Source organism: Bacillus cereus group sp. N14 (assembly GCF_016483555.1).
Lineage (GTDB): Bacteria > Bacillota > Bacilli > Bacillales > Bacillaceae_G > Bacillus_A > Bacillus_A wiedmannii.
Window position 1 is genome coordinate 1 of record NZ_JAEHBQ010000016.1, and the last position, 57,671, is coordinate 57,671.

The following is a 57,671-nucleotide window of genomic DNA, read 5'->3' on the forward strand; positions in this document are numbered from 1 at the left end:
TAACCTTCTTTTCCTTGATAGCTTATTTTTGCCCAACCATTCGCTTTTCCTAGTACTGTTACTTTTTCACCATTTTTTAAGTTTCCTAGAACTGAGCTACTTGTATTTGCCGCACTTCTTACTCGGAGACTTGTCGCATTAATCGTTCCTACTTCTTGCGTTCCATTTTTAATCGTTGCATCTGATGTTTTCGGTTGTTCCGACGTTTTTATCTCTTCTGTGTTGCCATCAATTTTCACAAACTCTAACGATACATAACCTTCTTTTCCTTGATAGCTTATTTTTGCCCAACCATTCGCTTTTCCTAGTACTGTTACTTTTTCACCATTTTTCAAGTTTCCTAAAACTGAGCTACTTGTATTCGCTGCGCTTCTTACTCGTAAGCTTGTTGCATTGATTGTTCCTACTTCTTGTGCTCCATTTTTGATTGTTGGTTGCAGTTGCTTTTGGCCAGAAGTGTCAGGTGTTTGAATTGCATCTCCAAATTTTAAAAACTCTAAAGATACATATCCCTCTTTTCCTTTATATTCAATCTTTGCCCAGCCGTTCGCTTTTCCTAATACCGTTACTTTTTCATTTTTTTGAACATAGCCAATCATTGAACTACCTAGAGCTGGACTATTACGTACATTCAAACGAGTTGCCGTAACAATTCCCTCTTCTTTTTGTCCATTATTAATCGTTAATTGTTGTTTTTGTTCAACGTTTGGATTTCCATTCGAAAATCCTAAAAATTGTAATGTGACGTACCCCTCTTTTCCATCATGAGAAATTTTAGCCCATTCTTTTTCCTTACTTAAAACTTGTACATTTGTTCCCTTTTTTACTGTTCCTATAACTTTCCCTTGAGTTGTAGGTTGTTCACGTATATTTAAGTTTGTTGCATTTACTATCGCTAAATTATCACTTTCTGCAAAGGCATGCGTCGAAATAAAAGATGTTGCTGTCGCTAGAAATGTACCTGTTATTATTTGTTTTGTTGTTTGTTTCATAATTTTTTATAAGAATATAAGAAATCCTATATTCTTCAGCCCTCCCTTTTTTATTCTTCTTACTATTAATCTTAACATATCATTCCGAAATATTTATTTTGAATATCTAAATATAGCCATAAAATTTGTGAACATCTTATCTATATAGTTTTTTGCATAAAACTATATCTCCTATGAAATATTACAAAGGGATGTATTTTAGATGGAATATTAATTTTTCAGGAGGAAAACAATGACGAAAATCTTCATTTTAGCATCAACACTTTCTTTATCTTTTTTTAGCGGCTTGAATATCGTTAATGCAGCCACGGAAAACTTCTCTCCAACAAACGCTATTGTACAAAACAGCGATCATTTAGCAGAAGTAAACTCAAAAGATAATAATAAACCTCCAGGAAGCAACGGTTCTGATGGCAGTGGTTCTGGTGGTAGCGGCTCTGATGACAATGGTTCTGATGGCAACGGTTCTGGTGGTAGCGGTTCTGGTGGCAGCAGCTCTGATGGCAACGGTTCTGGTGGCAACGGTTCTGGTGGCAGCGGCTCTGATGGCAAAGGCTCCCAAGATGGCAATCGAGTTAAAGGGGATAACAGTTCACAAGGTGGTAACGTAAAAGATAATGCGACAAAACAAGGTGATAAGTTACCTAATACTGCAGCGCATTATCCTGCATCTATTTTAATAGGACTTTCAACATTCCTAATTGGTATGTTATTGTTTATTCGCCGTAAAAATGCAAAATAAAGACCAACATCCTTCCATCTAAAAAATACATGAAACCAATATAAAATGAAACTTTAATCAGTGGGGGTTTTGTTCATCCCCCACTGATTATTAGTTGAACCAATCGGGCTTTTACGGGCAGTTGATCCCCCACCTAACTTCTTTGCTTCCGCTGAATTTTGAGGTGGGGGTCTTACTGCCCGTTAATTCGGGATAAAACTAAAAAGGGCTTTGGATTGCAGTTTATTATGCAACCCAAAGTCCTTTTGGCATCTATAAGAAAGAGTATTAATATGCTTTTCCCCAATAGACCATGTGCTTTGCTTCTTTACTACAGCAAATACATTCGTCAGCTAAATGTTCTTGCTCAAAAGGCATACAACGTGAAGATACTCCAACTTCTTCTTTTAATTTCTCTTCACAAGCTAGTTCTCCACACCACATCGCCTTAATAAACCCTTGCTTTTCATCAGCTGCTTTTTTCATCTCTTCGAAATTCGTCACACTATACGTATTCTCATCGCGAAATACTTTTGCTTTATTAAATAAAGAATGATGAATTTCCTCAAGTAATGATGGAATGCGTTCTTCTAATTGATCCATTGATATAAATTCTTTTTCTTTCGTATCTCTTCTTACAAGTACAACTTGATTCTTTTCAATATCCTTTGGACCAACTTCTAATCGAATTGGAATTCCCTTCATTTCATACTCATTAAATTTCCAGCCCGGTGTTTTATTGCTAGCATCTATTTTTACACGCGCAACCTTCTGAATACGTCCTTGTAACTCTGTTGCTTTTTCTAACACACCTTCTTTATGCTGAGCAATAGGTACAATAACAACTTGTACTGGAGCGACTTTTGGCGGCATTACAAGTCCGTTATTATCACTATGGACCATAATAAGTCCACCTATCATTCTCGTTGATACACCCCACGAAGTCTGGTGTACATATTGCCACTTACCGTTACGATCTAAAAACTTAATATCAAATGCTTCAGAGAAATTTGTTCCGAAGTTATGAGATGTTCCTGTTTGAAGTGCTTTTCCATCATGCATTAAACTTTCAATCGTATAAGTTGCCTTCGCTCCCGCAAACTTTTCTTTTTCTGTTTTTTGTCCTTTAATTACTGGTATCGCTAAGTATTCCTCACAGAAAGAGGCATATAGATTTAAAATATGTAACGTTTCAGCTTGCGATTCTTCTGCCGTTTCATGAATCGTATGGCCTTCTTGCCATAAAAATTCAGTCGTACGAAGGAATGGTCTCGTTGTCTTTTCCCAACGAACTACTGAACACCACTGATTATATAACTTTGGCAAATCATTATATGATTGAACAATCTTTGAGAAATGCTCACAGAATAAAGTTTCCGATGTAGGACGTACACAAAGTCTTTCCGCTAACTTTTCATCCCCGCCATGCGTAACCCATGCTACTTCAGGAGCAAATCCTTCAACATGATCCTTCTCTTTTTGCAATAAACTTTCTGGAATAAACATTGGCATATATACATTTTCATGACCAGTTGCTTTTAACTTCTCATCCATAACTTTCTGCATATTTTCCCATAAGGCATAACCGTACGGACGTAGAATCATACATCCTTTTACACTTGAATAATCAACAAGTTCTGCTTTTTTTACAATATCGGTATACCACTGTGCAAAATCCTCTTCCATCTTCGTAATCGCTTGTACTTGTTCTTTTTTCATAGTCAATCTTCCTCCTTTTGAAAATACAAAAAAGCCCGTGTCCCTAAATAGGGACCGAGCTTTGCCGGCGTTACCACCCTGATTCATGCACAAAAATTGTGCATGCTCTCTTTTTGATAACGGGAAATTCCCGCTGCATATGCAGAACTCAAAGGTAGGTTCCATATCGCCTTTTTAAGAATCTTTCAGCCTGGCGGATTCTCTCTCTGCTAAAAAGGTTGAACATGTACTAGTCCTTTTTCATCGTTATAACGAAATAAATTTGTTGATTATCATAATACAAATTCTTTTTTTAAACAATAGCTAATTTTCTCATTTTTATATATTCTTTTCATTTTCTGCAGTTTTATACGTAGCTCTTTCGCGAGATTTTTACAAGTTGATGTGCAATCATACCGATAAGTGTACCAAGTAGAACGAAGAAACCAATAAATCCATATCCCATTCCTTCCCATCCACCAATAACCATCATTGTGACGGGAAAAGATGCTAAGCAAAGAAGTATTAAACTAAGTGCAAATATAATATCGAACTGTTTGTTTGGAAACCGTTTCTTTAGTAAATACGAAATAGCAAATACAAGGATAATCGTAATTCCGCCAATGATGTAAAAGATACTAAATCCATCTAGCCAATCCATAGTATTCCCTCCTTCCATTTATTTCCCTATACTTAATTATATGTTTAATTTTTCTGAAAATAAATAATAAATTTTTACCTAGAAATATATTTTTATTACTAGGTATTAATAGTAATATATAAGAATAAGTTTTATATAATCAGGAGGGAACTTTATGGATAAAGCATTAACAAATCATGTCATTATTTTATCTTTCGATTGCTTATCAGCTTTAGATTTTCCTATATTACAAAAACTTCCTAACTTCCAAACATTAATAAACAAGGGCGCGATTGCGAAAAAAGTTGAACCTATTTATCCTTCTGTAACATATCCAAGCCACTCAACAATCGTTACTGGAAACTACCCTAATAAACATGGCGTAGTTAGCAATACGTTACTTCAACCTGGACGTGAGTCACCAGATTGGCATTGGTACCGAAAATCCATTAAAGGAACAACGTTATACGATGAAGCACGTAAAGCAAATTTAACGACAGCTGCCCTTCTATGGCCTGTTACCGGCAGAGCAAATATTGATTACAATTTACCTGAAATTTTTCCAAATAGACCGTGGCAAAATCAAATTTTAGTTTCATTATTTAGCGGTAGCCCGCTATATCAATTAGATTTGAATCAGCGTTTTGGTCATATAAGAAATGGCTTATCACAGCCTGAACTCGATGATTTCGTACTCGCTTCCGCTGTGCATACAATTCAGACGAAAAAGCCGAATGTCATGTTTGTACACTTCACCGATTTAGACACCCAAAGACACTATTACGGCTTTGAATCCAAAGAAACAATAGCCGCAATTCATAGACATGATGAACGGCTAGGGAAAATTATTCAAGCTTTAAAAGACAGTAATCTATACGAAGAGAGTACAATTATCGCTCTTGGTGATCATAGCGCTTTAAGTGAAAACAAAGCCATTCAATTAAATGTACTATTTCATCAAAAAGGGCTTATATCTATAAACTCAAAAGGAAAATTAATAGACTGGAAGGCCTATTGCCAAAGTTGCGACGGCTCTGCCTATGTATATGTGAAAGACAAAAATGATACAGATACAATTCGAAAAGTACAACTACTACTTGAAGAACTACTTCAAAATAAACAAAACGGTATTGAATTTATGCTTCATGATGAAGCTGCAAAAGACTGCGGTGCCGATGGTAATTGTTTATTTATGTTAGAAGCGCGAGAAGAGTATTATTTCACTGAAAACTATACAGGAGATTTTATAAAAGAGATTAATGAAAAAGACGTTACGCCTAGTAAAAAATATACATTTGGTACGCATGGATACTCTCCAACAAAACCTAACTATGAAACAATTTTTATCGCTGCTGGGAAAGGGATAAAAAGCGGCGTTACCATCCCGTACATGAGACTTATTGATGAAGGTCCAACTATCGCTAGACTACTCGGTTTACACTTAGGTGAAACAGACGGATCAATTGTAGAGGATTTACTTCAATTGTAAAGAACTGTGTATATATGTAAAAGTTATGTAAAAATCATCACTGTTTCTCTTTTTATAATTTTTATTTTTGTACACTGTTAGTAGAACAATTTAAGGGGGAACATTATATGAAAAAAATGTCCAGACAAGAAAAAAGCTGGATATTATACGATTGGGCGAATTCGGTATATTCGCTCGTCATTACAACTGCATTATTCCCAATTTACTTTAAAGCAGCTGCAAAAGAAGCCGGACTATCTGGTGCAACTTCAACAGCATATTGGGGATATGCAAACTCATTCGCTACACTTTTAATTTCTATACTTGCTCCTATTCTCGGCACAGTTGCTGATTATAAAGGATTTAAAAAACGATTTTTCACATTCTTCTTTGGACTCGGTATCGTATTTACAAGTATGCTAGCAGTCGTCCCAACATCTCAGTGGTACTTATTACTAGGCTGCTACATGCTCGCATTAGTCGGTTTTGCGGGAGCAAACATTTTTTATGATGCATTTTTAGTAGATGTTACCTCTAAAGATAGAATGGACCGAATTTCTACAAGAGGCTTTGCATTAGGTTATATTGGGAGCACAATTCCTTTTATCGGTTGTATCGCTCTTATTATTCTTGCTCAAAAAGGAACTATCCCTTTATCAGTCGGCATTGCTAGTCAAATTTCGTTCGCAATAACAGCTCTTTGGTGGGGATTATTTACAATTCCAATGCTAAAAAATGTAGAGCAAACACATTATATTGAACGTCATCCAAGACCAATTGCAATGAGCTTCAAACGCCTTGCTGATACTTTTAAAAATATTAAAGAATATAAAACTGTATTTATGTTCCTAATCGCTTACTTCTTCTACATTGACGGGGTCGATACAATTATTACCATGTCTACCGCTTACGGAACAGATCTCGGTATTAGTGCAACGAATCTATTAATCATCTTATTTGTCACACAAATTGTTGCTTGTCCATTCGCCTTATTATACGGAAAGTTATCAGAAACATTTACAGGTAAAAAAATGCTATACGTCGGTATTATTATTTATATCATTATCTGCATATATGCTTATTTCTTAAAAACGACACTCGATTTCTGGATTTTAGCAATGTTAGTTGCCACTTCTCAAGGTGGTATTCAAGCACTTAGTCGTTCCTATTTTGCAAAACTAGTACCAAAAGAATCTGCAAATGAATTCTTCGGATTTTATAATATCTTTGGTAAATTCGCGGCAATTATGGGTCCAGTATTAGTCGGTGTTACAACGCAATTAACAGGAAAAACCAACGCTGGTGTCCTTAGTATTATTGTACTGTTCGTTATCGGTGGATTCTTACTAACTAGAGTTCCCGAAAATAATACATCCGTTACACCACCTAGTCCAAAAACTAAAACGCTATAAGAAAAAGATCCTCTTCTCATGAGAAGAGGATCTTTTCTTTATTTTTAGCAATAACGTCTTACAATTAAAAATTCTACAGCCGGCTTTACAACTATCGCAGCGCATAACGCAAACAAAAGCGGTATGTTATGAAAATCAATCCATTTATTAAAACCTACCGATGCGAAAAACAAACCAAAAATTAATACAACAAGTACATAATACGTAACATTTGCACTTATTTTTAATACATGTTTTTCTACATCTTCTTTCTCCTTCGTTGTCCCTTCCACATTATGCGATGCCAAACTTTTAAACATATAATGTAATGCGATGCTACAAATAAATAGTGCATACCAGTTTACTTGAAGTTCAGTTAACCAATAATAAAGTGCACACACTAACGTACTTATAGCTACTAATGCCGTAACTACAAGGCTTATTTTCTCTTTCCCCAACAACTACTCCCCCTACAACTTGTACAAAAATAGTTTATCAACAGTTGTTCCTAATACTTCAGCCAAACGGAATGCTAACGCTAAGCTTGGATCATATTTATTATTCTCAATTGCATTTATCGTCTGTCTAGAAACTTTACACTTATCAGCCAATGCACCTTGTGAAATATTGTTTTCAGTGCGTAATTCATAGATTTGATTTTTCACACCATTTCTCCTAACCTGTAAACTCGTTTTTACATCATCAGTATATAGTTGGGGCATGTCATTGTCAAAAGATTGCCACAAGAAAAGGGAGCAATCCTGCTCCCTTACACTGATTATTTCGAAGCTAATGAATTTGTTAGTTCCTCTTTATTAGCGACATCTTCTTTATTTATTTGCATGCGTAGAACTGGCCCTATCGCAAATAAAATAAGTGCCATTGCTATACAAAATACAGTAACTAGTGAGGTCATCTCCTTCAATCCTCCAGCTAGTGAAGTTCCGATTAACATTGCCCCCATAAACAGTGGTAAAATTGTTCCATTTACTCTTCCAATCATATTTTCTGGTACAAGTTGAATCATAAGCGTACCGACAACGATATTAACACAAGCTAAACAAATACCTGTTCCAAACCTCATGAAACTAGTAATCCAAAATGATGTAGATAGCCCTTCTACTAAAAATGACATTGCTAATATGCTCATACCGAATACAAACATCTTTTTCGGGTTCACTTTTGAAGCGAAAACTGTAGCAACAATACCACCGATTAACATACCTATCCCATCAGCTGCGGCTAAATATTGAACTGCTTCCTTTTCCATTCCAAGACGCTCTATTACAAGAAACACTTCTAATGGATTCGTTAATCCAACAGCTAAGCCCATAACGGTGAAAGTGATCGTAATCATACGTAAATTTTTCGTATGAAGAACGTATTTCCATCCTTCTTTTATATCATTTTTTAATGAATCTCTCGCCACTTGCTCTTGTTCCACCCATTTTGGTAAAAACGAAAGAGCAATAGCAGATAACAAAAATAAAATGATTAAGCTATATAGTGACGTAAATAAACCAAGTTGTGTATACACAAGTGATCCTACCACTGGTCCAAAAATCATAAATAATGACTGTAATGTTTGGTTAAATGCAATCGCATTTGCTACCTGCTCTTCTTTTACGTAGCGCTTAAATATACGCGAAGATGATGGCTGAGAAAATTGGCCTACGATCGCGGAAATGAGTGTTGCAAAAAATATAGCCTGCCAATAATCCAGCTTTAACAACAAGACAATTCCTACAATAGACAGTACACTTAATACATCTCCAGCAACCATCGTTCTTTTCGGATTCCAACGATCAGCTAGCGCCCCACCGATAAACGAGAAAATAAAAATAGGTGCATATTCCATAACCGATAACAACGAAACTGAAACTGGATCATTATTCGTTCGCTCCATTATGAAATACAAAAGAGCCATATTTCTGATCCAAATTGCAAATTGTTGTAAAATATCAGATGCCATAACGAGCATAAATGCTCGGTTTTTAAATAAAGCGTTCATTTTCATTCCCCTTTCATAAACCGACCGTTCGGTCTAATTTATTTTGTAAGAAAAGCAACTGACTTATTATTCAGCTGCCATTCCTTTTAACAATACATCTATTGCCTTTTTATAAATACGTTGCAGCTCTTTATAATCTAACTCGTAGTAAAGTACTCCAAGCCCTGATAATAATCCATTCACAATATACATAAGGTCGCGCGTACTATCTTCACGAAACTCTCCAGACTGTATACCTGCTTCAATTAGTTTCTCAAACATAACATATGATTCTCTAGTTAAAGCCAATAGTTCATCCAAAATCTCTTTACTTACAACTTGGCTCATAGAGAATTCCTCTATTGCATTTGAAATTGGTTGCTGTATGTCCTCGACATGATATTCCGCGAGACCATATAGTTTTTCAGTATTCGTACTATACAACTTCTCTTTTTCATTCCATTTTTCAAGCCAATCATACGTATGCTGTTTTACTACAAATAAAAATAATTCTTCTTTACTTTTAAAGTGATAATAAATGCTTCCTTTACTTCGCTCTGTAATTTCACAAATCTCTTCCATAGATGTAGCTGCATAACCCTTCTGTGAAAACAGACTTTCTGCTTTATATGCAATTTCTTTCTTTATCTCTTCTGCACTTCTTCTCATATTTACACCTCTTTAAACCGACCGTTCAGTCTAATAATAACAAATTAAAAACCTCTATTACAAGAGGCTATATTCCTTATTTAAGAAAACGTACTCTCAAACCACGTTCGAATCATATGTATTATTCCAATTTTAAATCCTAATTTAACAAGAACTACGCCTCCCGCAGCTAATAAAAATAACACTACTTTCCCCTTGTTTTTCACTTTCAGTTCCCTTTTCATTTCTATTCCCCTTAGTACGTTAAAAATATTAATCAAACGTTTGTTTAAAAAGAAATACGCCTATATAAGGCGCATTTTCATCAATCACCGCCACCTCCGCCACCATCGCAGCTGCCTCCGTTATCTCCACCGAAAGATCCTCCACAATCATGTGAACCTCCATGCGAGCTATCATTATCAGATCCAGCAAAGAAAAATAATGGTGATGAGTTGTTAGATGAATTATGAATGTTATTTTGTTTCGTAAGATTTACCTTCTTTTTGTTTGATCGAACTGCCGTTACGATCGTTCCAACTACAACAAATAATAGTATGACAATAATAAATTCCATATAAAAGCCTCCCTTAATCTTCGAATAATTGAATGGTTCTCTCTAAATTTTCAAGTGAAATAAAGCGCGATTCACGAAGGATCTCTTTTCCATTATAAAATAATAAAACTGTTGGCCCTGTAAATACTGCATATCGCCCCGCGATCTCTTGCATGTCTTGTAGTAATATTTCTACTTTCTCTACGTAATCATAATTCTCTAATACGCAATTTACTTTTCTTAACATAACATCACAAACACCACAATTTTCTGTTTTAATAAACAGAAGTACTAATTGTTGTTCTTCAATATATGTCGCTAACGCTTCTATCGTTTTAAATGTATTCATCTTATCCCTCTTAGCGTAATTTACGAAATACTTTATCTTGATACATACGAAAAGCTGAACTATCTTTACTCTTTCTCTTTTCCATTACTTGCTGAAAACGAAGCGTTTTTACTGTTAACTCTTCTTGTAATTTTTTTCGCTCTGCTTCATCATAACAGCAAGCAATTAAATCTTCTATTTTTAATATATCTTTTTGTAGTTCCATTTCTGGTGGAATCATACCCGCATTTTTTAAGATTTTATAACTCATTCTAAGTTCTGGAGGTACCATTGAAAGGTCTTCTAATTGTAGTGGTTTTCCTTTTCCCGGAATATGATCAAGGTCTCCATTCCGTATTGCTTGTCGAATTTTTTCTTCAGCAATGTTCAAAAAGACATCCACACCATTCGCTCCTTTACATATTTTTACTATTATTTTACATGATATTTTCTCATCTTGCTACGCTATTACAAATTGACTTTATACAATTTTTTCTCAAATTTAATTACAAAGAGCCTTTTCCTCCCTAATCAATATTTTATTTTCATGTGTAGTCTGTATTAGAGCCATTTCATATTGAGAAAATCTTTGCGAATCAAATAAAGCGTTTACACTAAATCTTACATTTGCTACGATTTAATCACCCCCAGCTCCCTTGTATAGACTTCGTGATGTCTGATCATTTTTATCTAGACGTTTCATACGTCTAGATTCACTTTGGTTTACTGGCGCATGCCTTTAAATATATCTTTTATTTTGAAAGGAGAAATGACTATGAGCTCCAAAAAATTCACACTGCTATTACTATCCCTACTACTCTTCTTACCTCTTTTTCTCACAAACTTTATTACTCCAAATGTTGCATTAGCAGATTCACCAAAGCAAGGTCAAAAAATTGTTGGGTATTTTCCTTCATGGGGCATTTACGGACGTAATTATCAAGTTGCAGACATTGATGCATCAAAGCTAACTCATTTAAACTATGCTTTCGCTGATATTTGCTGGAATGGAAAACATGGAAACCCTTCTACTCACCCCGATAATCCAAATAAACAAACGTGGAACTGTAAAGAGTCTGGAGTACCACTGCAAAATAAAGAGGTTCCTAATGGCACTCTCGTACTCGGTGAACCTTGGGCTGATGTCACAAAATCTTATCCGGGATCAGGTACAACTTGGGAAGATTGTGATAAATATGCCCGTTGTGGAAATTTCGGAGAACTGAAACGATTAAAAGCTAAGTATCCTCACTTAAAAACAATAATTTCAGTTGGTGGCTGGACTTGGTCTAACCGCTTTTCTGATATGGCAGCTGATGAAAAAACAAGAAAAGTATTCGCTGAATCTACAGTAGCTTTTCTTCGTGAATATGGATTTGACGGCGTTGATTTAGATTGGGAATATCCGGGCGTCGAAACGATTCCTGGTGGTAGTTATCGTCCTGAAGATAAGCAAAACTTCACCCTACTCCTTCAAGATGTTCGAAATGCATTAACGAAAGCTACTGCAGAAGATGGGAAACAATATTTACTAACAATCGCATCAGGTGCAAGCCAACGTTATGCGGATCATACAGAGCTAAAGAAGATCTCTCAAATACTTGATTGGATTAATATTATGACATATGATTTCCACGGTGGATGGGAAGCTACTTCTAACCATAATGCAGCACTATACAAAGATCCAAATGACCCAGCAGCGGATACAAAATTTTATGTAGATGGTGCGATAGACATTTATACAAATGAAGGGGTTCCAGCGGATAAACTCGTATTAGGTGTACCTTTTTACGGACGTGGATGGAAAAGTTGCGGAAAAGAAAATAATGGGCAATACCAACCTTGTAAACCAGGTAGTGACGGAAAGCTCGCTTCTAAAGGTACTTGGGATGATTATTCTACCGGTGACACAGGTGTGTACGATTATGGTGATTTAGCAGCTAATTATGTTAATAAAAATGGTTTTGTTCGCCACTGGAACGATGTAGCGAAAGTACCTTATTTATATAATGCGACTACAGGCACGTTTATTAGCTATGATGACAACGAATCTATGAAATATAAAACAGACTATATAAAGACAAAGGGTCTAAGTGGCGCAATGTTTTGGGAACTAAGCGGGGATTGCCGTACAAGTCCAAAATATAGTTGCAGTGGACCAAAATTGCTTGATACGTTAGTAAAAGAATTACTTGGTGGACCTATTACTCAAAAAGATACTGAGCCCCCAACAAACGTAAAAAATATTGCTGTTACAAATAAAAATTCAAACTCAGTTCAATTAAACTGGATTGCATCTACTGATAACGTAGGAGTTAATGAATATGAAATTACTGCCGGAGAAGAGAAATGGAGTACAACAACAAATAGTATTACAATTAAAAACTTAAAACCTAATACAGAATACACCTTTTCAGTATTAGCAAAGGATGCTGCTGGGAATAAATCACAGCCTACTTCCATTCTTGTAAAAACAGATGACGCTAACACAACACCTCCTGGTGGAAATAGCAATGCTACCTTTTCAGTCACTTCAAATTGGGGAAGTGGTTACAACTTCTCGATTGTAATTAAAAATAGCGGAACGACCCCTATTAAAAACTGGAAATTAGAATTTGATTATAACGGCAATTTAACACAAGTTTGGGATTCTAAAATTAGTAGTAAAATAAATAATCATTACGTAATTACGAATGCAGGATGGAATGGTGAAATTCTTCCTGGTGGATCGATTACAATCGGAGGGGCAGGAACAGGCACTCCCGCCGAACTTGTAAATGCATCCATTAGCGAAAACTAAGCGCAACCTCCATTAATTATTTCACTAAAGTTTGAATTTAGGTTTGAGTGCTCTATCCTAAATTCAAACTTTTAATTTTATGAAAAATCACAAATCGATATTACAATAACTTATTATAATCATATTTAGTTTCTAATATGAAGTTCATGTGAAGTTCACCTGAATTTTACATGAATTTCCTTTAAGTTCTATTGTCTTCCTATACTAATCACATTATCCTTTACATATAGGAATTATTTTCATTCCATTTCAAACTATCTATATATACAAAGAAAGATAGTCGCCTATTAGGGAAAGGCATCTAAATATAAACATAACATAAGAAAAAGCACGCTTATAAGCGCACCATAAGAGTGCTTCTTCATACAATTCTCATGTAAGAGTTCTCGAAAATCATGTTAATCACAGGGAAAAGGCATTAGCTTATACAAGCTAATGCCTTTTCTTTATTCATATCGTTCAGCATCCCATTCTTCTATATTCCATACTTTTGTTATCCATGCTTCATAGAAAGAAGGCTCATGTGAGACAAGTAAAATTGTTCCTTTATATTGTTGTAATGCTTCCTGCAAAGACTTCTTTGTTTCTGTATCCAAATGATTAGTCGGTTCATCTAAAATTAAAACATTGCTTTTCGTTACGATAAGTTCACATAAACGTACTTTCGTTTGTTCCCCGCCGCTTAATAAACGAATAGGTTTTAATACATGTTCTTCTTTCAATCCACACTTCGCTAATGCTTGGCGTACTTCTTTCTTTGTCATATCTGGTCGTTCTGCCCAAACTTTTTCTAATGGTGTTGTTTCTGAAGCAAATTCTTCCTGCGCAAAATAAGCAGGATTTACTCGTTCTCCAACAGAAATTGAACCGCTTAACGGCTTTATTTGACCTAATAACGTTTTTAACATTGTCGTTTTTCCAATTCCATTATGACCAACAATCGCTATCTTTTCTCCTTTTTTCACTTGCAAATTCAATTCTGGACATAACGGAGAACTATATCCTATCCTTAGTTTTTCAGCCTGTAATATGCGACTAACTGGCTCCTCATAAACATTGAAATCAAAACGGGATCGAGGTACATGATTAACCTTTTCAACCCTTTGCATTTTCTCCAATACTTTCTCTCGACTTTTGGCCTGTTTCGCTTTTCGAATTTTATTTTTTTGAATAAATGTTTCTAACTGAGCAATTTCTTTTTGCTGCTTCGCATGCGCCGATTGTAATTGTTTCCTTTGCAATTGATAACTTTGCACAAATTTTTCATAATTTCCTACGTACCGCTTCACTTTCCGTTCTTCTAGATGATAAATAACATTCGTAATACTGTTCAAAAATACTTCGTCATGTGAAATGATCACATAAGCTTTTTCATACAGTCTTAAATACGATTGCAACCATTCTATATGGGCTGTATCTAAATAGTTTGTTGGCTCATCTAGCAATAAAACATCAGCTTTTTCTAAAAGGAGCTTCCCAAGTAATAACTTTGTTCGCTGTCCTCCACTTAACTTTGAAACATCCTTTTTCAACCCTATTTCAAATAAACCTAAACCGATTGCTACTTCTTCAATTTCTGTATGAATTTGATAGAAATTAGAGCTTTCCAATATAGTTTGTAATTCTCCATACTTTACTAACAACTTTTCTACTTCTCCTGCTCCAGCCATCTCTTCTGTAATTTTTAACATTTCACATTCAATCGCATACAAATTAGAAAATGCACTTTGTAAGTATCCTTCAATTGTTATCCCCTCTTGTAAATCCATATGTTGCTGTAAAAAGCCTATCTTCACATGTGGAAACCATTCAATGTTTCCGTCATCATGTATAAGTTCTCCTGTTAAAATCCTTAACAAGGTTGATTTTCCAATTCCATTTTTCCCAACTAACCCAACATGCTCGCCCTTTAATAGTCGAAAACACGCATTATATAAAATGGTTTTCTCACCATACGAATGACTTAAATTTTCTACTGTTAATATACTCATTTTTTTCTCTCCTCTACTTATGGTTCATAAGCTAAATAGAGAGAGCAACAGTATAAAGCCTTATTTAATTGTATATATAAAAAATGGGTAAGGTGAATACACCTTACCCATTACATATTATCGTAAAAAAGGATTAAGGTTCTTTACCTGCTGTCTTCAATTTAGCTTAATCGTTAAAAATGGGCAGACTTCTCCCGCATCAAGCTAAAACCATTTGAAGAACAGTTGATAAAGTCATTGTATCCTTTCACTCCTTTAACATTTGTTATATTAAGAGTATAAACTACTCTGTTATATTCTATTCTCTATTTTTTCTTTTGTTCCTTCTCCGCTTTTCCATTTTTTGCGTAAATTTCTTTATACATCTTTTCTAATGCATATGGACTTGTAAAGATGAGCGTTAACGATTTCCACATATAAATTCTTCTTTGTAGTTCTACCCCATACTCTTTACTAACCATATTTTTCACTTCTGGAATATGTTCTTCGTTTTGAAATTGTTGTACAGATTTCAATTCCTTCGTCTTAAAATCCGTTAAAAGGCCTATTACAGTTCGTCCATGTTCCTGCGACCTTTCTTCTAAATCAAACTGGATCGAATGAACGAAACCTAAAACGTGAAAGATTTGAGCATGCAACCCGACAGCAGCACGCTGTTCCATTAAGTTGTAGCACTCTCGTTTTAACTCTTCTACCATTTCTAAAGAATTTCTATTAACTTTTCTTTTGCCAACAAACATAATTTTTACAATATGAGCGACTGCTCCCATACTTTTTAATACACTCTCTAAAACTTCTACCGCATCTTCCACATAACCATTTGAAATTATAGAATGAATAAATTCATCTAATAACACTTGAAATTTTTTAACTAAATGTAAATCGCGTAATTCTGGAACATCTTCTCTTAATTGATTCCGGCCTTGCACCCACTTTAAAACTTCTGTCATTTCTTCTTCTTTTAATTCATGATGTTCCATACCATACTTCATCAATAAAATATGATTTTTTAATAAGGACTTTCCTTCTTCAAGATTATCAGCTGTTAACGAATCAACTATTTGCTCTATAGATTTCATCTTTCTCCCCCTATATAAAAAAGCCTCTTAACAGCGATTATACCAAAAACTGTTAAAAGGCTTTTTCTATTTTTTCATATACGGAGCTAATACTCTCAGAATTTCTTCCTTATCCTTTTTTAACTCAAGTGATGTTAACATATCCATTGTTCTTGGTCTAGGTAATTTCACTTGCACCTCTCCAACTATTGATGCTGGTCTTTGAGATAAAATAAATACGCGATCCGACAGTAAGATTGCCTCATCTAAGTCATGTGTAACCATAACAATTGTTTGCTTCTCTTGGTGCCAAGAGTTTAAAAGCCAACTATGTACTTCCATTTTTGTAAAGGCATCTAATTTTCCAAAAGGCTCATCAAGTAGCATAATTGGCTTTTCACATAAATATGTGCGCAGAAAACTAATCCTTTGACGCATACCACCAGACAATTCATCTGGATAATGGTCTGCATATTCATCTAGTTCAAATTGCTTTAATGCTTCCATTCCTTCTGTTAGCCTTTGTTTTTTCGGTTTCCCTTCGATTTCCAATGGAAGAACTATATTTTGCAAAGCTGATCGCCACGGTAGTAATAAATCCTGCTGCGGCATATAACTTACAACATCTTGCTCTTGTACGTGCCTATCCTTATACGTTACATTCCCACTTGTTGGATTTTCAACATTTGCAATCATATTTAATAATGTGCTTTTCCCGCAACCACTCGGTCCTACAAAGGAAACGAACTCTCCCTCTCGTATAGAAGCACTAATATTTGCCAATACATTCTTTCCATCAAAAGCTTTTACGATCTCTTTTATTTGTAATCCACTCATTTTTCACTTGGAAGGAACTCATTTGTAAAGGCATCTTTCACATCAATTTTCTTCTTAATAACTTTGTTATCATATAAGAAATTCATGTAATTCGTCCAAACTTCTTCCTTCTGTACTCCCCACACTTTTGCATCATCTTGATACTTCGTACTTAACCATTTTTGACTTTCTTGTACTAATTCTTTATTCACATCTGGAACTGCTTTAATTAAAATATCAGCAGCTTCTTTCGGTTCTTTAATTGCAAAATTATAACCTTCTGTCGTTGCACTCATAAACTTTTTCACAAAGTCTTTATCTTGCTTTGTATGTTTTTCACTCGTAATAATAACAGGACTATAGAAATCAAGCGCTGGGTCTAAGTCTTTCACCATAATCGTATTTAACTCTTTTCCTTGGCGCTTCGCTTCAATTCCATCCCATCCGTAATATATCCATTCAAAGTCTGCATCACGACCGATTGATTTAAAGAAATCTGTTTGTCCTAAGATGATTTTTTCAACTTTATTAAAATCAGCTTGATGCTTCTCCATGATTGTCTTCAACGTTGCTTCTTCTGCTGGTCCTCCCCAGCCACCGTAACGTTTACCTTCAAAATCTTTTGGTGACGTCATATTATCTTTTTTAAGTGATGCAAAAGCTGAAGTGTTATGTTGAATGATTGCTCCTATAGATACAACAGGAATACCTTCCACACGAGCCAACGTTACATTTTCTTGTGCGCTTATTGCGAAGTCAGCTTTTCCGGAAGCTATCATTTGCTCCGCTGTCACATTATCACCTGGCTGAATAATTTCTACATCTAATCCTTGCTTTTTATAATAATCTTTCGCTTGCGCTACATATAGGCCAGTATGATTCGTATTCGGAAACCAATCTAATACTACTTTTACTTTTTGATCTTTACTTGCACTTTCTTCTTTCTTCGCCGGATTACATCCAGCTACACCTACTGCTAATAAGGCAGCCAACATAACTTTTAAACCTTTTTTCATTTTCTGCCGTCCTTTCTATATATCCATGGTGCTGTTATTCTTGCCATAAACTCCACGATAAAATACAGACATAATGTCACCATAACAATAATTGCCGCCACACCAAATACTCGGGCTGTTAGAAAGGATTTTGTAGCTCTTGTAAGCATAACTCCTAATCCTTCGCTTGCACCGAGCCATTCCCCAATAATTGCTCCCATTACGCTATATGTAACTGCAATTTTTAAACCTGAGAAAAAGTATGGCAGCACTGCTGGAAACTTTACTTTCTGGTAAACTTGCCATTTCGTTGCCTTCATCGTTTGCAACAACTTCAACATATTTTTATCTACCGTTTGAAAACCTTCTAAAATGCTGAGCGCAATCGGGAAGAAACAAACGAGTATTACTACCATTACTTTCGGTAGCATTCCATATCCAAACCAAATAATAAATAACGGTGCAAGTACAACGATTGGAATCGTTTGCGAAATAACAAGCAACGGATTTATTAAAATACGAAATAAAGGGATAACATCCATAATAATTGCAATACTTGTCCCAATTAAAATCGCAAAAAACAGTCCGATTAGAACCTCTTGTAACGTTTGCATCGTATTCGGTAATAGTAAATCTTTCATTCCAATTAATTCTTGAACAATGGCAGAAGGCTTCGGTAAAATCCACGGTTCAATTTTAAATAATGAAACAGATCCTTCCCATATCGCTATGAGAAGGATAAGCCAAATTGTTGTAATTATTTTAGATTGCTTCTGGTTTTGCATATTCATCACGGTACTTCCAAACCTTTTCATCTATCGTTACACCAGTGCTTGGACGATAATGGATTTTAATAGAAGTAATCACTTCTTCTGCTCCAGCATCCACACAAGCTTGTTGCGCACGTTTAATGATATCAAGAAGTACATCTAATTCTCCTTCCAGCGTTGTTTCCATTGCCCCTACTTCATAACGAACTCCCGATTGTTGTACAACTTCAATTGCTTTATCAACAACAGAATACACATCTTTGTTCTTCGCTTGTGGTACTACTGAAAATGAAATTGTAACTTGTTGTGACATAGTAAAATCCCCCTTATAAAATGAAATATTAAAACAAGAAAAGGCTTTCCTACTGCGTAGGAAAGCCTTGTATGCAAGTTATTATAGAATAACATATGCTACATCACTTTAAGTAACTCCCTACGCTGGCATTATCCAGATCAGGTTGAGGGTCGATGTTTGTTTACATCCTCTCAGCCAATTGGCTCCCCGGTCCTTAATTCGTTTTCATTGTAGCATGATTTATTTTATTGAACAAACAAAAGCACGTATAATCATTTCATTTAACTTTTGAATTCCCCTATTAACTCTTGTAACTCCTGTGAAAGCCAGCTTAAAGAACTAGCTAATTCAGCAATATCTTGTACAGACATTTCCTGTTCTTTCATACTTTCTTCAATATTATTACTACTATTTGCATACTTATTTGCAATAAGTGATAGTTCATTTACAACACGAACAATATTTTGGCTACTTTGCAATATATCACTTGAATTACTAGAAACAACTCTAACTTGACTTGTAACAGATTGTGCTGATTTTGAAATTTTTTCAAAGAAAGCACCACTACTTTGAAAAAGTTTAATTCCGGATTCTACTTCTTTTGAAGCTTTTTGTATTGAAACAACAGCTTCTTCCGTTTCAACTTGTGTTTCCCCTATTAATTTCGCTATATCTTTTGCTGATGCTTCCGTCTGCTCTGCTAATTTACGCACTTCATCAACAACGGCAAATCCCTTTCCGGTTGCCTCAGCACGTGAAGCTTCAATAGAAGCATTTAAAGCTAGCGAATTCGTTTGATTTGAAATACCTGTAATTACATTTACAATATCACTAATTTCTTTTGATCTTGTTTCCAAAGAATGAATGATAGAAGATAAATCTTGTACTGCATTTTGTATTATGTTCATTTGATTAATGGTCTGTTCAATAACACCATTTCCTTTTACTGAATGATGCTTCATACCTTCAGACTCTTTCGCCATTTGTTTTGCAATATTAGTTATCTCTTCCATCTTATCTTCCATTTTATATACAATACTTAAATACTTTGGTACTGAAGTTTCTTGTGATTGAACGCCAGCCCTTAACTCAACTATAGAACTTACAATTCCTTGGACTGCCATGCTATTCTCTTTCGTACTCACTGACAATTCTTGCGAAGATGAGGAAACCTGTTCTGCTGTCTGCTTCACTTTATCTATAATTCCTTTAAACTTCTCAATGGTATTATTAAAATACGCATTAATAATACCAATATCATCTGGTCTTTCCTCTAATTTAATACTTAAATCACCTTCACCGACTCTGCGCAATCCTTCACGTAAATCCCGCAATGGAGCAAGTGCGTTACGCACAATTAAGAATTGAATAAAAGTTGCAATTAAAACAGAAATACAAATAAACATTAAACCTTGTATAATGAACTTTTCTTTTGTACTAGGAACAATAGAAGCATCTACATCAGCTGCAACAAGTGCCACAATGTTACCTTCTCCATCTTTAATTGGCTCTAATATCGTTACCCATGTCCCTAATGCGTCTTCATATACTTCTGTCATGTTTGCTTTTTTTGTGCTCATTACTTTATCATATGCTTTCATCCAAAGGTCTGGTTGTTTATAATATTCTCCCGGCCTTACTTCAACAACATTTGCTAAACCTGTAGATAAATCAATGATTTGTAGCTCACCTTTTTCATTTTTTTTCGCTCCAACAATATAGGTTTGTCCAACACTGTTCAATTCTTCCGTTGATTCATCTAATTTCTCTGTTAACTTCTCTCTCTTTTCTCTTTCTGCCGTTGGGTCTTTTGCAACATCTCTCAATATTTCCGCGTCTAATTTATGTAATACCGTATCTCCTGTTTCAAAAGAATGCCTTTCAAACATAGACATCATACTATTTTGAAACATGTTAAAACTTAACGCTCCCATAGTACCGACAAGCGTCAAAATAACTAACACAGTTAACAATACATTTTTTTGAAGAAATGATAGCTTATGCCAATATTTTCTCATTAACATCACCTTTCTTAATTAACTTACTATAAAGTAACGCTATTAAAATATAAACCTTATTAATAAACGATAACGGTTCTCATTTGTTTATAAACAAAAAAAAGACCAATGAAAAGAGCATTGGTCAAGACCAACCCTATCCGTCCGGTAACTGGCTAGCATAACCTTTCGGCCTTAGCTCCTGTAGTTTTGCGTCCTAATGTTTCCATCAGTTTGCCTTTCTCGCTGAACGAGTTGAACGATATGGGAGTTCTATGAGAATTAAATTATTCTCTATCAAAGATTACAACATAAAAATTAAAATGTCTACCTATTTAGAGATGCAAATGTAAAGTCTCAATGCATTATTTTTTCGAAATAATTTAACAAAGTTCGTGAATGTTACATTTCTTGTGTTATATAATAAAAAATGTATATAACACAAGGATTATTTTGAGTATTTGTTTTAATTTTCTTTCAAATTAAATTATTCAAATATATCTTAACTAATGAATTTCGGAGGTAGTTTATCATGTTTTGGCTACAATTTCTTACGTTACTACTCTGCATTTTTATTGGCGCACGCCTAGGCGGCGTTGGTCTAGGAGTAATGGGTGGCGTTGGCATGGCAATACTTGTTTTCGTCTTCCACTTACAACCTACAGCTCCTCCTATTGATGTAATGCTTATGATTTTAGCAGTAATTACAGCTGCCGGTGCACTGCAAGCCGCTGGAGGAATGGACTACCTTGTTCATCTAGCTGAGAAAGCATTGCGAAAAAATCCAAAGCGTATTACATTCTTTGCTCCAATTGTTACTTATTTATTTACACTGTGCGCAGGAACTGGTCACGTTGCTTATTCTGTACTTCCTGTTATCGCAGAAGTCTCTCGCGAATCTGGGATTAGACCGGAACGACCAATGTCAATTGCCGTAATCGCTTCCCAACAAGCAATTACAGCTAGCCCTATATCAGCTGCAACAGTTGCACTTTTAGCAATGCTAGTTGACTATAAAATCACCTTATTAGATATTTTAAAAGTAAGTATTCCTTCTACCTTCATCGCTTGTATGGTAGCTGCATTTGTTGCTAGCAAAATGGGGAAAGAATTAAATGAAGACCCTGAATACTTGAAACGTTTAAAAGAAGGAATGATTCCTAAAATTGAAGAGAAGAAAGAATTTGTTGGTTTAAAAGGCGCTAAACTATCCGTTATCCTTTTCTTAGTAGGAACTTTCCTTGTCGTACTTCTCGGTTCATTTGAAGCACTTCGTCCAGGATGGATGGTTGACGGGAAGTTAATTCGTCTTTCCATGCCAAACACAATTGAAATGGTTATGTTAACTATCGCAGCTCTTATTATTATTTTCTGCAAACCAAATGTAGAAAGCATCGTGTCTGGTAACGTCTTTAAAGCGGGGGCAACAGCAGTTGTTGCTATTTTCGGTATCGCTTGGATGGGAGATACTTTCTTTAACGGAAACTTAAATATGATTCAAGGATCAATTCAGCACCTAGTAACAAGTGCACCATGGCTATTTGCCATCGCATTATTCATTCTCTCTATTTTACTATATAGCCAAGCAGCAACAGTACGTGCTTTAATGCCTCTTGGATTATCACTCGGTATTCCACCAGCACTACTAATCGCAATGTTCCCTGCAGTAAATGGATATTTTTTCATTCCAAACTATGGAACAATCGTTGCTGCCATTAACTTTGATCGCACTGGTACAACTGGCATTGGTAAATATGTTTTAAATCATAGCTTTATGATTCCAGGCCTAATCGCAACATTCACTTCTATCGGAATTGGAATGCTCTTAATTTCAATTATGTTTTAAAGAACAAGCACAAACCCAAGGTTTTAAAGGGTTTGTGCTTTTTTAATCAAACGTTTGTTTAAATATTTTTAACTGTCCATTCTGCCATTATGTTCTTTAATATTTGTGTGAAGTCCGCTGGGAAAAGATGACCCAAACCTTCTCTCACAATTAATTTACAGTTCACATTATATTTCTCGAACATCGACATTAATTGAAGCGTGTTTTCGTAAAACGGATCTTTATCTCCCGTAACAATATATCCTTCTACATTCGTTATATCATTTGATACGACTATACTTTCAATTGCCTCAACATCTCGAATAGCGGGTATAGCTGCAATAAATTTTTGAGTCTCTAACATATTCTTTAACGCTAACTCTATCGCTATATTTCCCCCTTGAGAAGCTCCCGCAAGGATGGTGTCTTCCAAGTCATATTTACCCATAAAATCATTAAAACTTTTCATAATATCTTTTATAGCTATATCATGATTATCCCAGCTATAAGAATTCATTCCATGTACTTGTGAGGATTGAGAAAAACCTAACATATACTCACGTAATATTTCTTCTCCATACCAATACGGTGCAAAATCATTTATGTTTGATCCTCTCCAATGTAAAGAAAATAGTCCTGTCTTCGCCTCTTCATTTCCATAAGTAAATAATTTCGGGTCGGCTGTTAGCTGCTGTTTCTTAAAGATTTCTTCACACTTTTTCACTATCATTTTAAAAGCTTCATTCTCTCGTAATTCCTTTAAATCTTCATCCTGCATAAGTGTATGTGGATTCCACCAAATCCCCTTTTCTAAAGCTTCATTTAAACTAACAATTGCTTCTTCATACTTCCCTTCTATCGAAAGTACACACGCTTCCCAAAAGCTAGTTTTATCCATCCTTTCAGGGAACTCTCTTTTCGCTTTATCTATGTATCTATAAATAACATCAAAGTCTCCTTGTTCGAATAAACGAAATAATTCATTTTGCAACTCTACAAACTGTTTACGTTTCAAACAATCATCTCCCTTTTTCTAAATATCAATATCAGAAAAAAATAAAAAGCTATGTAGCCTTTTAATACTACATAGCCTTCTTCTACAAACTGTTACTTACTTCCTCTACTAGCTTCTTCGTACTTTCATACGGAGATTCAGCTAAACTAATCGCGGAAATAACAGAAACGCCGTCCGCACCGGCTTCTATAACCCCAGCGGTATTTTCAATTGTAATGCCACCAATCCCAACGATTGGTATTGTAATTTCTTGTTCTCTAAAATGAGCTAAACCTTTCGTTCCTTGCACAGCTTTCGTATCTTTTTTCGTACTCGTTGGGAAAATAGGGCCAACACCTAAATAATCAGCTCCGTTTTTAATTGCCCAGCGTGCTTCTTCAATTGTATGGGTAGATACACCAACAATTTTATCTCCCATTTTTTCACGAACAGAAGTAATTCCTTCATCATCTTGTCCAACATGCACACCATCTGCATCTAACTCGAGAGCCAGTTCCACATCATCATTTACAATGAATGGTACACCGTACTCCTTACAGACTGCTTGTAATTCTTTCGCAAAACAAATACGTTTCTCTCCCGTTAAAGCGCCTTCCCCCTTTTCACGAAATTGAAAAATTGTTATACCGCCTTCAAGTGCATCTCTCAATACTTGTAGTGGTTCCTTCGCACAATTGTTACTTCCCATGATAAAATATACTGATAATAATCTAGACATTTCAGCCTTTGTAATACAGGGCATCTAGTTCCCCTCCTTACTATATAAGCTCAATCTTCCCATACTTCTCAATATCACCCGAAGTGGTATTCGCTAACTGATTTAAAAATTCAATTTGGAAACTACCAGGTCCCTGCTCCACTGTCTTAGCAGCTGCCAGTTCCGCAGCTACACCATAAAACGTTAATGCCGCTACTGCTGCCTTTACATAATCCTTTTCTACTGCTACAAATGCTCCTATTACAGAAGTTAGTAAACAACCAGTTCCCGTAACTTTCGTTAAAATAGGGTGACCATTTCGAATAAGGATCGTTCGTTCTCCATCTGTAACAACATCTTCTTTTCCAGTAATCACCGCTACTGTATTTAATTCATCCGCTGCCTGCCTTGCAATACTTACGACATTGCCATTTCCAGCACCGGCGTCTACCCCTTTAATTTCCCATCTCTCATTAATAACGTTCGCTATTTCAGCTGCATTTCCGCGGATAATCGCTAAATCAATTTCGGCCGGAATATGTCTCGCAACTTCTGTTCGATACGATGTTGCTCCTGCACCAACTGGATCAAACAGTACTGGTACATTGTTCACATTTGCTGATTTACCTGCAAGTAACATCGCTTCTACTTCTTCAGGGCGAAGTGTCCCCATATTTAATACTAACGCTCCAGCAATGCTAGCCATTTCTGCTACTTCTTCTTTTGCATATGCCATTACAGGCGATGCTCCTAACGCTAACAAACCGTTAGCTGTAAAGTTTGTTACAACAACATTGGTAATATTATGAACGAGCGGATTAGTTTCTCTCACCAAATCCACTACTTTACTAATTTCTTTCATATTCATTCTTCTCATCCCCTAACTATAGTGATGGGAGATACACAAAAAGACACTTTGCGCGTACGCAAAGTGCCTTTTTGTGCTTTTACACTCTCCCTACGCTGGCATTATCCAACAGGTTCAAATGGTCAATGACGGATTAGTCATACTCTCAGTTTGCATCCACAAACTCCCATGTGTTTAGTATTCTTCTACTTCAAAGTCTACTCTTATTCTAGTAAAATAACAAGTTCTTTACTTTTCTATTTAATATAGAAGCAACTAATAAAACAATACGTATAATAAATAAGTATCTATTTCTCATAGTCTCATCATGGTGCATATTATGTTCTGTCGCCATCATTCACTTTCAAACAGATGTTATCCCACTAAAAAACGTTCAAATCTGGAGCGAAACTGAATCTCAAGAAGATGTATGCTATAGTTAACGTATGGAAATTTGAAAGGATGTTTTAAATATGTCAAAAAGCGTTGTAATCGCTGAAAAGCCTTCCGTTGCCCGTGATATTGCTCGCGTACTGAAGTGCGATAAAAAAGGAAACGGCTACCTTGAAGGTAGTAAATATATTGTAACTTGGGCTTTAGGTCATCTCGTTACATTAGCAGATCCAGAAAGCTATGATGTGAAATATAAAAAGTGGAATTTAGAAGATTTACCGATGCTACCAGAGCGTTTGAAATTAACGGTGATTAAACAAACAGGGAAACAATTTAATGCTGTAAAAAGTCAGCTTCTTAGAAAAGATGTAACTGAAATTATTGTAGCAACAGATGCTGGACGTGAAGGAGAGTTAGTCGCTCGCTGGATTATTGATAAGGTTCGAGTTAACAAACCAATCAAACGTCTATGGATTTCATCCGTTACTGATAAAGCAATTAAAGATGGCTTCGCTAATTTAAAACCAGGTAAAGCATATGACAATTTATACGCTTCTGCAGTTGCACGTTCAGAAGCTGACTGGTATATCGGTCTTAACGCGACTCGAGCTTTAACGACTCGCTTTAATGCCCAGCTGAATTGCGGCCGTGTTCAAACACCTACTGTCGCTATGATCGCTAATCGTGAAGATGAAATAAAGAACTTCAAAGCTCAAACTTACTACGGCATCGAAGCTCAAACAACGAATCAGTTAAAACTAACTTGGCAAGATGCAAACGGCAATAGTCGCAGTTTTAATAAAGAAAAAATCGATGGTATTGTAAAAGGTTTAGATAAACATAATGCTACTGTTGTAGAAATTGATAAAAAACAGAAGAAGTCATTCTCTCCTGGTCTTTACGATCTAACTGAATTGCAACGTGATGCAAATAAAAAGTTCGGTTATTCTGCGAAAGAAACATTAAACATTATGCAGAAATTGTATGAGCAACATAAAGTGCTAACGTACCCTCGTACAGATTCACGCTATATTTCATCTGATATCGTTGGAACACTCCCAGAACGTCTAAAAGCATGTGGCGTTGGAGAGTACCGTCCTTTAGCACATAAAGTATTACAAAAGCCTATCAAGTCTAATAAGTCATTTGTTGATGATAGTAAAGTAAGTGATCATCACGCAATTATTCCGACAGAAGGATACGTTAACTTCTCGGCCTTCACAGATAAAGAACGTAAAATTTATGATTTAGTTGTAAAACGTTTCTTAGCCGTTTTATTCCCAGCATTCGAATACGAGCAACTAACGTTACGCACAAAAGTTGGTAATGAAACGTTCATTGCACGCGGAAAAACTATTCTACATGCCGGTTGGAAAGAAGTATATGAAAATCGATTTGAAGATGATGATGTAACTGATGACGTAAAAGAACAACTTCTACCTCACATTGAAAAAGGCGATACATTAACTGTAAAGTTAATTATGCAAACATCAGGTCAAACGAAAGCACCTGCACGATTTAACGAAGCTACTTTACTTTCAGCAATGGAAAATCCTACGAAATATATGGATACGCAAAATAAACAACTTGCTGATACGTTAAAATCAACTGGTGGATTAGGTACTGTAGCGACACGAGCTGATATTATCGACAAGCTATTCAATTCATTCTTACTTGAAAAACGTGGTAAAGATATTCACATTACCTCAAAAGGCCGTCAGTTACTTGATTTAGTTCCAGAAGAGTTAAAATCACCTACACTAACTGGTGAATGGGAACAAAAGCTTGAAGCAATTGCGAAGGGTAAACTGAAAAAAGAAGTATTCATTTCAGAAATGAAGAACTATACGAAAGAAATTGTTTCTGAAATTAAATCAAGTGATAAAAAATATAAACATGACAACATTTCAACGAAGTCTTGTCCAGACTGTGGTAAACCAATGCTGGAGGTAAACGGCAAAAAAGGAAAAATGCTCGTTTGCCAAGACCGTGAATGTGGTCATCGTAAAAATGTATCTCGTACAACAAACGCTCGTTGCCCACAATGTAAGAAGAAGTTAGAATTACGTGGTGAAGGTGCCGGACAAATTTTCGCATGTAAATGTGGCTATCGCGAGAAATTATCGACATTCCAGGAGAGACGTAAAAAAGAATCTGGAAGCAAGGCTGATAAGCGCGACGTTCAAAAATATATGAAACAACAGAATAAAGAAGAAGAACCATTAAACAACCCGTTCGCAGAAGCATTAAAGAAATTAAAATTTGATTAAACAAAAAGGTTCCTACCTCTATCGGTAGGAACCTTTTTTTATTAATGAATAATTTTACTTCCTTTTGCGTTCTCAACAAACTTTTCACTCGATTTGTTAATTGGTGTTTTCAATAATAACGCAGCGATAACGATGACTACTACGAACACACTTAATACAAGTAAATCTCTAATAACTATATCCCAAAGCATGCCACCTACTGTTTCACGAATTGCACTAATTGCATATGTGAATGGTAAGAACGGATAAATCGCTTGGAAGAATGGTGGTGTCATTTGAATTGGGAACGTACCACCCGATCCTGCTACTTGAAGCACAAGTAAAATGATTGCCATCGATTTCCCAACGTTTCCGAAAATAGAAACGAGTGAGTACACGATACAAACAAATACTCCGCCAATAAATAAACTAAATAACACAAACCAGAATTTATCGACTACGTACGTACCGAGTAAGAATATATCCCCCATCGATACGATAAATGCCTGCGAAAGACCTATCGTTAAGAATGTTAATAAACGTCCAAAGTATATTTCATGGCTCTTATAATTCGCGCCCTCTTCATGTACTTCTACCGTTAATAACGAAACCATTAATAGTGCGCCTACCCATAATGCAAGCACTGTGTAGAATGGTGACATCGCTGAACCGTAGTTCGGCATCGCAAATAACTTATTCTCTTTTAAATTTACTGGATTCGCGAAGTAATCACTTTGCTTTTCAACATCATTTTTCAATAAGCGTATGATATCTTTTATATCCTCTTCTGATTCAAAATCACGAATTTTATTTGCTAATTCTTTAATCTTTTTCTCAGTAGCTGGCATTTCAGCTTTAATATCTGCAATTTTCTTTTGACCATCTACTAAGCCTTTTGATGAGTCTTCAAGTAATTTTTTCACATCTGGAAGCTTCTTATCTGCCTCGCCTAAAATTTGAGATGTATTTTTAGACATCTCTTTTGTACGAGCAATTGCTGCATTGAAATTCGGAGTGATTTCCGAGTCATATTTAGCTAAAATGTCACCAATTTGGCCCGAAACATTTTTAGACACTTGATTAATACTTTCAATAACATCTGCTGCTGGTTTTTGACCTTTATTAATAGCGTCAATTCCTTTATCAGTTAAATCCATTCCTTTTTGCAAACCATCTTTTGCTTTATTTAACTTAGCAATTGTGCCATTAAGATTTTTATCACTATTCACATCGCCCAAAACTTTATTTGTACTTTCCATAACCGGAATCATATCATTAACTAAATTCCATCCTGCTTTGAACTGTCCATTTAAATCATTTAAGGCTACTTTTGTAGAATCTAATCCATTAACACCTTTGTTACTTAAGTCTTCTCTTGCTTTTTCAAGCTCCGTTTTTAATCTGCTGTAATCATTTACAGCCTTATCATATTTTTCTCTACCATTGTCTAATGCTTCATTTGTTTGGTTTACTAAATCATTTGCTGCTTTTATATCTTGATTTAAATTCCCTCTTAACTGCTGAGCGTCTTCTTTTACATTTTCAGCTGTGTTTTTCAATTGCTCAGCTGTGCTTACTGCTTTTTCGAAATCTGCTACAAATGTTGCATTATAATCCTTTTCAGCTTGATTTACTAAATTATTTACTGTATCTAATTTTTGATTCACAGCATCTCGCACATCTTGTTTAACTTCTTGTCCGGAACTAATTAAATCTCCTACATGCTTAACTCTATTGTTAACATCCACCATAGAATTTTTAAGCACCGTTAAACTTTCTACTCTGTTCCCAAAGAACTGTTTACCAAAGTCCGTTGAAGCTGATTCTTTAAAAGTTGTAAAGAAATCAATTAAATATGAAACACTATCAATACGGTCTTGGAGAAGTTTTGAAGCATCCTGAACGTTTTTCTGTGCTACAGCTGGATCCACGCCCTTATTTTGAAGACCATCCATAACACTTTTCACATATGCCGTTCCAACACGAGTAGAACTAAAAACATTATTTACAGTTTGATCAATATTTTTAGCAATATTTTTATACCCCTCACCATTCACTTGCGGTAACGCTGGAATTTCTGGTATTTGTGGTACGTGCGGAATAGTTATATTAGGCAACACCGGGAATTTAGCCGGATCTGGAAGTGTCAGATTAGAATCAAATGATGGATTTTTTAAGAAATCCGTAATTGCTGCCGCACTATCTAAACCTTGTTGCATTACAATTAAATTATTCTTAATTGTTCCAGGTGCACGTTTCAATGTTTCATCATTTCTCGCAAAGAATTTATCTAAATTCCCTAACGCTTCTTGCCCATCATTCATAACACTTTCTACAACTGGCAACTCCTTTTGCGCTACTTTCACAACATCTTCTGCCCGAGTCGCATCATCTAATGCCTTATCCACAAGTGTATTCATTTCTGGGAATTGTGCTTCTAACTTAAAGACAAGATCCTTGACCTTCTCAATACTCGGTAAGTTAGTTTCTAAATCGATTCCAAGATCGTTGAAGATTTCAAAAATCTCGCCGTTTGCTGTTTTAACAAAGTTTTTACTAATCTCTTCTGTCAGCCCCGATGCACCTTTAGCTGTAATCTTCGGCGCAATGGCATTGACCTTTTCATTTACGTAATAATCAATTTCTGGTTTCTGTGGATTTTCATTCAAGACTGTTGCAATCTTTTCAGAGAAATCCTTTGGAATAGTAATACTTGCAGAATAATCTCCACGCTCTACCCCATAAATCGCTTGCTTTTCATCAACAAACTTCCACCCAAAATTTTTGTCCTTCTTAAGTGAATCTACAATTTCTTTCCCGATGTTAATATCTTTCCCTCTTAAATTTGATCCAACATCTTGGTTAGAAACTGCAATCTGGATTCCTTTCGTATTTCCATAAGGATCCCAAGAAGCTTTAATGTTAAACCATGCATATAACGATGGTAAAATCATTAATCCTAAAACAATAACAATCGCAGCCCAATGTTTGGCCACATTCCGTAAGTCTGTCTTATAAATACGCCAAATTTGTTTCATATAAGTTATCACCTAATTATATATTTTTCCTTCTTTAGAAAATGATACATGCATTTTGCAATTATATCACTTTCTACATCGTGGATTAAACGAAAACACACTATTTTTCCCATTAAATATTTCACTTACTTCATTATATAACGAAGTAAAAAAAGTATGCATACAAAATGACCAAATTAGTTTTACATTCAATAATAACAAATATATAGGAAATGTCATAAAAAATACAAGTATTTTCTCTTGGCAATACTTGTATTCCTCAAAAAAATCCTCACAGCTTTTCATCATCTGTGAGGATTTCTTCTATTATATATCTACTTGTACTTCTACACCGAAATGATCTGAAATTACATTTCTGTTCGTACCATTAAAAATGACTTTTGAAGAACGAACTTTTTCACTTTGGTTACACAATATTAGATCGATTCGTAAGTTATGTTTATTTTCATCCCAACCAGCAATCTCACCTTGGACAGTTGTTCCTTCATCCTTCTCTATTGCTAGTTCATATGTGTCATACAAACCTTTTTGCATCATATATTCATAACCTTCACCTTGTAAACGGGCGTTATTATTAAAATCACCCATTAAGAAGGAAAGTTCATTACTATCTACACGCCCCATCAAACGATTAACTTGATCTTTGAATGATTCTTCTTCATCATTCCACCAACCGAGGTGGCAAGAGTAAAACGTTATGTTCTTATCATTATAAGCAATTGTCGCACTTACAATTTTGCGTGTTTTCCAATACGTTGTATCCTTATTTTCTGAAATAAAGAACGTATCTTCCTTTACAACATTATGCTTCGTTATAATCGCTAATCCTTCTTCATACACATCATAACCAATATGAGAGAAATCCCAAGTAATATTGTAATCTTTTACATGTAACGCTTTTAACTCTTCTAATAGTAAAAGTCCAAAATTATCTTCTTTCTTGTTACCGCATACATTTCCAGCTTGTATCGACTGACTTACTTCTTGCAATGCGATGACATCGTACTCTTCTTCTTGAATGACTTTAGCAAGATATTTTATCTTTTCCATTTGATTCTCTTCTTGCCAAGAGTGACAGTTTAAAGTTAGCAATTTCATCTTATTACGCACCTAACATATCTTGAATGTCTGACTTTAATACATCAGCTTTCGGACCATATACTGCTTGTACACCTTTATCTTTTACGATAAGTCCTAAAGCACCATTTTGTTTCCACTGTGCTTCTGGTGCAACAACATCTAAATCTTTTACTGTTACACGTAAACGCGTCATACAAGCATCTACGTCAGCAATATTTTCTTTACCCCCTAATAAATCAATAACTTTTGTTGCTAATGAACCATCCTGTACATTTCCTGTTCCTTCTGATGACTCATCTTCATTATCAATATAGTTACCTGCACGTCCTGGTGTTGGTAAATTGAATTTTTTAATTAAGAAATTGAATAATGTAAAGTTCAGACCGAAGAACACTAATGAAACGATAACGAAATTGATTAAATCTCTTGTTAGTCCTGCATTAACCATCATCGGTGTACGAGTAATTAATTCAATAAATCCAAACGCGTGAACACGTAAGTTAATTAAATCTGCTAATGCGAATGCAAGTCCTGTTGTAATTGCATATACAACATATAATACTGGAGCAATAAACATGAACATGAATTCAATTGGTTCTGTTACACCTGTTAAGAATACTGCTAATGCAGCCGATAAGAACATTGGTTTATATTTTGCACGTTTTTCTTTATCAACATTACGGAACATCGCGAAAGCAATACCCATTAACGCTGCTGTTGAGCCAATAACTTGTCCAGCTTTGAAACGAGCTGGTACAACGTTATTTAATAAATCGTTATATGCTTTCGTATCTCCATTTGCTAGTAAATTATTTAAGTCTGTAATCCATGCAAGCCATAAAGGATCTTGTCCTGCTACAATTTGTCCAACTTTTGAGCCAGTTAACATCGTATATGTTCCGCCTAGCTCTGTGTAGTTCATCGGAATCGTTAACATATGATGTAATCCAAATGGTAATAATAAACGCTCTAACGTTCCATATACAAATGGTGCAACAACTGGTGCACTATCTTTAGATGCTGCAATCCAGCGACCGAATTCATTTAATCCACTTTGGATGAACGGCCATAAAAGTGATAATACAATTGCAGTGACTGTAGACCAAACAATTACAACGAATGGTACGAATCGTTTTCCATTAAAGAATGCTAATGCCTGTGGTAGTTTGTTATAGTTATAATATTTGTTATATAAATTAGCTCCTAAGAAACCTGTGATAATCCCTACGAAAACTCCCATGTTTAATGCTGGTGCACCAAGTACAGAAGTGAAGTAATCTTTTACAACTAAATCTCCTGCTAATACTGAAGAAACTGTAGCTTTTGAATCCGTTAACATTTCAGCGTTTACGCCAAATATAGCTCCTGTAATTCTGTTTGTTAAGACGAATGCTAATAGCGCTGCAAATGCACCACCTGCACGATCTTTCGCCCAAGATCCCCCAATTGCTACTGCGAATAAGATGTGTAGATTTGTAATAATTGCCCAACCGATGTCTTCCATTACGCGAGCGATTGTATGAACTGCGTTAATATCCCCAGCAGACATCCCAATTAACTTACCGATAGAAATCATTAAACCCGCTGCTGGCATTACAGCTACAACAACTAATAATGCTTTCCCGAACTTTTGCCAAAAATCAAAAGACGTAATTTTCATCTGTTCTTCCTCCCCTTTATTTATAACAACATAATGATTTAAATTATAATTTCTGTTTCTATTATGAAAACGATTCCTTATGCTACTTTATTTTTATCTTTACGCAACCGTTTTCATAAATCTATTTTAATAAAAGCGTTTTCACTTTGCAATAGAAATTTATTTTTTTTCATAAAAAAAGATGCTCTAAGAGCATCCTTTTTTATTATGAAATGCGATAAACCCTTGTTTCATAAGGTTTTAACGTGATTGAAGTTACTTGTTCATTTTCTACAACTTCATAGTTATTTAAAAGCAAACGTTTGCGTTCTAGTGCAAATAAACCCTCATTATACACAGCTACCTCTTTTGAGATATTACTAATTACAACAATTTTTTCATCGTTTAATGTACGAGTATATGCATAAATTTGTGGATCATCTTCTAAAAGTAAATCATACGTACCGTAATTCAGTACATCGTGCTCTTTTTTCAAGGCAATCATTTTCTTATAGAAATTGAAAATAGAGTTCTCTTCATTCTTTTGCTTTTCAACATTAATTTCTTTATAGTTTGGATTCATACCAAACCAAGATGCACCTGTTGTAAAGCCAGCATTCATCTCATCGTTCCACTGCATAGGTGTACGTGAATTATCGCGGCAAGAAGCCCATATAATTTCCATCATATCTTGATGTGATACGCCCTCTGCAATTTTCTCTCGATATAAATTTTTAATTGCTACATCATCATAATCTTCAATATTTGGGAATTGAACGTTCGTCATCCCAATTTCTTGTCCTTGATAAATAAACGGTGTACCGTGCATAAAGAAATACATTGCTCCAAGAGCTGTTGCACTTTCACGCCAATATTGTTTATCGTCTCCCCAAGTTGAAACGATACGTGGCTTATCGTGATTCTCAATATATAAAGCATTCCATCCTTTATTTTCTAACCCTTTTTGCCATTTCGTTAATACCTTTTTCAAACCTACAACATCAAGATCTTTCTTCTTTTCTGCATCCCATAAACTTAAATGTTCGAATTGGAATACCATATTGAACTTACCTTGCTCTTCTCCAACCCAAAGCTCAGCATCTTCAATCTTAACGCCATTCGCTTCACCAACAGTCATAATATCATACTTAGAAAACGTATTTTCTTTTAACTCTTCTAATAAAGGTTGAATACCATCCACATTCATATGTTTATCAAAAGATGGTACATACTTTAGTTCTTTTGGATTTGGCATATCTTTGAAACCATCTTCTTTTTTAATATGGCTGATTGCATCCACTCGGAAACCATCAATTCCTTTATCAAGCCACCAATTAACTGTATCGTATAACACTTCGCGAACTTCTTTATTCTCCCAGTTTAAATCTGGTTGTTTACGCGAGAATAAGTGTAAATAATATTGTCCTGTTACTTCATCATATTCCCATGCCGAACCATTAAAAATACTTTCCCAGTTGTTTGGTTCCGCACCATCTTTACCATCATGCCAAATATACCAATCACGCTTCGGATTGTCTTTAGATGAACGTGACTCAATAAACCATGGATGTTCATCACTCGTATGATTAATAACTAAATCAATAATAAGCTTCATATCACGCTTATGAACTTCATCTAGTAAAGCATCAAAGTCTTCCATCGTACCAAATTCATCCATAATGTCTTGATAATCACTAATGTCATAGCCATTATCATCATTAGGTGACTTATACATTGGACAAATCCAAATTACATCTATACCTAAATCTTTTAAATAATCCAGTTTTGCAATAATACCTTGTAAATCTCCAATACCATCACCATTTGAATCCATAAAGCTACGCGGATAAATTTGATACGCAACCGCTTCTTTCCACCATGTCTTTTTCATAGTCATTCTCTCCTTTTGCATCCCATCAGAATTTTATGCAAACGTTTTCGTAACACTATCATAACAAAATATGAATAGTTTGCAACTGTTTTCATTGAACTCTATGTAGATTCCTTATTCTTATGCTTTATTTATTTCTCACAAAAGCAAATCTCATTCCTCACCTGCTCTTGTCCACGCACGTTACATATGCTCGGTTAAAGATTTACGAGAAAGCTTTATCAATTGGCCCGATATCGACATTAAAAATTGGCAAACTAGTTATTACGGCCCTAACTTTCAAAGATTGCGTAAAGTGAAAACCATATATGATCCTTGCAATGTTTTTCGTTTTCAACAAAGTATCCCTCCTTTTCATACGTAAAAAAGGAAGAACAGAATGCTGTTCTTCCTTTTTACATTGAAAATCGTTCAATTGTTTGTTTTAAGTCCGTTGCTTGCTTTTCTAAATCCTTTAACAATTGATCGATTACTACCATATTTTTAGATTGTTGCAACGTCACACGTGCTACTTCTTGTGAACCAGCTGATGTTTCCTCAGCAATTGCTGCTACAGCCTTCGTCTGTGCTCCTGTTTGATGAATATGACTCACTTGTTCGTTCATATAGCCACTAATTTGCTTCGTTGCATCAGCAACTTCCATAATACTTGATGACATTTCTTTTAAAATTAATTCCGTAGCTTCCCCACGTTTCGCCTCTTCTTTAGCTGTTTTCACTTGCTCTGTCATTTTCAATGCGACTTGTTGCACTTCTTCTTGCATATTCCGTAATAATTGCGATATATTTCTTGCAGAATGATCGCTTTCATCAGCAAGTTTACGTACTTCTTCAGCTACAACTGCAAAGCCCCTTCCATGCTCTCCAGCACGAGCTGCCTCAATAGAAGCATTCAGTGCTAATAAATTCGTTTGACTAGCAATCTCGCTCACAACAGAAACAATATGTTCTACTTGTTTCATTCGTTCTTCTAACTTCTGTACATTTTGCATCGAATTTTCATTTTCTTTTGCCAATGTTTGAATACCTTGAATTAAAGAAGTAAAGACTCGTGTACTTTGCCCTAAAGCTTGAACCATTTCTAAAGACAACTCGTCAGACTGTTTTGCTTTTTCTTCTACTTCACTCGCAATAGAAGTTGTTGTATCAACAGCAGAAACAATCGCCTGAATGGAAGCTGCTGATTGCTCGGCGCCAGAAGAAATCTCTGCAAGGGTTTCAGACACACCTCGTGCTTGCTTTGTCGCTTCCCCCGTTTGCCTTCTAATTTGCTGAACTTGATTATTTGTATACGAAAATGTAGTATCAATATTTTTTACCATACCTCTTAAGTTCCCTAGCATCATATTAAATGCAACACTTAAAGATTTAATCTCATCATCAGTTTTTGGTAACGGGACATCTTCACGAATATCGCCATCGGCCGCTTTCCTTGCAGCCTCCTCCAACTTCCGAAGTGGTTTAATTAAAAAGATTGCTGCTCCATACGCTAAAATTCCAGACCATACTACACCTAATAACATAACGATAATATTATAAACAGTTTGACTTACATAACTTTGAAAATAATCGTAGATTACGTAAATAAAAAATATACTTGTTGAATATGTAATAAAAGCTAAAACTGTAGTAAATAGCATAAGTTGTGTACGTAAACCAAAGGAAAATGTCTTCCTTTCTTTTTCCATCTCTTCTTTCCCCCTTTTTATAAGCAACATAAGTACTACCTATATATTATTATCCATATTTTCGTTATAGAAAGATATAGGGATTTTAAAAATCATTATTTCTTTGAATATCAAATTAACTGAAAAAAATAAAGGATTATGACAATTTATGACTAATAACAGAAATAAGGGGCAACATTTGTAAAATATATTTTGACTGGGGGTTTTGTATGATTCAGGTTCGAAATCTAGTAAAATCATTCGGCTCGCTTGATGTTTTAAAAGGAATTGATTTACAAGTAAAAGAAAAAGAAGTTGTTGTTTTAATTGGTGCCAGTGGTTCCGGTAAAAGTACATTACTTCGCTGTCTTAACTTTTTAGAAATGTACGATGAAGGTGAAATTCGCTTACAAGGTGAACGAATTGATCCACAGCATTCAAATTTAAACAAAGTCCGTGAAAATGTCGGTATGGTTTTTCAGCACTTTAACCTCTTTCCTCATATGACCTCACTAGAAAACATCATAGAAGCACCTATCCATGTAAAAAAATTAGAAACGGTAAATGCAAAGGATATCGGAAATCAGCTTTTGCAAAAAGTCGGCCTACAAGATAAAGCAGATGTAACTCCTCACCTCCTGTCAGGTGGTCAAAAACAGCGCATTGCCATTGCACGAGCTCTTGCTATGAATCCTAAAATTATGCTATTTGATGAACCTACCTCAGCCTTAGACCCTGAACTTGTTGGAGAAGTATTGCAAGTTATGAAAGAACTTGCTGAAGAAGGAATGACCATGATTATTGTTACTCATGAAATGAATTTCGCAAGAGATGTAGCTGATCGCGTCATATTTATGGATGACGGAAAGATTGTAGAGGACGCTCCGCCAGCACAATTCTTTTCAGCTCCATCACATGAACGAGCAAAACAATTTTTACGCAACGTTTTATAATGTAACTTCTGTTTCAAATGAAAAGAAATACATTCATACGGTGCACAACTAATTGTCCAAATAAAATATCTCAGTAACATACTTAAAACCATCCGTATGATCAATATATAGGAGGGGTTTTATGAAAAGAAAACTATTAACCATTGTTGCGAGTATTACATTATGTACATCCTTCATACTAGGAGCCTGTAGTAAGGAAAGTGCTACTACTTCTTCAAATGGTAAAAAAGAATTTCGTTATGCGATGAGTGGCTTATATAAACCTTTTAACTATAAAGAAAATGACGGAAAGCTTGCCGGTTTTGATGTAGAAATTGGTGAGGCACTTGCAAAAAAAATGAATATGAAACCCACTCCTATTACAAATCCATGGGAAACGCTAATTCAAGGTCTACAATCGAAAAAATATGATGCTATATTGGGCAGTATGGCAATTACAGAAGAACGCTTAAAAGCTGTTAGTTTCTCAAATCCTTATTATCGTTCTGGTGCCCAAATTTTTGTGGCTAAAAAGAATACATCTATCTCTTCTCCAGAAGATTTGAAAGGTAAGAAAATTGGTGTTGTAAAGGCTAGTACTTTTAAAGACCTTGTTGCAAAACATACAGATCAAATCACAGAATATGACAGCGATATTACTGCACTTATGGACTTAGAGCCTGGACGTATTGATGCAGTAATCACTGATCAAATGGTTGGTTTACGTATGATCAAAGAAGGTAAATCAAATATAAAAGAAGCTGGAAAACCATTAAATCTTGATGAAATGGGAATTGCTATTCGTAAAGATGATAAAGAAATGGTTGAGAAAGTAAATAAAGCTTTAGATGAAATCATTAAAGATGGTACGTATGAAAAAATCAGTAAAAAATGGTTTGGGCGTAATATTCTCGGCGAAGAGGAAAAAACGAAGTAAATTAGCTAGTCAAATGTTTCATACATTATGCCCCACTTTTTATGTGGGGTATTTCATTCCCTACCAAAATCCATACAATATGAGGTGACACATATGTTTGAAATTTTTATGTCTACTTATCCCACACTCTTAAAGGCTACTATTGTCACATTACAATTAACACTAACATCCCTATTACTTGGTTCACTAATTGGATTACTATTCGCTTTTTTTCGAATCTCTAACAATAAGATTTTAAATAGTATTGCTCATGTATATATCGCCATTATTCGTGGTACACCTTTAATTGTTCAAATTGCCATTCTCTATTTCGGTATTACATCGATTATTGTCTTCACTCCTTTTTGGGCAGGAGCAATTGCTTTAGCAATCCATAACGGTGCATATATTACTGAAATTTTCCGCGGTTCCATTCAATCTGTCGACCGTGGACAATTGGAAGCTGCTCGTTCTTTAGGTATGCCTTATCCTTTAGCAATGCGCCGTATTGTATTACCGCAAGCATTTCGTCAATCTCTTCCTCCTTTAGGAAATCAGTTTATTATTGGATTAAAGGACTCTTCTCTCGTTGCATATGTAGGATTGTCCGAATTATGGGGATCAGGTTTATCAATTGCTGCAAGTAACTTCCAACAATTAGATACATACATAATCGTTGGTTTATATTACCTCGTACTTGTTCTTCTATTTACTTATTTTGTTAATCTTTTAGAGAAACGATTACAAAGAAAAGAAACAAATTCAGTTCAATTTAGCAAAAAGAATAAAAAAGAAGTCTCTTTATAAAAAAAGCAAGCCTGAAATGGCTTGCTTTTTCACTGCAAAATATATCAATTTTTACTGATTTACTTTTTTAATACTCTCTTCTTCCTCTATATGTTGCTCACGATATGAAATATTATGAGGATCTAGTCCATTTCCTAAAGAACCATAGAAATGCTCTCTATGCGGATCCACTAATTCACTTCCTTGATAATACACACGTGGTGTATTCCATAGCGCTGCCAAAGCTTTTGTCATTGGCATCTCATGATAGCGTTCCGGCCACATTTCTTTAATTTTCTCTTTTACTAACGGATAGTATTTAGAGCTCATAGCAGGGAACAAATGGTGTTCTGTATGATATGAGAAATTGAAATGTAAAACGTCTACCCAGCGCGGTACTGTTACTGATAAACAGTTCGCTAACGGATCATTTACTGGAACAATTGGATTTAATCGATGATTTGTTGCGATATATGCCATTACAATAAAGTTAGCAATTAACAATGGAATTACATATGCAAATAACCATTTTCCAGGTCCCATAATAAACAATAAACTAATCCAAACAGTCCAAGGCAAAAGAAGTTGAAGCCATACAGATTTTTGATTGGATGACTTAAATTCCTTTATAAAATGAAAGAACATTCGAGTCGAATGTAACGTAAATTGAATGGTTAGTGACAGAAAACTAAAGAATGAACGAACATGAAGAGGCATGCGATATACCCACCTTAAAAACTTACTCTTTTTCAGTTTCTCAAGTGTAGGCCATGCATCTGGATCATTTTCTTCATGTTGTGTATGAACATGATGCGTTGCATTATGCCACTTTCTCCAAAGCTTCGGGCCAGTTGATAATGGCATAAATGCTATCGCGCCTAAAAAATCACGAAGCCATGCTTTTCTTACAACAGTTCCATGTAAAATTTCATGTCCTAAAAATCCAAGTGAAGCAAAACATAATCCAAGAACAATCGCAATTCCTAGATTCGCCCACACATTCAATTCAAATACACCAATCGATATTAACCCCGCCAATGCCACAAGCAAATAAGCCAGTCCACCAAATAAACGTGTAGGAACTGGTTTAAATGCTTTTTTCGGCAAATGTGGTGATACACGTGCTGCATACCACCCAAACGTATGAAGCTCCTTCATCCTTTTGCCCCTTTCTTATGCTGCGTCTTGCGCAACTTACATATATCAATTCTTGCTTCCAGATTGATTTTACTAGCTGATTAAAAAGCATCTATGTATAAGGAAAATATACTCACTCTATCGTCACTTATCTTTTCGCTTTTATTATCAATGAAAAACATTTCTCTTTTTACTCTCTATCAACCTTTCCACATGATGAATCATATCAATAGAATTTCCATATTGTCAACAACTTTTATGACCTAGTAATAAAAGTTGGTTATATTTTTATAATCATACTTTATTCCACTAAAGAAAAAACATAGATTTTATAAGGTTTTACCCATTATGCATATACATATGCTGACATACTATAGACTCTATCTTATTCAAGAACTCTCTGTGTAAACAACAAATAAACTCACCTAAATCTAGCTTTGCACAACTCCTATCTCTTCATACCGACAACACCAAAATTATATTAAAATAATTTTATCTTTCTTTTAATAAAAATAGGCTCTCTCTAAAACAGCACACATGAATTTCATATCTTATGGAAATATTAAAAGGAAAATTGTTCTAAAATCGGGAGGTTTCTATAATGACAAGCGATACATTTCCACAATTCCCATTATCTTATTGGATTGAATCTACTCAAATCCCTGCTTTTCCCCCTTTATCTGAAAATGTAAAGACAAAAGTTGCCGTTATCGGTGCCGGTATTACAGGTATTACTACTGCCTATTTACTTGCGAAAGAAGGCATCGATGTTGTTTTAATTGATTCTGGTCTTATTTTAAATGGAACGACTGGGCATACAACAGCAAAGGTAACAGCACAACACGATCTTATTTATGATGAATTAATCAATCATTTTGGTTTGGAAAAAGCGAGGCTTTACTATGAATCAAATAATCATGCTCTACAATTCATAAATGAGACGGTGAAAACATATAAAATCGACTGTAATTTCTCAAATGAAGATTCATATTTATATACAACTACTGATAATGGATTAAGAAGTTTATCAAAAGAATATGAAGCCTATCAAAAATTAAATATACCTTGTGACTATGTTCAATCTCTATCGATTCCGATTCCAGTACAATCTGCAATTGTCATGAAAAACCAAGGACAATTCCATCCCCTCCTTTATTTGAAAACACTTTTAGAAAAGTTTGTAGAGATGGGTGGAAAAGTTTATGAACAAACAACAGCTATTGATGTGGAAAAGGGTGATTATCCACAAATCATTACAAAGAGCGGACATCGCATCACTTGTGAATATGTTGTCTCTTGTTCACATTTTCCTTTTTATGATGCGAATAGCTTTTTCTTTACGCGAATGTACGCAGAACGCTCTTATGCTCTTGCCATTAAAGCAAAAACAGATTATCCAGGTGGCATGTATTTAAGTATTGATGATCCAAAACGCTCCTTACGCTATACAACAAATAATGGGGAACAATTAATTTTAATTGGCGGAGAAAGTCATAAAACAGGACAAGGAATAAACACGATGCTTCATTACGAAGCACTGTACTCTTTTGCGGAAGCAACGTTTGGAGTAGATGAAGTTCCCTATAGATGGTCAGCACAAGATTTAATCACGCTAGATAAGCTTCCTTATATCGGACATATTAACGAAAGAAATCCAAATATATTTGTTGCAACTGGATATCGTAAATGGGGAATGACAACTGGAACTGCTGCCGCTCATTTACTGAAGGACTCCATTCTAAAAGTCCACAATCCCTATAAGGAACTGTATGCACCATCACGCTTCCATGCAAATCCAGATATAAAAACATTCCTCTCCCAGAACATTGATGTTGCGAAACATTTAATTGAAGGAAAGATTGAAACCGCATTACGTAAGCCAGAAGATCTCGAAGTTGGTGAAGGATCTGTCGTACATGTTAATGGGAAACGAGCAGGTGCTTATAAGGACAAAGATGGGAAATTACATATTGTCGATACAACTTGTACACATCTCGGCTGCGAAGTTGAATGGAATAATGGTGATTGTACTTGGGACTGCCCTTGCCATGGTTCCCGCTTTTCAATTGAGGGAGATGTTATGGAAGGTCCAGCAGATCAACCGTTAAAACGAGTTGATAATGAGTAAACAAATAAAGAAGTTCAACAGGATTCCTGTTGAACTTCTTTATTTGTTATAAAACCTTTTCAGATAAACTTCGACATAAGAAGGGAAATATTAACATCAAATAAAATAATATATTTATCTATAAATAAAAGGAGGGAATATTATGCAAACTTCAGCTCCACCTCATCTAGAATCTACAAAAACTATCTTTTCAAGCTCTATTACAAAACTTGTTGTTTTTATTTGTTGGCTAGCCATTCTAGCTGATGGATATGATTTAGGTATTTACGGTGCCGTTCTGCCAAAGCTCCTAGAAGACAAAAGCTGGACACTTTCACCGGCACACGCTGGTACAATTGCTAGCTATGCTTTATTTGGGATGTTTATTGGCGCTATTCTAGTTGGAACCATTACAGATCTAATTGGACGAAAATGGACGCTTATATGCTGTTTAGCACTTTTCTCCATCACAATGGGCCTTGCTGCACTTGCTCCTTCCCCTGAATTATTTGGTTTATCTCGATTTATCGGAGGAATCGGATTAGGCGGTGTTATTCCAACAGCTTCAGCACTTACTGTTGAATATTCACCAAAAAAGCGACAATCTTTTATTTACGCTCTTATGTTTACTGGCTATCCTTTAGGTATCGTGTTAGGTGCTATTTTGTCTATGTTTATGTTAGAAGATTTCGGATGGAGAATTATGTTTGGCATCGGAATGATTCCACTACTCCTCATTCCTTTCATCATTCGTTATTTACCTGAATCCATTCAATTTTTGTTATCACGTAATCGCCAAGAAGAAGTGGAACAAATCCTTAATCGTTTTCAAATTGAAATCAATGCAAAAGAGGAAACTCATCAAGCCCCATCTAATATAAGAAAAAAAAATGGATTTCTTACGTTATTCTCAAAAGAGTACATAAAAGCGACGCTGCTTTTTTGGATTACTTATATAATGGGAATGTTTTTAATATACGGTTTAAACACTTGGTTACCGCAGATGATGCGCCAAGCAGGATACCCTCTTGGATCTAGTCTATCATTTTTACTTATGCTAAATATTACTGCCGCAATCGGTGCATTATTTGCTGGAGCAATCGCGGATCGTATAGGGGCTAAAATTGTTATTAGCATCTCCTATCTTATGGCAGCTATATGTATTGGACTATTAACAATTAAACCATCTGTTACAATCATTTATCTTCTAATCGGCCTTGCTGGAATTGGATCAGTCGGTATTACTCAAATATTAAATGCATATGTAACACAATACTTCCCATCCCATATCCGAGCTACCTCCTTAGGCTGGGGACTTGGACTTGGCCGAGTTGGTGCGATTGCTGGTCCTATTCTTGTCGGTATTATTATGACAATGCAATATGACTTAGCATGGAATTTTTACTTATTCTCATTCGCGGGTCTTCTTGCAGCTATATCTGTTTTCTTTATTCCTACAAAATAAAAAAAGAGCACAAACTCACTTGTGCTCTTTTTCATATACTTCAAACAACATATCTCGAAACAATGTATTTAAACTCTCAATATCGATTCCTGATCCCTTTTCAATTCCTTTTACATATTGCTGATAGTAATGAATTTGTTCTTCTAAAAATTGATTCAACACCTCAATTTTTAATCCAACATCTAATTCAGTACCTGCCTTTTTCTTTATTAACAACTGTTCAATTTCATTTAATACGCTACGTTCTAACGATAATTCTGTAATCAATCGATCGAATTCTACAGGTGGTAAAGTTGTTTTCTCCTCTAGCCACTTACAAGCTAAAATAGGACGCAATACATAAAAGTATTTTTTCAATTTTACGTTCTCACCTTGCAAAAATTCACGATAATTTTTTGAAGCCATATGTAAGTAATGATATATCGTTGCTTTTGGATCAAAGTGCTTATTACTCATTTGCTGAAGCTGTTCTGGAAAATGAGAGTTTTTCGAATAGAAAATCGGTGATCGAATCCATTCGAGTAAAGCTGGGTTTGACTTTGCGAATAACTGTAACGCCTTTTTAATATCCCATCCGCTTATATCTAAATCATCACTAATCGGATACTCAATTACATCTCGTTTATCATGAATTGATAAATACCACTCTACCGGATGCATATAGACAAATCTAACATCATAATCACTATCTTTCGATGGAAATCCCCAAGCACGACTCCCTGATTCCACTGCAAATAAAATTTTCACATCATTCTCTTGTTCAATTCTTGCTAACTCCACTCTAATTTTCTCTCTCATTTCATACCCTCTCCATTTTTTGATTATTTCCTTGGAAATTCGACAAATATACTGCTAATTTTACTACATACTAAAATAGCTGTCAGAAAATTCCCGACAGCCTACTAAAATCCTTTATTTTTTACTTGTTCTTTTCTGTTACACTAACCGCAATTCGTTCAAACTCTTTTTGAATCTCCTCTTTATATGCATCTACTTTTGAAAAATCCATAGCAGCAATATATATTCGTTCTAATTTATCACGAACTGATTTCGCTTTCGCTAAGAAAGACATCGCTTCATTCATTTTTGCTTTATATTGAATCGACACGTCACGAATTTCTGTCGCATACTTCTCATCTGTCCCTGGTGTTACAATCAAGGCATACATATCTATAATTTCATCACCTTCGCGGCTCGGAAAATATTCATGTGGTGCGGTGCTATCAAAAATTGCAAACCCTAATTCTCTTACGATAACCATATCAAGACTATTTGGATCAAATCCACAATGATATACTTCAACTTCAAATCCTTTTTCTTCTGCTGCCTTAGCTAATTTTTTAAGCATTGTTGATTTCCCAGATCCTGGGCGTCCTTTTATAAAATAACGATGTGGTAATCCCTCTGTTAAATTAGGAACAAAATCAACTGCTCCTTTCGGTGTAGCTGCCCCTAAAAACCGATGTTTCACAAGCGATTGTTTCCCGCCTTTATCTGTAAATAACTTCTGAATCAGCTGATCGGTTAGTTCATTTGCTTTATTAAAATCAATATTATTAATATATATTTTCTCCCACTCGTCATGTATAACTAGTGCCTCGTTAAAACAAGCGTAAGCAGTTTGAAAAGCCTTGCTTGCTTCTGAAACAAATCGTTCAATTTCCACCTTCTGCTTTCTTAATTTATCTGAGTCCCAAGCAACCCCTAAATTAATATACTCTTCGACAACTCCTGGCATTTTCGGCTCAATAACATGCGGCGATGTTCCATCAACAATTCCTACTTTTAACTTCGGGATAATTACACCATCAACCGATTTATTATCAGAAGAACAGTGCAAAAATTCAATATCATATCCTTTTTCAACCCACTCACGGCCTATTGCTTTGATTAAAGAAGATTTCCCGGTTCCAGGACCCCCCTTTAAAATAAATAACCTGTTTAGCCCTTTTAAATTCTCGTCGTATAAATTATGAAATCCTCTAGCTGTATTTCCACCAGCGTAATAATTCAATACATTCCCTGTCACTGCACTCACTCCTTCGCAGCATTCTATTTACATAAGCTACAATATGCGAGCAACTTTATTTGGGTGAATACCTATTTTGTATTGCGCGAAAAAAGGAAATGAATTACAATTTAAAAGTAGTGAATATTCAGAAACGAAAACTTAATATGTCTTTATCAAGAGAGGCAGAGGGACCGGCCCTTTGACGCCCAGCAACCTCAGTTTATACAAACTGAATAGGTGCTAATTCCTGCAAAATGCATTGCATTTTGAAAGATAAAACGTAACTATTGTGTACAAAACTCATCTTTCTTGATTATGAAAGGTGAGTTTTTTTATTTCAAAACATATATTGGAGGTATTTAAAATGAAAGTAATTGACCTATCACAAACATTTGAAAACAATATGTCCCAATTCCCTGGAACACCAAAAATCAATTTAGGAGCCATTACAAGCGTTGAAAAGACAGGCTATCAAGTTACAGATTTTCATTCTGTCGTTCATGTTGGCACGCATTGTGATGCTCCTGCTCATTTCATTTCAGGCGCAACGACTATTGATCAATTACCCCTAGATCAATTTGTAGGCGAAGCTGTTCTTATTGATGTAACTCATGTACAAGAACGAAAACTACCTAAAGAAGTATTACACAACGCTGACATAAAAGAAGGTGATATTGTCATTTTCCATTCCAATCTATCTACGAAATGGAATACAGAAGCATATGAGAAAGAAGCTTTTTATCTTTCTGAAGAATTAGCTGAAGAACTAGTTCAATTAAAAGTAAAATCTGTCGGTTTAGATTTCATCTCTCCTGATGAGGTAACGACAGAAACATCGCCAATTCATCACATACTACTTGGGAATAATATTTATTTAATCGAAAACTTAACCAACTTAGATGCAATTAACACGAAACGTTTCTTTTTCTCAGCGGCACCTTTAAAAATTAAAGATAGCGACGGTGCTTTCGCAAGGGCATTCGCTGTAATTTTTTAAACAAACTATACAAAAAAGCAAAGATCATCACTGACCTTTGCTTCTATTTTTTTTATTTAAACTAAGAAAGAATTGCTCGACACGAGGACGTAACCAAGCTAAATAATCTTTCTCTTTCTTCTTTGTACAAGCTATTTCTTCCCCATCTACCATTCCGACAAGCTCTAGCTCTAACAGTTGCCTCGTAAATGCTAACATATTTATTTCTTCGTCTGGATACTCTTCTTTTAATTTCTCCTCAATTTCCCCCAATAAAAAACCGTCACGCATCATTGCCAATGCATCAATCCAAAGTGGCGGCATTTCATATTTTTCTCCTGTAATTGTATCTTTTACAATATAATTCTTTTGCTCTTTTCGAAATTGAATCGTGTGTAAACATACAGTCGAATTTAATGTTAATTCCATCATACCACCTCTTTCATAATATCTGCATAGAAAAAAGGATGCGCGTGCACCCCTTCTTTCTCTAACACTACCGAACCGTTACATGAATAACAAATCTCATGTCGATATTTTCCTCCATTATAAACGAAGTATTTTATAAAAAAAACCCTTCTTGAAACATTTTATAAAATGTTTATATTTACACAACAAGAACACTTTTCTGAAAAATATTTTCCTCTAGCACATTATGCTGTCGGTAAAAAAAATTTCCTCTTTCGTTCCTATTCCCATGCTACTTTGAATCGCGATACTTCCTTGATGTTCCTCAATGATTTTATATGTAATCATTAACCCCAGTCCCGTACCATTCTCCTTTGTTTTGTAAAAAGCTTTACCGATTTTCTCTAACAAATCCGTTAATTTTTTTAAATACTTTAAAAGCTTCTCTTTCCTCATATATCAAGCTTTTAAATTTGTTCATATAAATACTCCTCATACTCAATACAAAAGCCCTACATATTATCTCCTTAAATTATAAGTATGAAATTGCTTTCAGGGTAAGATGTAACCTTATCATACGAAAAGGAAGGAGATTTCCCCTTCCTTTTCGTCACAACTTATATCCATCTTACCCGATCATGTAGCAATCCATCCGTAAAGTCATTTCCGCCCACTACAAAATCCTTCATATATAAATTCAAATATTCCCCGTACTTACTCTCTGTATTTAATAATAATTCCTCTACATAATAGGCACCTTGTTTAAAGTTATCGAACAGTAAACTACACAAGCCAGCATAAATTCCGCATCCTACTTGGAAGTAAGTCGCATTCGTTTTATATTTACGAAAAACTTGGCTGCTATTCATCACGTTATACATATATGTCTCACTATTTTCATAAACGAGTAATACACCTACTAGATCCTCGCCGGCAATCTCTTCTTCAGCTGGATTAAATACTCTACGATTCCAACTCCATAAATCTTCTACTTGATCTAAGTTCTGTCTAATTACATTAGTCGTATACTCATTAATTCGGTAAAGAAAACCCACTTCCATATTGAAGTTTTTTCCTAAAATTAAAACTTCCTCATGCGGCATTAAACAGCCATAAAACTCTTTCTCTCCTAACTTTACTTTATACTCTGAAGCATATACATCTTCATAAAAATAAAGAGGACGATGATGACTCATATACATCGGATAACTCCATATCGCTTCATCTAGAAATCGCTCTACTGCCCATGAAGCATAAAGTGTATGAGGCTTTATAAGTGCTGTATCATTCAAAAATGACGTATCATGTTCTACTATATAGCATGCTCTTGGCTTCTCCTGTGGACGTTCCTTCATAAGTTCAACGACCATCCATTGAACAACACCTGGATTCATACCTGAGCCTATAATTGCTTTTGTATTTGTAAATTTCTCTTTCTCCTTCTCAAACCTCGTATATCTTTCCGTAAGCTGAAAGCCGATTAAACTATCGTCCTGATCTACTGCCTCATTTTCCAAAGCTGAATTAATATAAAAAATTCCAAGTTCATTACAACAGCTTAAGACTCTGATCGTATCTGCACCCGAAACATCAATAACAACACCCGTACTTTTTTCTTTCAAATGTTGTTTGAATTTCACTACATCTTGAAGGTCGATTTCATATAAAAACAATTGATCTTTCAAATTTGGAAACAACTCACCATAATAAGCCCTATCTTTTTGCTTTATGTCAACCAAATGAAATGTAACATTCTTTATCGCTTCATAAATCGGGTCTTTTTCATTTGCTATCGCTTGATTTAAAATTGCTAAAACTGCTTTTGCTGCTCCACCAGCACTACCAAGTAATGTAATCGATAACGAATTTGGAAACTGCTCCACAAACAAAACCCCTTTAATATATTAGTTGAGCAGTTCTCCCACAAAAAAATAAATTGAATATATAAAAAATGGCTCGTACATATTTTTTATAATTTTGCACAAGATTTCCTCTTCAAAGGTCACACTAACACATTTATATTCAATTCATTTTCCCTCTCATATTCAAATCGAGCTAAACAAATAGGCTCGACCTTTTCTTCTGCATATAAAAGAAAAAGCCAGCCCTTTCAACTAGATTACGGACAATGGACAGATTTCACATGTTGAATATTCACATACATTTTTGCATCACGTGCTTTTAATATTTCAATATGCCCTTCATCAATCTTTGCCATCTTTCCGATCTTATTAGATTCCTCACCTAAATCGAACACCATGATTTTGCCGGACATTTTAATAAGCTGTTCTTCAAATGTTCTAGCTAACGTAATATTTAATGGATTCACGGGAAGTTCATTTTTATTGAGGGCGTACGGGACTTGATTTTCTTTATACGGAATTAACCATTTCAAATGCTTTAAAGATATATATACTGTTTTATAAACTGGACTATAAAAAACAATATAATCGTTCATTACACTTGTAACATAACCATGTATTGGAGCATTTCCTGCTACATAAACTTCTGTAAAAATTCCTTTAGAAGTACTTAATACTTTTCTCAAAGAAATGGAAGGCGATTCCCTCTTAATTACAGAATCAACATCTGGTTTTGATATTTCCTCATCATATGGTCTTAAAAATTTATAATATTGTACATGGTATAAAGATATATATACGTAGTCTTGTCCATTGTAAAGAACAACAATATCATTTCCTACGTCTATTAATACACCTTTAAATCTTTTTTCACCGATTAGTTTAACATATATATTTTCTCCAATACTTTTGTTTAACTCATTCATCTATATCCTCCTTCCTATAAATTTTTTGCTTTCCTATTCTCCATTCCAAAAAATAATCAGGGGCAATGTTCCGTCTGAATAGTAAGGACTTCCTTTTCATACTATCCGAAATAAGAAATCGTTCTTCACCTTCAACCATAATGCCCCTCTTATTTATCAAACATTATTCTTCTTCATTCTTTTTACATTTCACTACTTGGCTCACACTCTTAATATGAGACTTAATTACATAAATAACTTCATCGCAGTTTACTAGTGTAATACAGTCATGGTGTACCTCACTTAACAAACCTTCTACACATTCTGGACCGCCACGATTAATTTTTACCCACTTATACTTCAAGTCACGTAATACATCGACAAAAGTATCATCCTCAGAGCAGAAACATGAAACATAGCAATCGCCACATTTACTTTCTTTCACTTTTTTAACTAGACTCTTCACATGCTTTAGTTGGTAATATACTAATTCACCAAGAGGAAGTTGTAATGTAAGGTAATCTCTTCCTAACGATACAAGTACCCCCACTCGACTCTCTGGTCCGCGAAGGTTTACTTTTACAGTCTCACCAACTAAACATTTAATTTGGTCACAGCATAATACATTCTCCAATTTCGTATCCCCCTTTCCTCTTATCTTCCTCTACTTGATTGTCTTTGTGCACGAGCGCGACCTGAATTATTGCTACTATTTTCCTTACTGCTACTATCATCGCTCTCATCGCTCTCTCCGCATGCTAATGCATTATAGTTAACGCTTTTAATATGCTTTATTGCAATTAATATAAGTTCCTCTTTTACGATTAATGTTACGAAATCACAAGATACATCTTGCAAAATGCCTTCTACTTTCTCTGGACCACCGCGATTAATTTTTACCCAGCAATATTTGAAAGTTTGAAGTAGTGCCTCAAAGTCTTCTGCACATTCGCAATCTTCCCACTCGGAATCATTTGATCCACAGTCTTTCGCATTTTTTGTAACACTTTTTAGATGACTAAGTTGATAGTAATAAAGCTCACCTTTTTCATTCTGCAATACGAAGTAGTCCGGACATACTGATATTATTGTTCCTTTTTGAGATTCTGGACCACCCCTGTTTACTCTCACATAAGATCCAATTAAGTCTTTCAAAAAATCACAATGAAATAAACTCACGAGAAAACCCCTTCCATTAATTTATAAGCTTTTCATTAATTTATAAGCTTTTGCACTGATAGTATATGTATCTGTACAGGTTACGTTCTCTATGTTTGTCCTAGCTGTAAAAAAATATGCTTTTAACATGGTAGACTACTACCTATCAAAATTCGAAGAAATGCTAAACGCTCCTTAGGCTTTTGATATCTTTAAACAAAAAATCCCGTATGAAGATACATTTCTGCATATCTTCATACGGGATCTCCCATAATTTAATCTTCGTCTTTAACATCCATATCTTCTGGAATTGGTTCGTTCAATATATCTTCCACTAATTGCTTATATTTTTCCATTTGTTCTAAATGTGTATTGAATTGTTCTTTATTTAATAAATATTGCTCTCCATCAAATAGTGCACGAATTTTCTTTTGCTGAATTAGCTCTTCAATATACGACTTTGGTAAATTCAAATACTCCGCAGCTTCTTCTACTGTTATATACAACGCGTTCATTCCTTTATTATTTTTTTCATATATACTGTATCTTACTTTATTTTTGTAAACAAATAAAAAAGATTTTGTAAATGCAATTTAAAAAGAAGGTGGATGCATTCCATATATTGTATAATAATATAGTAAGGATTTTTTAAATATATAATGGTATTACCCATTTACACAAAGGAGAGTTAACATATGGCTACTCGTCACATCATTACAATGTTAGAAAAAACATTACAATTTGAAACAGAAAACACAATTTCTCATTTAACTACATCTTTATCTGATCGTATTCTTTCTCAAAGCGCAGCAATACATGAAAACAATTGTTACCATACAATTGGAGAATGGTACAAAAATCATTTTTTATTCCAACAAGATGATTTCCTTTGGGCTAAATACGTTTTCTATGACGCATATTGTGAAGCTATAAAGGAACAAGGACATCTTACAAAACGCGTCCGTCAAATATTAGAATCATTAGCTCGAATGCATGGAAAACAGTACATTGCTTCTATATTAAATATGCCATTTCCTAACGAACGAGCTAAAGGGACAGCATAATGTAATACTGTTCTGCGGCAGTAAAACATAGATTCATTGTTTTCTAGGAAGATTTACAAATAAAACGTTCATATCACATGAACTGATGAAACCGGTGTCATTACAATGATTGAAAATATAGTAAACAGGAAAACCCCCATTTACCTCTCTCGTCACTCGAAAAGAGAAGTAAATGGGGGGTACTTGTTTCTTTATCCCGCTATATTAGTGCGTAGCCATAATCAGCGGAGAATGGCCCCACTGATTACAGTTTCACTTTATTATTTCATCATCTGCTTGATCAATTCACGATTCCTCTTCTTAAATACTTCATTATGCGAAGAAACCATTCCGTACTCACTTGCATCAGGTTGAATAAATTGTTTCGCTTTATTTACAGCATTTCCAGCATCTTGGAATGCTCCCGCAATTAAGTGTAATTTCCCTTCGTGCTTTAAAATATCTCCCGCAGCATATAATCCATCTACAGAGGACTCACTATTCGCATTACCTGCAATATAATAATTATCTATAATTGCAACGTCTAACTCACTATTTTCTAATAACGTAATGTCACGTTCATATCCATGGTTAATAATCACTTCATCAATAGGTAAATGTAAAATTTCACTTGTTTCATGATTCGTTAATTCTACATATTCGATCGCTTCATGATTATCACCAGCAATGAGTTTTGTAATCGATGTATTAAAGAAACACTCCGCCGAGCTGTTCAGCAGTTGTTTTACTTGTGCTTCATGACCAGATAATTCTTCTTTTCTATATGTTACATACACTTTTTTCGCAATTGGTTCTAATTCATTTGCCCAATCAACAGCAGAATTTCCTCCGCCGGAAATAATGACCGTCTTACCTTTGAAACGCTTTAAAGATTTCACTGTATAATTTAAATTAGATACTTCAAATCGCTCAGCACCTTCAATTAATAACTTTTGAGGTTTCAATATACCACTTCCAGTTGCGACGATAACTGTTTTTGAAAAATGTTCTTCTCCAGTGCTTGCTTTTAACGTAAAAGTGCCATCTTCGTTACGAATAATCGATTCTACTTTTGTACTTAATACCACTTCTGGCTTAAATGTTAGCCCTTGCTGTACAAGTTGTTCAATTAATTTATCACCTGTAACTGGCAGCAGCCCTCCTACATCCCAAATCATCTTCTCTGGATAAACATGTATTTTCCCACCTAACTGTGGTTGAAATTCTATTATTTTCGTTTTCATCTCTCTGAGTCCACTATAAAAAGCTGAATAAAGCCCTGCAGGTCCTCCGCCTATCACAGTTACATCAAACAATTCTTCTTGATTCATTCGTGTCACTCCTCAGCCACTAGTCATTGATTATCATTCTCAATAAAATATAACCTGTTTCCGCAAAATTTACAATCAAAATTACTATTGACAATACACCTATATAAAATTATATTATTTAAAGAATCAATAGTGATAATCATTATCAATTTGTTAATAATTAGCAAATTTGAGATTACATCTTCTTTTATTAATATGGTTAATACTATATTGTAGAATCTCATATTCAAGATTTTTAATAAGCATTTTGCATTACCACTACTCTTTCAAAAAGAATACAGTTAAACAAATTGTTATATACACATATCATCTATGTTAAAGGAGAAAAACAATGAAAAAGTTATTTATTTCACTAACAGTTCTTTTCGTTCTTGTTATGAGCGCTTGTAGCAATGGCTCTACAGACAAAAAGAACGATGCAAAAGGTAGTAAATCAGAAACAATTACATACCAATCTGAAAATGGTAAAGTAGAAGTTCCTGCAAATCCAAAACGTGTTGTTGTTTTATCATCATTCGCTGGTAACGTAATGTCATTAGATGTAAATCTTGTTGGGGTAGATTCATGGTCTAAACAAAACCCACGCTTTGATAGCAAACTGAAAGATGTTGCTGAAGTATCAGATGAAAACGTTGAAAAAATCGCTGAACTAAATCCAGATTTAATCATTGGTTTATCAAATATTAAAAATGTTGATAAGTTAAAGAAGATCGCTCCTACTGTAACGTACACTTACGGAAAAGTTGATTACTTAACACAGCATTTAGAAATCGGTAAATTATTAAACAAAGAAAAAGAAGCAAAAACTTGGATTGATGACTTCAAGAAACGTGCACAAGACGCTGGTAAAGAAATTAAAGCAAAAATCGGTGAAGATGCAACAGTTTCTGTTGTAGAAAACTTCAACAAACAACTTTATGTATACGGCGAGAACTGGGGCCGTGGAACAGAAATTCTGTACCAAGAAATGAAATTAAAAATGCCTGAAAAAGTAAAAGAAAAAGCATTAAAAGAAGGTTACTACGCATTATCTACTGAAGTATTACCTGAATTTGCTGGTGATTACTTAATCGTAAGTAAAAACAAAGATACTGATAACTCATTCCAAGAGACAGAATCATATAAAAACATCCCAGCAGTAAAAAATAATCGCGTATACGAAGCAAACATGATGGAATTCTATTTCAATGATCCACTTACATTAGATTTCCAACTAGACTTCTTCAAGAAGAGCTTTCTTGGTAAATAATACAAACATGAGGAATTCTTAATTTAAGAATTCCTCTTCCTTTATTCTATGAACAGAAAAGATGTGAAACGAATGACAAAAGATCACGACAATCCACGTTCTATAGCTTTTACATACAAACTAATTTTGAGTATAATTGCATTCTTTCTTATTTTTATGGTAGCAATGGTATTAGGTGCTGCAGATACTTCAATAAAAGACGTATGGTTAGCACTTACTTCCTCCGCTAAAGGGGACAAAATATCTATTATTCGCGAAATACGTTTGCCACGTGAAGTTGCTGCTATTTTTGTAGGAGCTGGACTTGCTGTTTCTGGAGCAATTATGCAAGGATTAACACGAAATCCACTTGCAGATCCTGGATTATTAGGGCTATCTGGTGGAGCAAATGCTGCGCTTGCACTGACACTTGCTTTCAATCCTTCCATCAGCTATCTTTACTTAACATTTGCTTGCTTTATCGGTGCTGCAATTGGCGCAATTATGGTATTTGGAATTGGTATGGTGAAAAAAGGCGGGCTGTCCCCTCTTCGAATTGTATTAGCCGGTGCTGCCGTTTCAGCATTTCTACTCGCAATTTCAGAAGGAGTCGGCATTTACTTCAAAATTTCACAAGATGTATCGCTTTGGACTGCTGGGGGCGTAATTGGAACTACTTGGAGCCAATTGAAAATTATTATTCCAGTCATTTCAATTAGTATCTTTATCGCTATCTTACTAGCAAAAAAATTGACAGTTCTTAGTTTTAGTGAAGAAGTGGCTATTGGACTAGGTCAAAAAATTATTGTTATTAAAACCATTCTATTTATCATTATTATCTTACTTGCTGGTGCTTCTGTAGCGCTTGTCGGAAATATGGCATTTATCGGTTTAATGGTACCTCACATGGTACGCCCAATTTTCGGTCCAGATTACCGATTTGTTATACCGATGTCAGCAATTGCTGGAGCTTCCTTTATGCTACTTGCAGATACAATCGGACGTACTATTAACGCTCCATACGAAACACCAGTTGCCGCTATTGTCGCAATTGTAGGGCTACCATTCTTCCTATTCGTTGTACGTAAAGGAGGAAAAACATTCTCATGATGCAATCTATTCTAAGAAAACAACGTCTTATTATACTCGCTTTACTAATACTGACCATCACCACCATTGTAGTTGGAATGGGACTTGGTTCAGCATCTTTATCCTATGATCGACTACTCCCAACATTAATGGGACAAGGGACTTTTAAAGAGGAGTTTGTTTTATACTCTTTAAGACTACCTAGAATTGTTATTACATTATTAGCTGGTATGGCTCTCGCTTTATCAGGGGCTATTCTGCAAGGAATTACTCGAAATGATTTAGCTGAACCTGGTATTCTCGGAATCAACTCTGGGGCCGGTGTTGCTGTTGCTATTTTCTTTTTATACTTTCCAATAGATGTAGGTTCATTTCTTTACTTACTACCTGTCGTTGGATTTATCGGGGCATTTCTGACAGCTGTTCTAATCTACGTATTTTCATATAGTAAATCAACTGGACTTCAGCCGGTGCGATTAACATTAACCGGTATCGGTTTTGCATTTGCACTATCTGGAACGATGATTGTCCTTATTTCATCCGCAGATCGTATGAAAGTAGACTTTATTTCAAAATGGATTGCCGGAAATATTTGGGGAGATGACTGGATCTTCGTTTTAGCAATGCTCCCATGGTTAATCGTATTAATTCCGTTCGTTTTCTATAAAGCAAATCGATTAAACATTCTAGCATTAAACGAACCAGTCGCAATCGGTGTTGGAATTGAAATTGAAAAAGAACGCAGATACTTATTAGTTGCAGCCGTCGCGCTTGCAGCTGCAGCTGTTTCCGTAACAGGAGGAATTAGCTTTATCGGACTAA

The 57,671-nt window shown here is 35.1% G+C and carries 52 protein-coding genes, 3 pseudogenes, 4 riboswitches and 1 other annotated feature (1 of these 60 running past the window's edge); of the genes and pseudogenes, 17 read left to right on the top strand and 38 right to left on the bottom strand.

What is annotated here, in order from left to right:
- A partial coding sequence (locus JDS82_RS20390; RefSeq protein WP_199713835.1) for an SH3 domain-containing protein occupies nt 1–992 on the bottom strand: 992 nt, incomplete at its 3' end.
- A 232-nt stretch (nt 993–1,224) separates the two neighbouring features.
- On the opposite strand from JDS82_RS20390, the gene JDS82_RS20395 reads away from it, so the two are divergent.
- A complete protein-coding gene (locus JDS82_RS20395; RefSeq protein ID WP_199713836.1) occupies nt 1,225–1,734 on the top strand; it encodes an LPXTG cell wall anchor domain-containing protein in 510 nt (169 codons plus the stop codon).
- A gap of 267 nt (nt 1,735–2,001) precedes the next feature.
- Here JDS82_RS20395 and proS read toward each other — a convergent pair whose 3' ends face one another.
- Both proS and JDS82_RS20405 read right to left on the bottom strand, forming a co-directional pair.
- Nucleotides 2,002–3,432, bottom strand: coding sequence for a proline--tRNA ligase (gene proS / locus JDS82_RS20400; protein WP_000712165.1), 1,431 nt, complete (start codon nt 3,430–3,432; stop codon nt 2,002–2,004).
- Between the two features lie 46 nt (nt 3,433–3,478).
- Nucleotides 3,479–3,685: a binding site (T-box leader), on the bottom strand.
- Nucleotides 3,686–3,778: 93 nt separating this feature from the next.
- A complete protein-coding gene (locus JDS82_RS20405) occupies nt 3,779–4,072 on the bottom strand; it encodes a YesK-like family protein (protein ID WP_000383868.1) in 294 nt (97 codons plus the stop codon).
- A gap of 154 nt (nt 4,073–4,226) precedes the next feature.
- On the opposite strand from JDS82_RS20405, the gene JDS82_RS20410 reads away from it, so the two are divergent.
- Nucleotides 4,227–5,540, top strand: a complete 1,314-nt coding sequence (locus JDS82_RS20410) for an alkaline phosphatase family protein (protein ID WP_061672154.1) — start codon at nt 4,227–4,229, stop codon at nt 5,538–5,540.
- A gap of 107 nt (nt 5,541–5,647) precedes the next feature.
- On the top strand, nt 5,648–6,931 hold the full coding sequence (locus JDS82_RS20415) for an MFS transporter (protein WP_000738836.1): 1,284 nt from the start codon (nt 5,648–5,650) through the stop codon (nt 6,929–6,931).
- A 44-nt stretch (nt 6,932–6,975) separates the two neighbouring features.
- On the opposite strand, the gene JDS82_RS20420 is transcribed toward JDS82_RS20415, so the two are convergent.
- The 8 genes from JDS82_RS20420 to JDS82_RS20455 form a co-directional block, all read right to left on the bottom strand.
- Entirely contained in the window at nt 6,976–7,368 is a 393-nt protein-coding gene (locus JDS82_RS20420; protein ID WP_199713837.1) for a hypothetical protein, read from the bottom strand.
- A gap of 12 nt (nt 7,369–7,380) precedes the next feature.
- Nucleotides 7,381–7,632, bottom strand: a complete 252-nt coding sequence (locus tag JDS82_RS20425; RefSeq protein WP_074651450.1) for a helix-turn-helix transcriptional regulator — start codon at nt 7,630–7,632, stop codon at nt 7,381–7,383.
- A gap of 56 nt (nt 7,633–7,688) precedes the next feature.
- Nucleotides 7,689–8,921: an MFS transporter gene (locus JDS82_RS20430; protein WP_000992574.1), complete on the bottom strand. Its 1,233-nt coding sequence runs from the start codon at nt 8,919–8,921 to the stop codon at nt 7,689–7,691.
- 66 nt (nt 8,922–8,987) lie between these two features.
- Complete coding sequence (locus JDS82_RS20435) at nt 8,988–9,569, bottom strand: TetR/AcrR family transcriptional regulator (RefSeq protein ID WP_001254437.1); 582 nt, start codon at nt 9,567–9,569, stop codon at nt 8,988–8,990.
- A gap of 80 nt (nt 9,570–9,649) precedes the next feature.
- On the bottom strand, nt 9,650–9,793 hold the full coding sequence (locus tag JDS82_RS20440) for a hypothetical protein (RefSeq protein ID WP_000817921.1): 144 nt from the start codon (nt 9,791–9,793) through the stop codon (nt 9,650–9,652).
- A gap of 80 nt (nt 9,794–9,873) precedes the next feature.
- Nucleotides 9,874–10,125, bottom strand: a complete 252-nt coding sequence (locus JDS82_RS20445) for a hypothetical protein (protein ID WP_199713838.1) — start codon at nt 10,123–10,125, stop codon at nt 9,874–9,876.
- A gap of 13 nt (nt 10,126–10,138) precedes the next feature.
- On the bottom strand, nt 10,139–10,453 hold the full coding sequence (locus tag JDS82_RS20450) for a thioredoxin family protein (RefSeq protein WP_001091335.1): 315 nt from the start codon (nt 10,451–10,453) through the stop codon (nt 10,139–10,141).
- Between the two features lie 10 nt (nt 10,454–10,463).
- Nucleotides 10,464–10,835: a DnaJ family domain-containing protein gene (locus JDS82_RS20455; protein WP_064470111.1), complete on the bottom strand. Its 372-nt coding sequence runs from the start codon at nt 10,833–10,835 to the stop codon at nt 10,464–10,466.
- A gap of 372 nt (nt 10,836–11,207) precedes the next feature.
- On the opposite strand from JDS82_RS20455, the gene JDS82_RS20460 reads away from it, so the two are divergent.
- Nucleotides 11,208–13,232, top strand: a complete 2,025-nt coding sequence (locus JDS82_RS20460) for a glycosyl hydrolase family 18 protein (RefSeq protein ID WP_199713839.1) — start codon at nt 11,208–11,210, stop codon at nt 13,230–13,232.
- Between the two features lie 446 nt (nt 13,233–13,678).
- Here JDS82_RS20460 and JDS82_RS20465 read toward each other — a convergent pair whose 3' ends face one another.
- From JDS82_RS20465 to JDS82_RS20495, 7 genes are all read right to left on the bottom strand, one after another.
- Entirely contained in the window at nt 13,679–15,223 is a 1,545-nt protein-coding gene (locus JDS82_RS20465; RefSeq protein ID WP_048567172.1) for an ABC-F family ATP-binding cassette domain-containing protein, read from the bottom strand.
- A 305-nt stretch (nt 15,224–15,528) separates the two neighbouring features.
- Complete coding sequence (locus tag JDS82_RS20470; RefSeq protein ID WP_199713840.1) at nt 15,529–16,302, bottom strand: hypothetical protein; 774 nt, start codon at nt 16,300–16,302, stop codon at nt 15,529–15,531.
- Nucleotides 16,303–16,368: 66 nt separating this feature from the next.
- Nucleotides 16,369–17,118: an ABC transporter ATP-binding protein gene (locus tag JDS82_RS20475; protein ID WP_000016074.1), complete on the bottom strand. Its 750-nt coding sequence runs from the start codon at nt 17,116–17,118 to the stop codon at nt 16,369–16,371.
- Nucleotides 17,115–18,113, bottom strand: coding sequence for an ABC transporter substrate-binding protein (locus JDS82_RS20480; RefSeq protein ID WP_000715550.1), 999 nt, complete (start codon nt 18,111–18,113; stop codon nt 17,115–17,117). Before JDS82_RS20480 ends, JDS82_RS20475 begins: the two co-directional genes overlap by 4 nt.
- The gene (locus JDS82_RS20485; protein ID WP_001057159.1) at nt 18,110–18,883 is read right to left on the bottom strand and encodes an ABC transporter permease; all 774 of its coding nucleotides are present in this window, start codon (nt 18,881–18,883) and stop codon (nt 18,110–18,112) included. The genes JDS82_RS20480 and JDS82_RS20485 overlap by 4 nt, the downstream gene beginning before the upstream one ends.
- Complete coding sequence (locus tag JDS82_RS20490) at nt 18,855–19,175, bottom strand: MTH1187 family thiamine-binding protein (protein ID WP_000082897.1); 321 nt, start codon at nt 19,173–19,175, stop codon at nt 18,855–18,857. Before JDS82_RS20490 ends, JDS82_RS20485 begins: the two co-directional genes overlap by 29 nt.
- 100 nt (nt 19,176–19,275) lie before the next feature.
- Nucleotides 19,276–19,377, bottom strand: a riboswitch (TPP riboswitch).
- A 61-nt stretch (nt 19,378–19,438) separates the two neighbouring features.
- Nucleotides 19,439–21,175: a methyl-accepting chemotaxis protein gene (locus JDS82_RS20495; protein ID WP_001234177.1), complete on the bottom strand. Its 1,737-nt coding sequence runs from the start codon at nt 21,173–21,175 to the stop codon at nt 19,439–19,441.
- Nucleotides 21,176–21,318: 143 nt separating this feature from the next.
- Nucleotides 21,319–21,403, bottom strand: a riboswitch (cyclic di-GMP riboswitch).
- A gap of 283 nt (nt 21,404–21,686) precedes the next feature.
- On the opposite strand from JDS82_RS20495, the gene JDS82_RS20500 reads away from it, so the two are divergent.
- Entirely contained in the window at nt 21,687–23,000 is a 1,314-nt protein-coding gene (locus JDS82_RS20500; protein ID WP_000498721.1) for an anaerobic C4-dicarboxylate transporter family protein, read from the top strand.
- Nucleotides 23,001–23,058: 58 nt separating this feature from the next.
- Here JDS82_RS20500 and JDS82_RS20505 read toward each other — a convergent pair whose 3' ends face one another.
- The 3 genes from JDS82_RS20505 to thiM form a co-directional block, all read right to left on the bottom strand.
- Nucleotides 23,059–23,994: an alpha/beta hydrolase gene (locus JDS82_RS20505; protein WP_016089483.1), complete on the bottom strand. Its 936-nt coding sequence runs from the start codon at nt 23,992–23,994 to the stop codon at nt 23,059–23,061.
- Between the two features lie 82 nt (nt 23,995–24,076).
- Nucleotides 24,077–24,736, bottom strand: coding sequence for a thiamine phosphate synthase (gene thiE / locus JDS82_RS20510; RefSeq protein WP_061672150.1), 660 nt, complete (start codon nt 24,734–24,736; stop codon nt 24,077–24,079).
- A 16-nt stretch (nt 24,737–24,752) separates the two neighbouring features.
- Nucleotides 24,753–25,568 carry a hydroxyethylthiazole kinase gene (thiM, locus tag JDS82_RS20515; RefSeq protein ID WP_098110585.1) on the bottom strand — a complete coding sequence of 272 codons (816 nt, stop codon included), beginning with the start codon at nt 25,566–25,568 and terminating at the stop codon, nt 24,753–24,755.
- 61 nt (nt 25,569–25,629) lie between these two features.
- Nucleotides 25,630–25,739: riboswitch (TPP riboswitch) on the bottom strand.
- Between the two features lie 272 nt (nt 25,740–26,011).
- Between thiM and topB the strand changes: the two genes are divergently transcribed.
- Nucleotides 26,012–28,201, top strand: coding sequence for a DNA topoisomerase III (gene topB / locus JDS82_RS20520; protein ID WP_061672148.1), 2,190 nt, complete (start codon nt 26,012–26,014; stop codon nt 28,199–28,201).
- 41 nt (nt 28,202–28,242) lie between these two features.
- On the opposite strand, the gene JDS82_RS20525 is transcribed toward topB, so the two are convergent.
- The 4 genes from JDS82_RS20525 to JDS82_RS20540 all read right to left on the bottom strand — a co-directional run bounded on the left by JDS82_RS20525 (nt 28,243) and on the right by JDS82_RS20540 (nt 35,828).
- The gene (locus JDS82_RS20525) at nt 28,243–31,218 is read right to left on the bottom strand and encodes a YhgE/Pip domain-containing protein (RefSeq protein WP_000810108.1); all 2,976 of its coding nucleotides are present in this window, start codon (nt 31,216–31,218) and stop codon (nt 28,243–28,245) included.
- Between the two features lie 306 nt (nt 31,219–31,524).
- Nucleotides 31,525–32,316, bottom strand: a complete 792-nt coding sequence (locus tag JDS82_RS20530; RefSeq protein WP_000772009.1) for an endonuclease/exonuclease/phosphatase family protein — start codon at nt 32,314–32,316, stop codon at nt 31,525–31,527.
- 4 nt (nt 32,317–32,320) lie between these two features.
- A complete protein-coding gene (locus tag JDS82_RS20535; RefSeq protein WP_064056276.1) occupies nt 32,321–33,958 on the bottom strand; it encodes a PTS transporter subunit IIBC in 1,638 nt (545 codons plus the stop codon).
- Nucleotides 33,959–34,163: 205 nt separating this feature from the next.
- Nucleotides 34,164–35,828: a glycoside hydrolase family 13 protein gene (locus JDS82_RS20540; RefSeq protein WP_046953754.1), complete on the bottom strand. Its 1,665-nt coding sequence runs from the start codon at nt 35,826–35,828 to the stop codon at nt 34,164–34,166.
- Nucleotides 35,829–36,009: 181 nt separating this feature from the next.
- Here JDS82_RS20540 and JDS82_RS20545 point away from each other — a divergent pair.
- Nucleotides 36,010–36,192, top strand: a pseudogene (locus JDS82_RS20545) (BBE domain-containing protein); the annotation flags it as partial.
- A gap of 31 nt (nt 36,193–36,223) precedes the next feature.
- On the opposite strand, the gene JDS82_RS20550 reads toward JDS82_RS20545, so the two are convergent.
- Together JDS82_RS20550 and JDS82_RS30400 are read right to left on the bottom strand one after the other, a co-directional pair.
- Nucleotides 36,224–37,174: a methyl-accepting chemotaxis protein gene (locus JDS82_RS20550; protein WP_412677961.1), complete on the bottom strand. Its 951-nt coding sequence runs from the start codon at nt 37,172–37,174 to the stop codon at nt 36,224–36,226.
- Nucleotides 37,166–37,546: pseudogene (locus JDS82_RS30400) on the bottom strand (HAMP domain-containing protein); the annotation flags it as partial. The pseudogene JDS82_RS30400 and the gene JDS82_RS20550, both read right to left, overlap by 9 nt.
- A gap of 179 nt (nt 37,547–37,725) precedes the next feature.
- Between JDS82_RS30400 and JDS82_RS20555 the strand changes: the two are divergent.
- From JDS82_RS20555 to JDS82_RS20565, 3 genes are all read left to right on the top strand, one after another.
- The gene (locus JDS82_RS20555; RefSeq protein ID WP_064056277.1) at nt 37,726–38,448 is read left to right on the top strand and encodes an amino acid ABC transporter ATP-binding protein; all 723 of its coding nucleotides are present in this window, start codon (nt 37,726–37,728) and stop codon (nt 38,446–38,448) included.
- A 121-nt stretch (nt 38,449–38,569) separates the two neighbouring features.
- Complete coding sequence (locus JDS82_RS20560; RefSeq protein ID WP_046953749.1) at nt 38,570–39,364, top strand: ABC transporter substrate-binding protein; 795 nt, start codon at nt 38,570–38,572, stop codon at nt 39,362–39,364.
- A 93-nt stretch (nt 39,365–39,457) separates the two neighbouring features.
- The gene (locus JDS82_RS20565; RefSeq protein ID WP_000461606.1) at nt 39,458–40,150 is read left to right on the top strand and encodes an amino acid ABC transporter permease; all 693 of its coding nucleotides are present in this window, start codon (nt 39,458–39,460) and stop codon (nt 40,148–40,150) included.
- A gap of 51 nt (nt 40,151–40,201) precedes the next feature.
- Here JDS82_RS20565 and desB read toward each other — a convergent pair whose 3' ends face one another.
- Nucleotides 40,202–41,287: a Delta(10) desaturase DesB gene (gene desB / locus JDS82_RS20570; RefSeq protein ID WP_199713841.1), complete on the bottom strand. Its 1,086-nt coding sequence runs from the start codon at nt 41,285–41,287 to the stop codon at nt 40,202–40,204.
- Nucleotides 41,288–41,867: 580 nt separating this feature from the next.
- Here desB and JDS82_RS20575 point away from each other — a divergent pair.
- Both JDS82_RS20575 and JDS82_RS20580 read left to right on the top strand, forming a co-directional pair.
- On the top strand, nt 41,868–43,394 hold the full coding sequence (locus JDS82_RS20575) for an FAD-dependent oxidoreductase (RefSeq protein WP_199713842.1): 1,527 nt from the start codon (nt 41,868–41,870) through the stop codon (nt 43,392–43,394).
- A gap of 142 nt (nt 43,395–43,536) precedes the next feature.
- Nucleotides 43,537–44,838: an MFS transporter gene (locus JDS82_RS20580; protein WP_199713843.1), complete on the top strand. Its 1,302-nt coding sequence runs from the start codon at nt 43,537–43,539 to the stop codon at nt 44,836–44,838.
- A gap of 15 nt (nt 44,839–44,853) precedes the next feature.
- Here JDS82_RS20580 and JDS82_RS20585 read toward each other — a convergent pair whose 3' ends face one another.
- Together JDS82_RS20585 and JDS82_RS20590 are read right to left on the bottom strand one after the other, a co-directional pair.
- Nucleotides 44,854–45,636: a nucleotidyltransferase domain-containing protein gene (locus JDS82_RS20585; protein ID WP_199713844.1), complete on the bottom strand. Its 783-nt coding sequence runs from the start codon at nt 45,634–45,636 to the stop codon at nt 44,854–44,856.
- 121 nt (nt 45,637–45,757) lie between these two features.
- On the bottom strand, nt 45,758–46,867 hold the full coding sequence (locus tag JDS82_RS20590) for a PRK06851 family protein (protein ID WP_000147454.1): 1,110 nt from the start codon (nt 46,865–46,867) through the stop codon (nt 45,758–45,760).
- Between the two features lie 149 nt (nt 46,868–47,016).
- Nucleotides 47,017–47,129: riboswitch (SAM riboswitch) on the top strand.
- An 84-nt stretch (nt 47,130–47,213) separates the two neighbouring features.
- Here JDS82_RS20590 and JDS82_RS20595 point away from each other — a divergent pair.
- Complete coding sequence (locus JDS82_RS20595) at nt 47,214–47,846, top strand: cyclase family protein (RefSeq protein ID WP_199713845.1); 633 nt, start codon at nt 47,214–47,216, stop codon at nt 47,844–47,846.
- Between the two features lie 27 nt (nt 47,847–47,873).
- Here the strand turns inward: JDS82_RS20595 and JDS82_RS20600 are convergent, their stop codons facing one another.
- From JDS82_RS20600 to JDS82_RS20630, 7 genes and pseudogenes are all read right to left on the bottom strand, one after another.
- Nucleotides 47,874–48,254 (bottom strand): hypothetical protein, encoded by a 381-nt coding sequence (locus JDS82_RS20600; protein WP_000424111.1) that lies wholly within the window; start codon nt 48,252–48,254, stop codon nt 47,874–47,876.
- Nucleotides 48,255–48,470: 216 nt separating this feature from the next.
- Nucleotides 48,471–48,641 (bottom strand): annotated as a pseudogene (locus tag JDS82_RS20605) (ATP-binding protein); the annotation flags it as partial.
- Between the two features lie 209 nt (nt 48,642–48,850).
- On the bottom strand, nt 48,851–50,116 hold the full coding sequence (locus tag JDS82_RS20610) for an S-adenosylmethionine decarboxylase related protein (RefSeq protein ID WP_098058410.1): 1,266 nt from the start codon (nt 50,114–50,116) through the stop codon (nt 48,851–48,853).
- A 236-nt stretch (nt 50,117–50,352) separates the two neighbouring features.
- On the bottom strand, nt 50,353–51,021 hold the full coding sequence (locus JDS82_RS20615) for an LSm family protein (RefSeq protein ID WP_001004279.1): 669 nt from the start codon (nt 51,019–51,021) through the stop codon (nt 50,353–50,355).
- Nucleotides 51,022–51,184: 163 nt separating this feature from the next.
- Nucleotides 51,185–51,634, bottom strand: coding sequence for a spore coat protein (locus JDS82_RS20620; protein WP_199713846.1), 450 nt, complete (start codon nt 51,632–51,634; stop codon nt 51,185–51,187).
- A gap of 20 nt (nt 51,635–51,654) precedes the next feature.
- On the bottom strand, nt 51,655–52,179 hold the full coding sequence (locus JDS82_RS20625) for a spore coat protein (protein ID WP_199713847.1): 525 nt from the start codon (nt 52,177–52,179) through the stop codon (nt 51,655–51,657).
- 254 nt (nt 52,180–52,433) lie between these two features.
- Nucleotides 52,434–52,673, bottom strand: a complete 240-nt coding sequence (locus JDS82_RS20630) for a helix-turn-helix domain-containing protein (protein ID WP_002006755.1) — start codon at nt 52,671–52,673, stop codon at nt 52,434–52,436.
- 180 nt (nt 52,674–52,853) lie between these two features.
- Between JDS82_RS20630 and JDS82_RS20635 the strand changes: the two genes are divergently transcribed.
- On the top strand, nt 52,854–53,222 hold the full coding sequence (locus JDS82_RS20635) for a hypothetical protein (RefSeq protein WP_060486892.1): 369 nt from the start codon (nt 52,854–52,856) through the stop codon (nt 53,220–53,222).
- 260 nt (nt 53,223–53,482) lie between these two features.
- On the opposite strand, the gene JDS82_RS20640 is transcribed toward JDS82_RS20635, so the two are convergent.
- Nucleotides 53,483–54,532 (bottom strand): NAD(P)/FAD-dependent oxidoreductase, encoded by a 1,050-nt coding sequence (locus JDS82_RS20640; RefSeq protein WP_199713848.1) that lies wholly within the window; start codon nt 54,530–54,532, stop codon nt 53,483–53,485.
- A 331-nt stretch (nt 54,533–54,863) separates the two neighbouring features.
- On the opposite strand from JDS82_RS20640, the gene JDS82_RS20645 reads away from it, so the two are divergent.
- The 3 genes in view from JDS82_RS20645 to JDS82_RS20655 are tightly spaced (at most 48 nt apart) and all read left to right on the top strand, a layout consistent with a single transcriptional unit that may run on beyond the window.
- The gene (locus tag JDS82_RS20645; RefSeq protein WP_000732568.1) at nt 54,864–55,781 is read left to right on the top strand and encodes an iron-hydroxamate ABC transporter substrate-binding protein; all 918 of its coding nucleotides are present in this window, start codon (nt 54,864–54,866) and stop codon (nt 55,779–55,781) included.
- 48 nt (nt 55,782–55,829) lie between these two features.
- Nucleotides 55,830–56,870 (top strand): FecCD family ABC transporter permease, encoded by a 1,041-nt coding sequence (locus JDS82_RS20650; RefSeq protein ID WP_064470116.1) that lies wholly within the window; start codon nt 55,830–55,832, stop codon nt 56,868–56,870.
- Nucleotides 56,867–57,671, top strand: the 5' portion of a protein-coding gene (locus tag JDS82_RS20655; RefSeq protein ID WP_000983747.1) for a FecCD family ABC transporter permease. It continues 203 nt past the right edge of the window; only the first 805 of its 1,008 coding nucleotides appear in the window; its start codon is at nt 56,867–56,869; its stop codon lies off the right edge, out of view. Before JDS82_RS20650 ends, JDS82_RS20655 begins: the two co-directional genes overlap by 4 nt.

Bases quoted from the DNA above. Each gene is read 5' to 3' on its own strand.
- JDS82_RS20555 (WP_064056277.1), top strand. From the start codon at position 37,726: ATGATTCAGGTTCGAAATCTAGTAAAATCATTCGGCTCGCTTGATGTT.
- JDS82_RS20460 (WP_199713839.1), top strand. From the start codon at position 11,208: ATGAGCTCCAAAAAATTCACACTGCTATTACTATCCCTACTACTCTTC.
- JDS82_RS20450 (WP_001091335.1), bottom strand. From the start codon at position 10,453: ATGAATACATTTAAAACGATAGAAGCGTTAGCGACATATATTGAAGAA.
- JDS82_RS20535 (WP_064056276.1), bottom strand. From the start codon at position 33,958: ATGAAAATTACGTCTTTTGATTTTTGGCAAAAGTTCGGGAAAGCATTA.
- thiM (WP_098110585.1), bottom strand. From the start codon at position 25,568: ATGAGAAGAATGAATATGAAAGAAATTAGTAAAGTAGTGGATTTGGTG.
- JDS82_RS20645 (WP_000732568.1), top strand. From the start codon at position 54,864: ATGAAAAAGTTATTTATTTCACTAACAGTTCTTTTCGTTCTTGTTATG.
- JDS82_RS20440 (WP_000817921.1), bottom strand. From the start codon at position 9,793: ATGAAAAGGGAACTGAAAGTGAAAAACAAGGGGAAAGTAGTGTTATTT.
- JDS82_RS20465 (WP_048567172.1), bottom strand. From the start codon at position 15,223: ATGAGTATATTAACAGTAGAAAATTTAAGTCATTCGTATGGTGAGAAA.
- JDS82_RS20630 (WP_002006755.1), bottom strand. From the start codon at position 52,673: ATGAACGCGTTGTATATAACAGTAGAAGAAGCTGCGGAGTATTTGAAT.
- JDS82_RS20405 (WP_000383868.1), bottom strand. From the start codon at position 4,072: ATGGATTGGCTAGATGGATTTAGTATCTTTTACATCATTGGCGGAATT.
- JDS82_RS20530 (WP_000772009.1), bottom strand. From the start codon at position 32,316: ATGAAATTGCTAACTTTAAACTGTCACTCTTGGCAAGAAGAGAATCAA.
- JDS82_RS20415 (WP_000738836.1), top strand. From the start codon at position 5,648: ATGAAAAAAATGTCCAGACAAGAAAAAAGCTGGATATTATACGATTGG.
- JDS82_RS20500 (WP_000498721.1), top strand. From the start codon at position 21,687: ATGTTTTGGCTACAATTTCTTACGTTACTACTCTGCATTTTTATTGGC.
- JDS82_RS20525 (WP_000810108.1), bottom strand. From the start codon at position 31,218: ATGAAACAAATTTGGCGTATTTATAAGACAGACTTACGGAATGTGGCC.
- JDS82_RS20425 (WP_074651450.1), bottom strand. From the start codon at position 7,632: ATGCCCCAACTATATACTGATGATGTAAAAACGAGTTTACAGGTTAGG.
- JDS82_RS20475 (WP_000016074.1), bottom strand. From the start codon at position 17,118: ATGAGTGGATTACAAATAAAAGAGATCGTAAAAGCTTTTGATGGAAAG.
- JDS82_RS20540 (WP_046953754.1), bottom strand. From the start codon at position 35,828: ATGAAAAAGACATGGTGGAAAGAAGCGGTTGCGTATCAAATTTATCCG.
- topB (WP_061672148.1), top strand. From the start codon at position 26,012: ATGTCAAAAAGCGTTGTAATCGCTGAAAAGCCTTCCGTTGCCCGTGAT.
- JDS82_RS20395 (WP_199713836.1), top strand. From the start codon at position 1,225: ATGACGAAAATCTTCATTTTAGCATCAACACTTTCTTTATCTTTTTTT.
- JDS82_RS20485 (WP_001057159.1), bottom strand. From the start codon at position 18,883: ATGAATATGCAAAACCAGAAGCAATCTAAAATAATTACAACAATTTGG.
- JDS82_RS20575 (WP_199713842.1), top strand. From the start codon at position 41,868: ATGACAAGCGATACATTTCCACAATTCCCATTATCTTATTGGATTGAA.
- JDS82_RS20650 (WP_064470116.1), top strand. From the start codon at position 55,830: ATGAACAGAAAAGATGTGAAACGAATGACAAAAGATCACGACAATCCA.
- JDS82_RS20410 (WP_061672154.1), top strand. From the start codon at position 4,227: ATGGATAAAGCATTAACAAATCATGTCATTATTTTATCTTTCGATTGC.
- JDS82_RS20580 (WP_199713843.1), top strand. From the start codon at position 43,537: ATGCAAACTTCAGCTCCACCTCATCTAGAATCTACAAAAACTATCTTT.
- JDS82_RS20585 (WP_199713844.1), bottom strand. From the start codon at position 45,636: ATGAGAGAGAAAATTAGAGTGGAGTTAGCAAGAATTGAACAAGAGAAT.
- JDS82_RS20430 (WP_000992574.1), bottom strand. From the start codon at position 8,921: ATGAACGCTTTATTTAAAAACCGAGCATTTATGCTCGTTATGGCATCT.
- desB (WP_199713841.1), bottom strand. From the start codon at position 41,287: ATGAAGGAGCTTCATACGTTTGGGTGGTATGCAGCACGTGTATCACCA.
- JDS82_RS20435 (WP_001254437.1), bottom strand. From the start codon at position 9,569: ATGAGAAGAAGTGCAGAAGAGATAAAGAAAGAAATTGCATATAAAGCA.
- JDS82_RS20495 (WP_001234177.1), bottom strand. From the start codon at position 21,175: ATGAGAAAATATTGGCATAAGCTATCATTTCTTCAAAAAAATGTATTG.
- JDS82_RS20560 (WP_046953749.1), top strand. From the start codon at position 38,570: ATGAAAAGAAAACTATTAACCATTGTTGCGAGTATTACATTATGTACA.
- JDS82_RS20615 (WP_001004279.1), bottom strand. From the start codon at position 51,021: ATGAATGAGTTAAACAAAAGTATTGGAGAAAATATATATGTTAAACTA.
- JDS82_RS20490 (WP_000082897.1), bottom strand. From the start codon at position 19,175: ATGTCACAACAAGTTACAATTTCATTTTCAGTAGTACCACAAGCGAAG.
- JDS82_RS20550 (WP_412677961.1), bottom strand. From the start codon at position 37,174: ATGATGCTAGGGAACTTAAGAGGTATGGTAAAAAATATTGATACTACA.
- JDS82_RS20470 (WP_199713840.1), bottom strand. From the start codon at position 16,302: ATGAAATCTATAGAGCAAATAGTTGATTCGTTAACAGCTGATAATCTT.
- JDS82_RS20480 (WP_000715550.1), bottom strand. From the start codon at position 18,113: ATGAAAAAAGGTTTAAAAGTTATGTTGGCTGCCTTATTAGCAGTAGGT.
- JDS82_RS20635 (WP_060486892.1), top strand. From the start codon at position 52,854: ATGGCTACTCGTCACATCATTACAATGTTAGAAAAAACATTACAATTT.
- JDS82_RS20640 (WP_199713848.1), bottom strand. From the start codon at position 54,532: ATGAATCAAGAAGAATTGTTTGATGTAACTGTGATAGGCGGAGGACCT.
- thiE (WP_061672150.1), bottom strand. From the start codon at position 24,736: ATGCCCTGTATTACAAAGGCTGAAATGTCTAGATTATTATCAGTATAT.
- proS (WP_000712165.1), bottom strand. From the start codon at position 3,432: ATGAAAAAAGAACAAGTACAAGCGATTACGAAGATGGAAGAGGATTTT.
- JDS82_RS20600 (WP_000424111.1), bottom strand. From the start codon at position 48,254: ATGGAATTAACATTAAATTCGACTGTATGTTTACACACGATTCAATTT.
- JDS82_RS20565 (WP_000461606.1), top strand. From the start codon at position 39,458: ATGTTTGAAATTTTTATGTCTACTTATCCCACACTCTTAAAGGCTACT.
- JDS82_RS20595 (WP_199713845.1), top strand. From the start codon at position 47,214: ATGAAAGTAATTGACCTATCACAAACATTTGAAAACAATATGTCCCAA.
- JDS82_RS20445 (WP_199713838.1), bottom strand. From the start codon at position 10,125: ATGGAATTTATTATTGTCATACTATTATTTGTTGTAGTTGGAACGATC.